Below are 57,671 nucleotides of genomic sequence, written 5' to 3' on the forward strand. Positions count from 1 at the left end.
TTGAAGGCTTCGAGCGCCTTCGTCTGGTCGTTCATGAAGCGGTAGCGGATTTTCTCGAAGTTGTACTTGCCGCGGTTCCAGTTCTTGTGGAAACCCCACCAGTCAGCTCGGCGTTGCAGTTCCACGTAGCGGTCTTCGCGGAAGGTCTTGATCTTGTAGGGGCCCGAGACCACCGGGAACTCGTAGCGGATCTGGTTGAAGTCCTTGCCGGCCCACACATGCTTGGGGAACGCGAGCATGCCCGCAGCTTCCCAGAAGTTACCCCAGTGGGATTCCTTCGCGGTCATCTTCACCGTGAGGCTGTCGACCACCTCGGGGCGGTCGAAACGGCTAAGCCCGACCTTGAAAATCGGGGTGAGGTTCTTCTCGTCCATGATGACGTCGTAGTAGTACTGCACATCTTCGGCGGTGACGGGCTTGCCGTCGCTCCACCGGGCCCGCGCATCCACGTGGAAGGTGAATGTCTTGCCGTCTTCGCTGACGCTCCAGCTGTCGGCGAGAATACCGACTTCGCGGTCCTCGGTGGAGTGCAGACTCACGAGAGGCTCGAACATCATGCCCATGAGCTCGGCGGAGAAGCTGTTGTAGTCTTCCCACATGTTGAAGGACTTCGGCATCGCGGAGCCCCAGAGGGTGATTGTCCCGCAGGGGCGGGCGTCCTTCGAGGCAATCGGGTCGAACTCGCCCGTGGCGGTGGAATCGACCGGCAGTTCCGGGCAGTTCAGCTCGGCGGTCTTGCCCGCGGACTTGGAGGCCCCCTGCTCGTTGCAGGCGGTAAGGGCCATCGCCGACACCATCAGGAATGCAAAAGCTATACCATAAATTCTCGTCTTCATAATCATCATTCTCTCATCCAATTGAGGTTCGCGGTTCCAGGCTCGGGGCTCGAGAGCTGAGGCCCTAACCACCAACCACTAACCACTGTCTACTACGGTAACCCCACGTGGCGCTGTTTCTGCTTCTTCACCTTGGGGCCCTTATCGGACTCCTCGGGCTCGGCCGCAGCCATCTCGGCCCTGAGAATTTCCAGCGAGACACGGGCGGCTTCCTGCTCGGCCTTCTTCTTGTTCGGGCCCGTCCCCCGACCGTAGACCTTCCCGTTCACGGAGACCTCGGCGGTGAACGACTTCTGGTGTTCCGGACCGTCTTCGGCCACAATCGCGTACTCCGGGGACATGTGCAGCTTGGAGCCCTGCGTGAGTTCCAGCAGCTCGCTCTTGTAGTTCACGAAGTCCTCGGCCACGATGATTTCTTGCACGCGCGGGAAATGGAAACGGTTGAGGATGGCGCGGACCTCTTCGAGCCCGCCGTCCAGGTACACCGCCCCGAGCACCGCCTCGTAGGCATCGGCGAGGATCGTTTCCTTGCCCCGACCGCCCATCTTGGCCTCGGACTTGCCAATCTTGATGTAGTCGCCCAAGTTCCATTCCTTGGAAGACTGGGCGCAGGCATGGCCAGAAACCACAGCGCTCTTGCGCTTGGAGAGGTTGCCTTCGGAATCGTCGGGGTACGTCTTGTACAGGTATTCCGTGGTCAGCATGTTGAGCACGGAATCGCCCAGGAACTCCAGACGTTCGTTGTTGTTTGTGTACGGGAGGTCCTTGCCGGACAGGAAAGACCGATGCACCAGGGCATGGGCCAGCAGTTCCGGATCGCGGAACCTATACCCGAGCTTCGCCTCAAGCCCGTCACCGGACTTCTGGCGAAACCAGAGCTTCAGCACTTTGTGGAGTAGAGTATTCTTTTCCATATTTAATAGGGGTTAGGGGCTAGAGGCTAGGATCTAGGGGAAAAATAGGGATTAGGGGTTAGAGATTTGGATTTAAGAGTCAGCCTCTAGATCCTAGTCTCTAATCTCTAATCAACAAGAAAGGGCAGCCTCGTTCGGGCCACCCTGTCCAGTTGCTTTTCCGATGAGAACCGAATTAAGCCTTCTTGGATTCGATGAAGGCGACCACGTCGGCAACCTTCTGGAACTTTTCGGCATCGGAATCGAGGATTTCGACTTCGAATTCGTCTTCGAGAGCCATAACCAGTTCCACGCGATCGAGAGAGTCCGCACCCAGGTCATTGCCGAATTCGGATTCCATCTTCACGTCTTCGGCCTTGACTTCGAGCTTGGCGACGATGACGTCGGTAATCTTCTTGAAAATTTCTTCTTGTGTCATTGTTAACTCCGTTTGGATTGTTTGATGTTAAATTTAATAAAAAATGGCTAGGCGTTCAACCCACCATCTACACCCAGAATCTGGCCAGTGATGTAGCAGGCGTCATCGGAAGCCAAAAAAGCGACCGCATTGGCCACATCTTCGGGTTTTCCGATACGTCCGAGGGGGATTTGGGCTGCATATTTTTCCTTGGTGGCGTCGTCCATGGCGGCGGTCATGTCGGTCCCGATGAAACCGGGAGCGATGGCGTTGACCGTAATGCCGCGAGAGGCGAATTCCCTCGCGTTGGAGCGGGTCATGCCGATGATGCCGGCCTTGGCAGCGGCGTAGTTGGCCTGTCCGGCCTGGCCACGCAGGGCGTTAATGCTTGAAATGTTGATAATGTGGCCGGTACGCTTGCCCATCATGGTGCGGGCGACGGCACGGGTACACAGGAACACGGAACGCAGATTGGTCGCAATGACCGCGTCAAATTCTTCGTCCTTCATGCGCATCAGGAGGCCGTCACGGGTGATACCGGCATTGTTGACCAGGATGTCAACCGTGCCCATGTCGGCGATAATCTGCTTGAACACATTCTGGACCGTCTCGGAGTCGGCCACGTTGCATGCGTAGCTCTTGACCTGCACCCCAAGTTCGGCGGAAAGTTTGGCCGCCAGTTCTTCCTTGACCGAGGTGGAAAGGATGGCGACGTCCGCACCTTCGCTAGCAAGCTTTGTAGCGATGGCGAGACCGATACCACGGGAAGCCCCCGTGACAATGGCTTTTTTACCTGTAAGTTTTCCCATAGTAGAACCTTCTTAGTAGGAAGTTAGAAGTTGGAAGTAGGAAGTTAGATGTAGGAAGTTTCTGTCTACTGTCTACTTCCTACTGTCTACTTTTTTATCCCTTCAGTGCCTGGAAAGCCTCGATGGTTTCCACCGGCGTGACCTTCACGTCGCGGCTGATCTTACGCATCAGGCCCATGAGCACCTTGCCGGAGCCGACTTCCACGCCCTGCGTGACACCCAGGGACATGGCCTTGTTCATGCAGTCGTTCCAGCGGACCGGAGACACCAGTTGGCGCACCAGCAGGTCGGCAATTTCGCTACCCTTCGTGACCGGTTCGGCAATCACGTTCGCGATGACCGGCTTTTCGACGTCCTTGAAGGTCGTCTTGGCAATCGCTTCGGCGAGGCCGGCCTGGGCAAACTGCATCAGCGGGCTGTGGAAGGCGCCCGAAACGGCGAGCGGAATGGCCTTGATGCCTGCGGCAGCGCAGTTTTCAACCAGCTTGTTCACGCCGGCGACCGCACCGGACACCACAATCTGGCCCGGGCAGTTGATGTTGGCCGGGACCACGACGCCTTCGGCCTTGACCGCTTCGCAAAGTTCAAGAATCTTGGCTTCGTCCTGGCCCATGATGGCAGCCATCGCACCGGGGTTCTTGGAACCGGCCGATGCCATGAGTTCGCCACGGGTACGCACCAGGCGGAGGCCTTCTTCAAAGCTGAAACCGCCAGCAGCGTAGATAGCGGAGTATTCACCGAGGGAATGCCCGGCCACGTAGTCGAACGCGAAACCTTCGGACTTGAGGAGTTCCATCACCATGGCAGACACGGTGAAGAGGGCCGGCTGGGTGTTGTCGGTGCTCTTGAGCACGTCTTCGGGGCCTTCGGCCATGAGCTTCGAGAGTGAGAAGCCCAGGATTTCGTCGGCCTGCATCATAATCTTCTTGGCCGGTTCAAACGTGGAAGCGAGCGTCTGGCCCATGCCCACGTACTGGGCACCCTGGCCCGGGAAAAGCAAAATCGTCTTAGACATCATAAACCTCTGCGGCTAGGCCGCAATTTTATTTTTGCTCCCTAAATTAAAAAATTACAGCAAAGCATTCGAGGGTTTTCCAGGGAAAAACGCTCCAGAGGCCCGAAAGAAAGCATTATAAAGTATTTTTGTAAACAAACAAAGCCCCACCGTTCCGAAAAACGGCAGGGCAGTTCTTTCCTAAAGTTAAAATCTAGAGCCCGATTCTAACAACTTTGTATTCCTTGATACTCCCTGCAGAGAACTTCACGATATAGGCCCCAGCAGGGACCTGTTCCATGTTCCACTGCAACGCATGGCGGCCGGCACCCTGTTGCCCCGGAGCATACAGCTTCATGGTCTTGCCCTTGATCGAGACCAGCGAGACCCTGACATTGCGGGCCGTCGGGAGTGCGTAGTTCACGTCGATGACATTCCCGTGGTTTGCGATTTCGAGGTAGGAAGCTCCGGCCGGCGAGACACTCGGAATGTTGTCCTTCTTCGAGGAATCGGCCTTTGCCGTATCTGCCTTCGTCGTATCGGTCGTGGTGGTATCGTTCTTGGTAGAATCCTTAGGCGTAACAATAGGAGCGTCGGCAGCAAGAAGCACGTTCACTGCAAGGAACGTGGCATTGCCAGATATGGCTGTCTCTGTCGCCGTATAGTTTGATACATCCGACAGCAAGGAATCCGTCATCGCGCCTCCCATGAGCGCACCGACCGGCGGCCTGTAGCTATAAGTCACAGGAAGAGCCACCATTGACTCCCTGTCAAACCCATTCCAGAATTCCGGGTTGGCCGTGCGGTGATGGACATGCGATTCGTTCTTGTCGCCTACGCCAACCATAAAGCACATATCCCACTGGTTTACGCCCAGAATATAGTTCACTTTGTTTATCGCAAGCTGGCGAACTTCGGCATGTTTCCATGCAACCGACTTATTGAAAGTCTTCTTATTTTCAACATCCTTGGCTACTTCCGCATAAGTTAGCATATTGAGAATATTGCCAGAATCATAAAGGTTCGGAGCCCAAGAATAACGAACCATAACATACCACGGGGTCGGATAGCTCAAAGAAAATTTTTCCAAGAAAGCAATCGAATTCGATGTTTCCGATGAAGCGGACAATGAACCATCTTGCGCACCCCTTGCCAACACATTAAGCACCCTTTCTATATATTCCAAACGGAGCACGTTCTGAATGCCAAATTTTTCAGCCGTAGTTTCATCGGCCAGGAGCAACTTGTAGAAGGCATACAATGTTATCGCGAAACGATTGTCATAATCCGAAGGCCAACCTCCGGCGGTAAAGCTGTTTTCGTAGCCAAGCCACCCCGCGGGAAAATATTCAAGAGAATACTCGGCAGATTTATTATCGTTAATTTTCTTATCTCCGGCGGCATCGTTCAGATAGTCCATCTTCTTTGTCTTTTCATAGGTCGCATAATGGAGGGCGATAGCCGCCATCGCAAGGGCATCAATATATTTCGAATGACTGGAGCAGGAATATAAATCAATACAAACGTCCGGTTCGCCGAAGTGTTCCTTGGCATAGCCGTACAATTTCTCGGCAACTTTAAGACAGCTATCTGCAAAAGTCGAATCATATGCGGCATAGCGCACGCTCAGCAGGGCAAGGCCAGCCGCAATCTGGGCAGACATGCCGGGGCCAACGCCGTGCAAAACAGGCCTTGCTGGCACCGGGTTCATAGATTCCATATTGTCCGCACGATTCCAATAATTATGGTCATCAGCATCACCGATGTTTACAATCATATCCTTGATGTCGCCCTTGGCATATTCATAGGAACGCAAGAAGAATTCGGCACCATGACGTGCTTCGCGCAACATGTCCGGAATGCCGTCCGTCTTTACAGTTTCGTTATGGTTGAAGGCGTAATGGTCTTCATCACGTTCCGGGTTCGTCGCCGAAAGTAACGAAAGCATCAAGAAGGCATAGCCCATAGTCGAGGACACCTTCAAGTTGTCGCCACAATCGTACCAACCACCAGGAATGGAGTCGTGCACATGGCTTGCCTTGTGGAACCAGGACTCCGAATCACCACTGCGCTGCACGCCAAAGAACTTGAGGTTCGCGTCGCGCACCATCGAATAGACCTTGTCGCTCACGATAAAGGTAGAGGAATATTCCTTGCCCACCTTGATACGGAGGCGCTTGTCCGTAGGGAGCGAAGCCATATCAGCAAGTTTACCCGCACACAGCTTGGTTGTGGGAATCGCCAAATTCACCGTATAGCGAGTATCCGTACAATAATTGGCGTAAGCCTTCAACGTCCTGATAGACGTGGAGTTATCTCCGGTAGCCGTAAACTTGCCGTCCTTAGCCAGTTCGTTCCCATCCAAGTCGACAACAGAATAGGTCGCCGTTTCGCAACTAGCCGAAATATAGTAGAACTGCTTTTCGGGGTCATTCGTAAGGTAACCGGCCTGGTTCACGCGGATATTGCCAACCTTCAAGCTCAAGGCATCGATGTAGGCCTGGTTCAAGGTGTCTGCAATGTAAGCGTTCGCTTTGAAATCTTCGGGCTTTGAACCGGGTGCCGGAGTGCCGACCACCGAATCCTTTTCATTTACGTTAAAATGGCTAAAATCATAGACCGTTCCGCCGTCTACGACACTCGAGGTATCCCAGGCCATCGGGTAAACCGGGCGAATCAGGTCGTACGGGGTATCCGCAGCCAAAACGGACTGGGTTGCACCCAAGGCTACGCCAAAAGCGGCTGCCGTCTTTAAAACCGTAAACTTGGACATTCTCATCTCCTTCATAAAACGCCTTTTCGAAGGCAACCTATCTTGAGACAATTTAAAAACTTTTAGCCCCCACATGGAACGAAAAAATTTTCCCGTGATTCATTACACACAAAAAGAACAGAACCCTAATCTCTTAGGGTTCTGCCATTAAAGCTTGTTGTAAGCAGGGGGCGTTACTTCGCTTCGGCGGGTTCGTCCTTGATGGCGGCCAGACGTTCGTTCACGTTCTTGGACACGCCCTTCTCGGCGTACTTCGCAGCGACTTCCACAGCCTTCTCGATAGCGAGAGCATCGGAACGGCCGTGAGCGATAATGCCCGTGCCGTTGAGGCCGAGGAGCAAGGCACCACCCGTCATGCGGTAGTCCCACATTTCGTCGAAGCGGCGACCATTCGGAGTGTCAATAAAGCCGAACATCTTCTTGTGCAGTTCGTAGAAGCCTTCAAGCATTTTCAGGACAACATTGCCTGTAAAGCCCGAAGTCACCACGACGTCGGCGGCACCTTCGATGAGCGTTTCGCCTTCGATATTGCCGATGAAGTTCACCGGGGCAGACTTCAGCAACTGGTGTGCTTCCTGGAGCACGGCTGGGCCCTTGTGTTCTTCTTCGCCCATGTTCAAAAGGCCAACCTTCGGATTCTGGTAACCGAAGTAGGTCTCGGCAAAAGCGGATCCCGCGATGGCAAAGTCCACCAGCGTAGAAGCGCGTTCATCGACGTTCGCACCGGCATCGACCAAGATAATCGGACGGTCGGCGGTAGGAATAACGCAACCGATAGGCGGACGGCTGAACTTTTCGCTTGACTTCCCGAGAAGCATGAGGCAAGACGCCATCATGGCACCGGAGTTGCCGGCGCTCACCGAGGCGTCCACCATTCCCTTCTTCTGCAAGGCGACGCAAGTCACCAGGCCGGAGTGGGGTTTCTTCTTGAGAACCTGTACGGGGTGTTCGTCCATGGCGACCGGATCCGGCGCGTCAACGACCGAAATACCATTGCCAGCGTAGCCAAGCTTTTCCAGCCCAGCCTTGACCTCGGCCTCCGGTCCGCACAAGACAACATGCAAATCAGCATTTTTCTTGACGGCGTTTACAGCACCTTCTATCACTACGTCGGGGGCAAAATCGCCACCCAATGCATCCAAGGCAACTTTTACCATGAACAACTCCTTAAAAGCGACTAGGCTTCAGCACCCTTCATGTCGACAACTTCAACACCATTGTAGTAACCGCAAACCGGGCACACGCGGTGCGGGCGCTTCACGGAACCGCAATGTTCGCAAGTGGCCATGGCCGGCACTTCCATCTTCCAGTGGGTGCGGCGCTTGTCACGACGGGCGGTCGAGGTTTTTCTTTTAGGTACTGCCATTTTTAACTCCTATTTTCCATTTTGCTTTTTAAAGCTTTGAGTTTTTCCCAGCGGGGGTCCATAGTGTCTTCGGACTCTGCGGAACCGTCACTGGTCGGTTTGTTTGATACAAAGATAAAATCTTCGTCGGGATTTTTCACGGGTGCGGCCGGTTCTTGCAGTATAACCAGCTGTCGAACGCACTCGGAAACGTCCACGAAGTACTGCCCCTGGGGAATTCTATAAGCGAAGACATCTGCATCGTCTTCATCGAGTTCCTGTTTAGCCACCCCTAGCCTTTCGACTTCCACGACGATTTCAGTTTCGAAGGGACGGTCGAACAACTCGAGCGTGCGGGAGCAGGTCAGAGTTTGCACTCCGGAGAGCGTACCGGACACAAGCCACTTGCTAGGGCCTTCGGGGCTAACCAGCACCTGGGCTACCAGATCGCCTTTCAGGTGCAGTTCGTCGAAGATTTCGGGGGCATCGGCATGGGACCAGACCACCCGGCGGTCTTCGGATTCCTTAAGTTCTTGTGCGATATCGATTCTCAAAGTGGCCCCAAATCTAGTAAAAACTAGACATGATTTCAATAATCAGGATATTACAATCTGGTTTAAAAAGTTTGCGGAAGGGGTTCCAGCCCGGAATTTTAACCTAATCTACTTGCTCGGGTCGGGTTTATCCCAGGGGAATGGATTCCCGTCGTTTTCGGGCGGCATCACGGGTATCATGACCTTTTTTGGGAAAACAGCCGCGCAACCATTCAAGGCAACGCCGACAGCGAGTATCGCAAAAGCCAAAAGAAGCCTTCTCATCGGATTTTCTCCTTCGATACACGACTCACTATGGGGATGAAGTCTTTCGGGTCGTACGCGATGTGGCGGTAAGCCCAGATGAGGGAATTGTCCTTCGCCTTGCGCATCTCGAAAACGACAACGACACCCACCGTATCGCGAACTAGCTGCAGTAGCAGTTTCCGGTCGCTCTGCTGAACGTCGTCGACCAGGGTCACGTGGTCATCGAGAGCCACATACTGCTTGGTCAACACGTGCAGGCGTTCACCGTAATCCGGGTGCACTCCTTCTACCTGCGCCGTTTTTCGCCATGTTTCGGATAAAAGGCCATTTTTACGGACAAAAAAACACTTACAGCCTTGCAATTCCAGGGGCTTTAAAAAGCACCTAGAATTTCCTATCTTTGGGGGCGGCCAGTTCGAAACCCATCCTGGCCTTAGGTTGCGGAGTTCCCGCAGGCCCTATAAACCAAAACTAGGAGTCAAAATGCGTTCAGAAGCAGAACTCGAAGGCGTCACGCTGCTCGGCAACAACAAGACCCAGTACAAGACGACCTACAGCCCCGAAGTGCTCGAAAAATTCCCGAACAAGCACCCGGGCAACGACTACATGGTCACTTTCAACTGCCCGGAATTCACGAGCCTTTGCCCCAAAACCGGCCAGCCCGACTTTGCCGAAATCAAGATTCACTACATCCCGGACCAGTTCCTGGTAGAATCGAAGTCGCTCAAGCTGTACATGTTCTCGTTCAGGAACCACGGGGATTTCCACGAAGACTGCGTGAATATCATCATGAAGGACCTCGTGAAGCTTTTGGACCCGAAGTACATCGAAGTCGAGGGGCTGTTCATGCCGCGCGGAGGCATCTCGCTCTACCCGTTCGCCAACTACGGCAAGCCGGGCACCGAATTCGAATCGCTCGCCAAGACCCGCCTATTTGCCGCAATCGACCGGAGGAAATAGGAGCGAGGCTCGAAGCTCCAGGCACGAGCAGTGAGCGATGAGCCGACGAGTCATGCGCCTGCGAATGACATTTTTTTCCTCTCTCGTCTCTCGTCTATTTCCCTAACCACCAACCACTGTTTACTAACCACTATCTACCTCACACCTCAAAGGCGCAACGCGCCGACCTCAAACCCCATGCCTCTACAAAACGAACTCATCCTCATCGCCTCCATCTTCGCCTTCTTCGGGGGCCTCGTCGCCTTCTTCCGCTTCTTCGGTAAGCAGGGCATCTTCGCCTGGACTGTCATCTGCACCATCGCCGCCAACATCGAGGTACTTATTCTGGTACACGCCTTCGGGCTCGACACCACGCTCGGCAACGTCATTTTCGCCTCGACTTTCCTCGCGACCGACATCATGAGCGAAATCTTCGGCAAAAAAGAGGCTAGCCGCTGCGTCAAAATCGGCATCCTCGCAAACGTCACGTTCATCCTGATTTCCCAGAGCTGGTTCTTGTACATCCCCGCCGAGGGCGACTCCATGGCCGGCCCCATCCGTACCGTATTTGCCAATACGCCCCGCGTGATGCTTGCTAGCCTGTTCGCCTACGCCGTATGCGAACTGTTCGATGTGTGGGCCTACCACGCCTGGTGGAAATGGACCGAGAAAAAGTTCGGCGACAAGAAGCGCTTCTTGTGGCTGCGCAACAACGGCTCCACGCTCGTAAGCCAGCTCATCAATGTGGTGGTGTTCAACCTGCTCGCCTTCGCCGGCGTGTTCCCGTGGAATACGATTGTCGAAATCCTGATTTTCGGCTACGGTATCTTCATCGTGACATCGCTGATGGACACACCGTTCGTGTACCTCGCCCGCCGCATTGCGGACAAGCACCCGGAACTGCTGAAAGAATAGCGTTTAAGTTCTAGACTACAGCAGTAAAAGGGAAGCTTTATTCTTCCTCTTCCAGGCACAACAGTGTAGCGGATTCAAAGAGGGAATCGCGGTTGCCCTTCTGGAACGGGGTCGAACTATAAACGCGCATCACCCCGCCATCGCAAGTCCTTTTCAGGTCTTCTTCTCCGGCCAGGGTCGAGTCCACCGTGCCGAGGGCGGATTGGCACAACGAGGGGAGAACCAAATCGGTCTCGACAACCGAAGAAACGGAATACATATCCCCCTTCCAAATATAAACCGTCTTTGCGGCGGGCATGCCAAACGAAGGAATCACCCACACATTGTCGTTCTTGTCGATATCGCAACCTTGCTTTAGGTTCGGGTCGTTCAAAACGCTCAAGTCAGGGTATTCCCCTTCGCTACTCGGAGACGATTCCGGTTCTGCGGGTTCTACGCCGGGGTCTTCTTCGCCGGCACTGCTGGAGGATTCTTTATTTACAACGGCACTGCTACTAGAAGACTTGGCTTTTTTCTTGCTGCTGCTGGAAGATTTTTCGCTTTTCTTGCTGCTGGACGAGGATTCTGCTTCTTCCTCATCTTCCTCATCTCCTTCGGTGCTGCTCGAGATTTCTTCGTCCTCATCGTCCATGCTACTGGAGGAGATTTTCTCATCTTCATCAGCCTTGCTGCTAGACGAAACATCGTCGGCATCGGCTTCGATTTTGGTATCGTTCGAAATCCCAGTGCTACTGTCGTCACCACAACCGACAAAACAGATTGCCAGGGCGAACGAAATAGAAACAACTAATACCTTGACCAGGCCGAAAGGTCCAAATTGCATGCTTTCTCCTTGTACATGTCGTAGGAAATATACAAAAAAGGCCCCGCAGGGCCCATTTTTCATTTTATCCACCTAGAATTATAAATCGCACAACGCCATCGCTTCTTCGTAGATTTCATCCCGGTCCGCATCATCGACGACCCTTTCAGCTCGTGATTTATATACGCTACCTTCACAATAAGCGTGGTCATTCGGATCGGCGTTTTCTACCGACTCCTCGCAAGTTTCTTCATCCTCGAGTCTCATGTTCATTTCAGCAACAGCGGTATAGCTATTCCCGCTCCACGTGACAGTCGTCCGGCCCACGCCGGCAACGTCCATCACCCATACGTCATCATCCTTCTCGAAATCGCAAGTAGAACCGCTAGCCGATTCCCCGGCGCTGCTGGAAGACAAGTCCTCATCATCTTCATCGTCAAATTCAGCGGGAAGGCCGTTGTACATTCTGCACTTACGCATGAACTCGCCGAACGCCTCGTCGCGGTCATAGTCCGGGTCAACACCCTTGATGGTCTTGAATTCTTCCGAGCCCTTGTCCGTACACCAGTACTTCTCATGGTAGGTCTGGTCGTCCCTGGTGTAAGTGTCTTCTTCGGGGCCAGTTAAACTGCACAGTTGTTTCGCCAAGCTCCCTTCCGAAACTGTATGGGTAGAATCGATGGAGCCACCCTCCTTGAATTCATAGTAGTAGCTCTTGTATTCCACTCCAGACGAATTGTCCTTGAGATAGAACTTCCACACCTTGTCGTCTTTCTTGAAGTTGCAGCCTGCGGTCATGCCATTGTAAGTGCCAGCAGAACTGCCGCCGTCCTTGCTCGAAGAGGAAGATTTATTTTTGCTGCTGGAAGAAGACCGGCCTGCACTACTCGAAGAAAGCTTGATAGCTATCCCGTTGTGTTTTACGCACTCCTCCATGGACATTTCAAAATACGTTTTACGGGACTTATCATACATTTCCCCAAAATCCGCGACATTAGTTCCATACATAACTCCGTTCTCGCACCAGTATGTAGAGACTATTTTCGTGTCTAAGAGAACATCTTCACTCGTTTCTTTACCCTTCTTCTGTTTACACTCTTTGGCAGTCTCGGGCCCACTGAAGACAAAATACGTTGAATCCTTGAGATACTTGCCATCAAAGAAACTGAAACTGTACACCTCATAAGTATCGTCATCTTTAGTTTCAGTGTAAGCATAGGCCCATACCTCGTCGTCTTGCTTGAAGTCGCACTTCCCTATTTCGACGTCGGGCACGTTCACATTGTCAAAACGTTCCTTTTTGCTAGAGCTAGAGCCATCCTTTTTAGAGGAACTGGAGGAATCGTCCCTGCCGCTAGAGTCGTTCTTCTTGGAAGAACTGGAAGAACTGGAGGAACTGTCCTTGCCGCTAGAGTCGTCATCAATAGCGGAATTTTCCGGATCGTCGAAATTCCCGTCGGCAGCAGTGCTGCTTTCGCCACTACAGCCAACAAAACTCAAAGCTAGGGCGAACGGGACTAAAACGGCCAGCATTTTGGTCAGGCCAAGGTGTTCAAAACGCATTATTCCTCCTGCGCGATGGGATTCGATAAATTCGAAGCCATATATGAGAATAAACAGAAAATAGAAAGTTTCGGCCGGTTCCTGCCCCGACAGCCCCCGGAACGCCGCCTATTATATATAGTATCGTACCTGCGAAATTCGTCCAAAAACGGCAGGTACGAAAATTTTCGGGTATTTTTCCGCTGAACATCGCTCGGATAATCTTTTCGATGAACTAAATTTTGCGCGGAAAATGCTTATCACGGTGCTCACATACCTGGTCATCGGTCTATTGGCCGTGTTCGGACTATTCTACATAGTCCTCCTGGTGCGGTTCTACCGCGCCCTCGGCACCGTGCGTACAGGGACCTCCGACGTAGAGCCCAAACCGCGCGTGAGCATCCTGATTGCCGCACGCAACGAGTCGACCGGCATCCGCGACACGCTGGATTCCGTCTTGGCACAGGACTACGATGGCGAGTGGGACGTCTGGGTCGCCGACGACCGCAGCACCGACGACACCCCGGAGATCCTGGCCGAATATGCCGCCCGCGACCCGAGGCTCCATATCCTCCGGATTGACGACATTCCCGAAGGCGTGAGCCCCAAGAAGCACGCCCTGTCAAAACTCATCGATGTCTGCGATGGCGATATTCTTTGCCTCACCGACGCCGACTGCATTGTGCTGCCCACCTGGATTGACGGCATCGTTCACGAATTTGAACCGGGCATCGAACTCGTGGCAGGGCATTCCTACATCCCGACCATCCCCGGCAAATCGAGCATTCTCATTTGCATGCAGGCGGTCGAAACGCTCATTTACCGCGTGGCAGGCACCGCAGGCCTCGCCATGCACCTGCCACTCACCAGCACCGGCAACAACTTCGCCTACCGCAAGAGTTTCTTCAAGAGCGTCCACGGGTTCGACAACGTGCTCAAGATCCAGAGTGGCGACGACGACCTCCTGATGCAGAAAATCGCCGACGACCGCCCCTGGGCCATGCGCTACTGTATTGCACCTAACACATTTGTCACCACAAGCGGCAAGGAAACGCTCAAGGAACTCTGGGAACAGCGCAAGCGCTGGGCATCGGCAACTATATATTATACGCCGAAAATTGTGTTCGTACTCAGCATGGTGTTCCTCTTCCTCGTCATGCAGTGCGTCGCGGTGGCACTCTCGCCGTTCAGTTTCGAAATTCTCCTCGCGACAATTGTCGCATCCGTCGCCAAGTGCGTCGGAGACCTTGTTTTAATACTTCGCGGGCTCAGGATATTCAAGCAGGAGCACCTATTGAAATGGTGCATCCCCGTCGAGATTATCCACGCCCCCTTTACCGTTCTGGCCGTCCTCTTTGGCCTGTTCGGGCGATTCAAATGGAAATAATCAATGGCAACGACTACAAAAGCAACGACTAAGACGACCAAGACCGCGGCAACCAAGGCCAAGACAGCCAAGACTGCAAAAGCCCCCGCCGCCGGCAAGACGCTCATCATCGCGGAAAAGCCTAGCGTCGCCAGCGACCTGGTCAAGGTCCTCGGAGCAAAGACATTCACCAAAAACAACGGCTACTACGAAAGCGACACGACCATCGTAAGCCACGCCATCGGCCACCTCGTGACCATCGCCGACCCCAAAGACATCGACGAGCGCTACAAGGCCTGGGACATGAAGACACTCCCCATGCTCCCCGAAAAATTCCCGCTGGTCGCAACCCCCGCTACAAAATCGCAGCTTTCCATTGTGGGCAAGCTCATCAAGAGGAAAGACGTCACAACCATTGTGAACGCATGCGATGCGGGCCGCGAAGGTGAACTGATATTCTTCTACATATTGGACTACGTGCTCAAGGGCAAGTTCACGGGCAAGACCATCAAGCGCCTGTGGATGCAGAGCATGACGCCCGCCGCCATCAAGGACGCCTTCGAGCACCTGCGTACCGCCGAAGAGATGGAAAACCTCAAGGATGCCGCCCTCTGCCGCAGCGAAGCCGACTGGCTCGTGGGCATGAACGGCAGCCGTGGCCTCACCGCCTACAACAGTAGCATGGGAGGTTTCCAGATTACGCCGTGCGGCCGCGTGCAGACCCCGACACTTGCCATCATCGTGAAGCGCGAAGAAGAACGCCTCAAGTTCGTGCCGCAAACGTTCTGGACCGTCGAGGCCGATTTCGACAACGGTGGCAACGCCTACCTAGGCAAGTGGTTCACCGGAGAAGGCAAGGAACGCCAGAAGCAGATTTTTGACGGAGAAAAGGCCGCCGAAATCCTTGCGAAGTGCAAGGGCAAGGCAGGCAAAATCGAGGAGACCACCGCCCCGAGCCAGCAAAAGTGCGGCCAGCTCTACGACCTCACTACGCTCCAGCGCGAGGCGAACAACCGTTTCGGGTTCAGCGCCAAGACGACGCTCTCGATTGCCCAGAGTTTGTACGAGCACTACAAGGCGACCACCTACCCGCGTACCGATAGCCGCTGCCTGCCCGAAGACTACGTAACCACCGTCAAGGCGACCCTCGGCAAGATCGAAGGCCCGCTCAGGAAGTTCGCCCTGGAAGCGCTCGACAACAGCTACGTGAAGCGCACCCCGAAGGTGTTCGACAACTCGAAGATTTCGGACCACTTCGCCATCATCCCCACGGGTGTTGTGCCGAAGGGACTCTCCGAGGCCGAAGAAAAGATTTACACGATGATCTGCCAGCGCTTTATCGCGGTGTTCTTCCCGCCGGCGCAGTACCTGAACACCACCCGCGTCACGACCGTCGAGGGCGAGACGTTCATCACCGAAGGCAAGATTCTCGTAGACCCCGGCTTCAAGGCCGTGTATGGCAAAGACAGCGACGATGAGTCGAACGTTCCGCAGCTCAAGGGAGATGCGGCCAAGACGCTTGACATCCGCAGCAACGAAGACTTTACCAAGCCGCCCGCGCACTACACAGAAAGCACGTTGCTTTCTATGATGGAAAGCGCGGGCAAGCTCGTCGAAGACGACGAGCTGCGCGACGCCATGAAGGAGCGCGGGCTTGGTACGCCGGCAACGCGAGCCGCCATCATCGAAAAGCTCGTGAGCGACAAGTACGTTGTCCGTGACGGCAAGGAAATGATCCCGACAGCAAAGGCGTTCGACCTTATCAAGGTGCTCTCGGCCATGGACATCGAAGCCCTCACGAGCCCGGAACTCACCGGCGAGTGGGAATACAAGATGGATCTTATCTCCAAGGGCAAGGAATCCCGTGAAAACTTCATGCAAGGCATCGTCGAGATGACAAAGTCCATGGTGAAAAACATCAAGGGATTCAAGGAAGAAAGCACGACCGGCGAGGCAAAGTTCAGCCCGGTGAACGGCAAGAAGGTCTTCGAAACCGTGAGCCGCTACACTACCGAAGACGGCATTGTCATCCGCAAGATTATCGGTGGCAAGCACCTCACCGACGACGAAATCGTCGAGCTCCTGACCAAGCGGAAAATCGGCCCGCTCACGGGTTTCCGCAGCAAGAAGGGTGCCGAATTCTCGGCCGTGCTCACCATCAACGACCAGAACAAAATTGAATTCGTATTCGACGAGAAGCCCGAAGAAATCGAGATTGGCGAGAAGGTGGGCAAGTCCCCCATCGACGGCTCCGACGTGTTCGAGACGCTCACCGGCTACGTGAGCCAGAGCTATATCGACAAGGAACCGAGCGGCATCCAACTTCCCAAGGTGATGCTCGGCAAAGAACTCCCGATCGACGAAATCAAGAAGATGCTCGGCGGCGAAAAGACCTCGCTCATCAAGGGTTTCCGCAGCAACAAGACGCACCGCCTGTTCGACGCGTTCCTCTACCTCGACAAGGCAGGCAAGCTCAAGTTCGACTTCCCGCCGCGCACGTTCACGGCAAAGCGATTCACGAAGAAACCCGCGGCCAAGGCCGAAGGCTAGCGCAGCAACGCCTGCGCCAAAAGGACCCTCATGTTGACGCGACGATGGACGACCTGGGTAATCGCAGTGCTCTTGTGCGCTGCGACCCTGTTCGCCCAGGAATCCCGTAACGAGGCCTCTAAAAATCCCTACGACCTTCCCGATGCGCTTTTGCCGCTGTGGGATTCGCTTTCCATAAGGCAGAAGGCCGCCCAGCTCATCATGGTCTACATGTCGCCCGCCGAATTCCTGGTCAAGAACGAATTCGGCGGCGTACTCGTGATGAAGTCGCACCTGAACAAGAAGGACAACTTTATCCACAACCTCAATCAGGCCAACGCCGAGCTCCGCATTCCGCTCCTCGTGGCAAGCGACCAGGAAGGTGGCCGCGTGAACCGCATCGGCGGCATCTCCGAAAAATGGAAACACGCCCCGAGCGCCTACGAAATGCGCGACATGGAGCCGGACTCCGTAAGGGCCATTGCACGTAGCATCGGCAGCGAACTCAAAGCACTGGGCATCAACTTAAATCTCGCACCGGTACTCGACCCGGCCCTTGACCACCGCAATAAAAAATCGTTCATGGAAGAAAGCCACCGCTCGTGGGACAAAGACAGCACCAGCGGTGAAAAAGTCGCCGCCTTTGTCCAAGGGATGAAGGACAACGGAATCGTCTGCGCCGCAAAACACTTCCCCGGTTACGACTCGTGGACCAATAGCGACCACCAAATCGCCATCAGCGCAAGCCCGCTCGCCAAAATCCAGCGTAACGTGGGGCTGTTCAAAGCCCAGAGCGGCATCATTCCTGTTACCATGATGAGCAGCGTGCGCTTTATCCGCATTTCAAATCGCCCCGCCGTATTCGATTCACGGATCGTCCGGATGGCAAGGGAAATGTCGCCCGAAACCGTCATCCTCACCGACGACCTGTGGGGAGTGAGTTTACGCGCCTGGATTAGCGGCATGGACCGCGCCACAAGCAAGACCTACCCGACAAAGGACTTCAAGAAGCTTATTCGCATCGCTGTCATGGCGGGCAACGACATGTTCATGATAACCTACCCCAAGAAGGCCGAAGAAATGGTGAATTACCTGGAAAGGCTCGCCAAGTACAACTCGACCTACCGCAAGCGCATCGAAGAATCCGCCGCGAGAATTCTCAAGATGAAGAACAAGGCGGGGATGCTGTAAGGGATGAGGGGTTAGAATCTAGAGGCTAGGGAGAAATATCACGGCTTCGCCGTCTATTATTAACGCACGAAGTGCGTGATTCTTTTCACTAGCCCCGAGTCTCTATTCTCTAGCCTCTCACCTCACAGCACTTTCGCCTTCTTTGGGTTCGACATATTCTTGACTTCTTTGAAAACGGCGGCTTCGCCTACTTTCGCAATTGCGAGTTTCAATATTTCGGCGGCGGCCATGGCATCGTCCAAGGCACGGTGATGCCTAAAGTCAGCGAGTCCCAGCGATTCCGTTAGTTTATGCAGGCTGTAGCTGGGCAGGCCAGGAAACACGCGGCGCGACAGTTTTACCGTACAAAGGCGCGGCGGGTCGTACGGGATAGCAGCGCGTTTCATTTCGGCCCGCATGAACTTACAATCAAAAAGCACGTTGTGCGCAACGAATATGCGATCTTTCAGCAATTCGGCGACATGTTCGGCGACGCTGGAAAACTGCGGTTGCCCCGAAACCATCTCCTCGGTAATTCCGGTGAGGTTACGGATAAACGGGGGAATTTCCTGACCCGGATCGATGAGTGTCTGGTAAGTGCCCACCACCTCGCAGTCGTCCATCAGAACAATCCCCATCTCCATGATGCGGCATTCTGCGGGTCTGCCTCCAGTCGTCTCCAAGTCTACAACGGCAAAACGCATCCGGCTTACTTTAGCGGTATATCAATGTCGAGGGTCTGGTTTCCTTCGCGGTTCTCGACGCGAGCCTTGAGCATGCTCGTCTGCGGGCGGCCATAAACCGGCACGACCAGCAAGTTGGAAATCCCACGGTCTTCGCTGGGAGTCGCCTCGGTATCGCGCACCGTTTTCGTGAATATCGGAGCCGAACCCTTGTCGTAAATGGAATAAGTTAACTCGCGAGAATAGCCCTTCTTAATCTGCTTCGTCGGCACCTGGAAATAGATGACGCCACCCTTCGGCACCTTGCGCAAACTGTCCTTGATTTCTTCTTCGGTCGCAAAATCGGCCTCGAGAGCCATGCGCACGTTCTTCTTGATTTTATCTGGAGATTCGTATAAAACGCTCACCTCGAACTTGGCATCCTCGGGAATCGCGGAAGGCCGGACATCGCGGATCTGGGCGTTGTTCTGGTAATATTCCCAACGTCCGTTATCGTGAAGCAACACAACAGAACCGTTCGACGTTTTTGCAATAATATCCTCGGCAAACGATGCGGAGGCCATTGCCATAAACACAACCAAACCGATCAAATAAAAATTTTTGCGCATAATGCTCCTGCATTGAATCTGCTTTAAATAATAAAAAAAAGAATTAAATTTGGAGACATGTCCGGGAAAATACGATTCGCGCCAAGCCCCACGGGATTCCTGCACGAAGGGCACCTGCTCTCCGCGCTCTACGTTTGGGCTGCCGCACGAAAGTGGGGCCTCAAGATTCATCTGCGCATCGAGGACCACGACCAGAGCCGGATGCGCCCCGCCTACGTCGAAGGCATCTACGAAGACCTCGCATGGTTCGGGTTCCACTACGACAGCGAAAGTATCCAAAGCAAGCGCTGGCCCCTCTACGAGCAAGCCCTTTCCAAACTGGAGTCACAAGGGCTCGTGTACCCGTGCTACTGCAGCCGCAAGCAGCTCGAGGCCGAGAACCCCAAGAGCGAGACGGGAGAGATAGTGTATCAGGGGAAGTGCTTGGTAAGGCGCGAGGCGCGAGGCTCGAGGTTCGAGGAGGATGCGCAAGATGCGAGGTGCGAGGGGGAGGCACAAGATTTGCGGCACGAGATGGAACCGCATAATCTCAGATTTGTTGTTCCGGACAAAGTAATTCAGTGGCATGATTTGCGGTTGGGCGACTTTGCCGAAAATCCGAAACTCCAATGCGGGGACTTCCCCATTCGCGACCGCGAAGGCCAATGGACCTACCAGTTCGCCGTCTGCGTCGACGACATCGACGAGGGCATCACGCATATCGTCCGCGGCGAAGACATCCGCAATTCCACAGCTCGCCAAATTGCCCTGCGAGAAGCGTTGGGAGCCACAGAGCGCCCCGTTTACCTGCATCACGCCCTGATATCCGACAGTTCCGGCAAGAAACTCTCCAAAAGGGAACTCGCCTACAGCCTCCGGCAAGAACGCGAATCGGGTACACCCCCCGAAATTCTGCTAGGAAGAGTGTGTTACAAGGCCAAAATGCAAGAAACTCCGGCCCCGCTTTCGCTGGAACAAGCGATTTCATTAATAGAATCTTGCATATAAGCCACTCGGCCCAAAAAAAGTTATATTCTCGGTATGGCTCAAGTGTTACCGTCATCCATGATTACGAAAATCCGTCAAGAAGCTGCGCTTTTTGATTCTAAGGATCGTTTTCTGAACTTTGCGACAAAGGGCGTATTGCAAAGCCCCTTGATTCTGGAAGCGGGAGACTTGTTCTACGAAAAATGGGCCCAGTCCGGGGAATCCATATCGCTGGAAACATTCCTCCCCATTTCGGCGAACTTTACGGCCCAGCAGAAGGTGACGACGGAAACCCAGATGCTTTCCGTGCTCCAGCAAAAGAACGAAGATTTCGGCAAATCCGACCTGTATCTCGTGCTCGGATTCCTCAAATGGGACGGCAATGCGCTGGCCCCGTCACTCCTTGTCCCTGTAGATTTTGACCCAAAGACAAATAAGCTTTCCCTGTCCAAGCGCCCCGCCATCGAGAACGTCATCCTCCGCGAACGCCTCAAGGATGTCGTAGACCTCCCAAGAGTCGAGGATGCGAGCATCAACGGGCAGTTCAGCATTCTCCTTTACTTTTCACTTTTTGAAAAGGCCGTGCTCAAGGAGAAAAAGTGGAAGTTCACACGCCATGGCCTTTGTCTCTCGTTTGCCAACGGAGCTAGGCTCAAGCTCAAGAAACATTTCGAAGCGGATATCTGGGAAGACAAGCTCGTCGACAACCGCCCAATGCTCCAGGCCCTCTTTGGCGAAGACGGCTTCCGGATGCAGAACTCCTATTTTGACGAGGGCGCATTCGACGATTTGTTCAACCCGGTAGACCACCATTTCCCTTACGCATTGGATTCCCATACCACAAAGTCCGTGATGGAATCCCTCCTGGACGACAAGTTCGCTTTCGCCATCCAGACATTGCCAGGGACCTCCAAAGACAAGGTCGCCGCAAATATCGTGGCAGAATCCGTGGTTACCGGCAAAAAGACCTTGGTCGTTTCCAAGAGAGCCGTAACGCGGCTGAACTTCGAAAACGCATGGAAACCTCCGTTCAAGTCGTTCCAAGGCCCGGAGCGCGAAGCAATCGAACCGGACTTCGTCAAGTTCCGCAAGTCGTTCATCGAATACTACAAGACGGTCAACGAAAAAATCCAGCCGGCAGGAGCACCGCTTTCCGATTTGCTTACGGAATTCGCACTCGCCCCGGCAACAAAGACCAAATTTTCGGAATCCATCTTCGACGGTGTAGACAAACTTGACTACGCCACGTACAACAACGTAAAGAAGATTGTCGAGCAAGCTCTTGACCTGTATTTCAACAAGCAGGGCATATCGGCTCGCAAGGCGTTCCAGGGCATCAAGGTCCCGAACCTCACTGTCGAGGAAAAAGATGCCATCGCAGTCCAGCTGGAGCAGGCCGTTACCAAAATCAAGGAACTGCAACCGATTATTAAACTCTTCAAGGTTGCATCGCTCTTCCCCACAGGAATTTTCGTATCGAGCCTCGCCGAAACGATTGACCTGTTAATCAATACATTCGACGAGAACACACCTGTATTCGAAGATTGGGAACTCCGCTCGAACAACTGGGTCGCCTACCACGATTCACTCAAGGCATTACCCGAAGCCGGCGACAACTGGGTCCGGTACCGCCGCCAGACATCGGACATCTATACCGACGATGCTGTAGACGTGAATGTCCTTGCCGACCGTGAAGAATTCGTAGAAAGTTTGAACGTTACGCTGAAAGGCCTCTCGGACCGCTACCGCAGTTCGCGCAGGGCACTGCTGAAAGTCATCCGCAAGCCCAGGGCCGTATCTTCGGACGCGGAGCTCCTCGACCTCATCGACACGTTGCTGGAACTGCAAGAAAACAAGCGTGCCTACAAAGACACGGCGGTTCTCGGCAACCACTTGCTCGGCAAAGACTGGAAATACGAGAAGTCCAACTGGTTCGAACTCAACACAAAGATTAAGTACCTGTTCAATTTCCGCGACAAGCACGAGTCCGACCCCAAGCTCGACTTCATGCTGCAAATCCTGGAACACTGGCACGAGTTCAAGCCCGAGTTACCGAACTTCAAGAAATACGCGGCATCCGTAAAGGCCCTGCAAGAATCGATCCGCAAGATAGCCAAGGACCTTGATCTGGAGACACCGCTCGAAAGCCTTTCTATCGACAAATGGGTCGACAAGATAAACTCCTGGAACGAGAACTGGGACAACCTTGACATCCATACAAGGCTCACCCGCCTGTTCAAGGAACTCGCGCAGTACGACCTACGCCCGATGCTGGTTTACCTGCAAAATGCAGACAAGGTAAGCAGCGAATTCGGCCAAGGTTTCAGGAACTTCTGGTCGCGCACGCAAATCCAGCAACTCGGAGCCAAGAACCCCGAACTCTTCTCGCTGTCGCCCAAGGAGCGTTGCCTCAAGAGCCGCGATTTCCGCACACTTTACGACCAGTTCTGCAAGGCCAACTTCCGCATTGCGCACGCAGCGGTCGAAGCGAACCCGGAACAGCTCACCCTCGCCACCCTCGAAGACACCTTTGAATTCAAGGGCACCGAAAACTTCGACATCGTCGTTTTCCTCGATGCAGACTGCACCACTATCGTGGAATCGCTGCCCGCATTGCTCTCGTCGCAGAAGGTCGTGCTGATGGGCAACCCCCATTCGCCCGCCATCGAAATTTTGCCGGACGACGCCTATAACGATGTCCTCCCGAGGCATACGGCCTACTTCCAGGAATCCCTCCTCGCCGAATCTCTGCGCAGGGGAATTCCGACTCGCGAACTCTGGCTCGCCGGCCAGTATGTCGACATGAAGTTGGTCTGCTTTGCGAACAACAGAATTTACAACCAAGGCATTAGGCAGTTCCCGCGGCCCTTCCGCGAAAAGAACAACGTGGAATCGCTTGTCATCGTCGACGACAAGATTATGGCTATCGCCAACGCAGCCGTACACCATGCCCAAAAGCACCCGGCACAGACACTTGGAATCATTGCATTCCACCAGTCCAGCTGTTCCGAAATCGAAGCTGCCATCCGCGCACTCCTCGAGAAGGGGTCTGCGGCCGAGAAGTTCTTCAACCAAGAAAATCCGCTAATCCGGTATTACGTCAAGACTCCCGAAAGGGCAACAGACAAATACCGCGATGTCGTGCTGATTTGCGCCGAACCCGAAGCCGTGTCGGGCACTTCCGGCGAAAACAAGGTTGCGGTATGTTCCACGCTTGCCAAGCAGGAACTGCGCGTATTCATATCCAATGCCGACATCGCCAAGCACGCCAACCCCAAGTCCACGCTTTTCTGGGATTGGCTCAAATACCTGAAGCGCGAACTGGAGTTCAAGCCGACTAACCCGCACTGCGGAGAATCCCGTATGCGCAAGGATATTGTCGAAGCGCTTTCTACAAACGGTATAAATGTCGAACCCATATTCGAAACAGGCAATATCGCGGTCGGACCGGTCGTGGTAGATGCAAATAACTCGAAACGGTATCTTGCACTCATCGAGGACGACTGCACCAGGGAACGCTTCCGCGAATCAATCGAAGACACGGAATACGTCCGCCCCATCGTGCTGCGCCAGTTGGGCTGGAAGGTCATCAACATCTGGTTGCCCTTCTGGTTCATGTCGCGCAAAGACGAAGAGTCCCACCTTCTTGCGACAATCGCCATCGAGCAGAGCGTCGCTCCTCCGCCACCAGAAGAGAACGGAGAAAACGGCCAAGCAGAAGACGCCGAGAACGACCTTTACAACGTCGAGGTTGTCCCTTACAAGTGTACCCATCCGAATATCGAAGGAACTGCCCACGACAAGCCTATCCCGGAACTGCCAGCGGCATCGCTCATCACGCAGTTGAAGTTCTACGTCGACCACGAGTCCCCGATCCACGAGGAACTGCTGCGCCACAGGCTGATGGAACTACACCATGTGGACCGCGAAGGCCCCATGATTCAAAAGGCACTCACCGAAGCCATCAACCAGGGCCTGCAGTCGAAAAAGTTTATCAAGACCGGCACGTTCTTCTACAGCATCAAGTCTGTAGAGCTGAAGCCCCGCGACAGATCGCAGTGTAGCGAATTCGAACGCAAGTTCGCCTACGTCGCACCAGAAGAACGCGCACTCCTGCCGTCTTCGATGGACGAGTTCACAATAAAACAGACTCTGGGCCTGCTGGAATAAGCTCTAGTAATACGAAAAAAAAACAGGGCTCAGGTAATAACCTGAGCCCGTAAAATTGGATTTATAGAATCTACCGGACCTTCACGACGAAAGCGTTAATATTGTAGGCAGAAAGTTCACGTGCCTTGTCTTCGGCCGCTTTCTTCGTTGTCCATCCACCGCCACGAAGTTTGTAGAAGGGCGTATCGAAAACAACCTGGATTGCAAAACCCGTACTGGCGGCAATCTGCGCACGGCGACGCTGGGCGGCATCAAAATCGCCAACAGCCTCGAACTGGAGCATGTAATAGCCATCCGAAGACTTTCCACCCTTGGTAGACTTTGCGGAGACATCGTTCATCTTGGTGGTGTCGCGAAGGGAAGAATTCAGCTGCGGTTTGTATTCACGACCGCGGAAAAGGGAATCCAGGTCCGTCGGCTGTGCCTGCTGGGCAGCAAAGGCTCCCAAAGCACAGAAAAACAGTACAATCAGTAGGTTTCTCATAACGATTCAATAATAGAAAAAAGCCTCCCATGCGGGAGGCTTGAAATTTTCTTTTTTATCGAGTTTTACTCGTTCACGATTTCAGCTTTGGCGAAGCTAGCCTTCTTTGTACGGCGGACACCCCACATCTGAGTTTCTTCCATCTTGTTCTTCTTGCCAAACTTGGCCAGGTGGACAGAAGAGGTCATCTTCGAGACATAGGCGCCCGTTCCAACAATGCGCTTGTCAGAAGACACAAGGTTCCAAGAGATGAAGAAGTTGAGCTGGGTATCCAAGCAGGAATGACCTTCACCGAAGATAACCCTATTGTTCTTCGCAGCGTCGTCAGGATCAACGCAAGGAATCTTCTCTACGCTATGGGCAACAAAGTTACCGAGGTTCGTGAAGAGATCCATTTCAACTTCGAGATAAATCTTCTTAATCTCTTCCTTGTGTTCAGGATTATTGAAGTACTTCGAAATCGTAGTATCAGAATTGACCAACGAATTCATGTCAGACTTCAGGAAGTAACCAAGCCTACCCGGATTGTCGTCCTGAACTTCCTTCCAAGAAGTCGTCACCGGATACTTCTTGACAGAGGTAATCTTGACATTACCGGAGTTCTTCATGGCTTCCAGTTCGTCCGGATTAATCATCGTGTAGACGATAGACTTCACGCCAACTTCAGCTTCACCAGTAACCGGAGTCCACGGCGACGGGAGACGCTTTTCAGAGTTGTAAGACGTCGGGGAGTTCCAAGCAAAGGACGCATCATCCGACGGGCGCAGAGACGGATCGGTACCCGGCACCGGCGAAGCAGAGTCTGCCCAAATCACGTTATCGGTACGGAAGCGGATGTAGTCACCGGTATGCGGAGTCGGATTGTCATCCGATCCACTATAGAAGATCGTCACCTTGTCGGCACCCACATTAACAACAGATGCAGACTTAACACCTTCAATGTACTTTTCCGAACCAGACTTCAAGTTAGCAGCAGAGTTCAGGTAGACAGTGAATGCGGTCGTTGCATAGTTAGCATCCTTGAGCACAACAGATTCCGAAAGAGTCAAGGTCATGACATCCGTCGTCTCGTCGCGCCTACGCACGTCAGCAGCCTTGATGATCGGAGCCACACGGTCATTGATATTGCCGGGGAATCCATCTTCCTTGACACGGCCACGGTCGCTATAGCGAGCATAAGACCTCAAGTTCGCATTCGGGTTAGCGGTCTTGATATCCTTGGAGAAATTCACACCACTAATCGTGACACGCGGCATACAAAGGGTATCATCCAAGCCAGCAGCAGAACCGCAAAGCATCGGAGCAAAAGCATCCCTTTCTACGACGACAGAATCCTTGTCACCTTCCCAGTACACGACGATTCTATTCGGCAGGGAGTCCGGACTATTGTAGAACTCACGGTTATAATAAATGACCAAGGAGTCTGCAATACCGTCAAGGTATTCATGGTTCATATCAAAATACTGTTCGTCCATGATGAACTTCACAGCAGGAACCTTGCCGCGGACATCGAAGATGTCAGCAAACACCGGATACGGTACAGGAGGCTTCCTGAAGTGGAGCGGAGTGTACTTAGCCTTAATCAAGGTCGACTGCGGGCCCGTAATGCTGAGTGTAGCCGGATTATCCTTTATGTCACCATCAGCCGTACGGTATTCCTTAGTTGAATAGATGCTGAAGGTTGCACGGCCATCAACCAGGACAATGGCGGAGTCTGCAGTAGTGATACCCTGAGACGTTTCAGAACCGATTGCCAAGGCGAAGTTACAACGAGCACCACATTCTTCGTAAGATCCAGGATTCGTCATCGACGGAGCCAAAGCCAAGATGTAGAACGTGTACATCGGGCCGACAAACCTTTCTTCCGTCGGATCGTCACCAGAAATCTGCTTCGAGCTGGTTTCAGATTCCACAAAGACGAGCTTCGGGACATAGAAGGTCACAGAAGTCTTAACCGTGTGGCCAGTTACAGCGAAGTCATAGGTTTCCTGTTCAGCCGACATGAATGCCATGTTCAGAGAAGCATAGATTGTATCAATACCCGATTCACCAATCATGCGCTGAGTCTTGCCATTCCAAGGCTGGAAGGTACCATTAGAGTCCTTGACTTCAAGGGTAACATCGTTCGTGGCAACACCCTGAGAATTGGTGACCGTGATTCCGTACGGCTGATCAACAGCAGACGGGAGGTCAATCAAAACGGTCTCACCCTGATCCATGATCGAGGAAATGTATATCGGAACTCTGCTGGGATGGTCTTCCGAGCTAGCCAAAGCAGAAGTTACGACATCGTATTCAGCCACCTTATTGCTACCTTCATCTTGAGAGGTACCATGCTTGCTCACGACTTCCAGGTTACCTTCAACAGTGAATTCGAATTTTTCCTTACTGTTGTCAATAGAAGCCCACAGCACGTAGTCATTCGGGGCAAGGCCAGAAAGCGTATTCTTGTCAATCTTCGGATCAGCACGATCGGTCAGGTCAATTCCACCAAAGTAGACGATGGACTGAGCCATTTCTTCAGCAGTCTTGATGACCGTGCCCTTCTTATCCGTAAGCGTGTAGTCAATGTTTTTGCCCTTTCCGACCAAATACGTAAGCAATTCTTTTTGGCAGTAGGTTTCACCCGAACCGCCACCGCAGGAGCCGTTGCTAGACACAGCATAGCAGAGGGCGAACACATCAACACCGTTCTTCTTGCTGATAACTTGCTTGGCAAGACCCGTCGTCTGCTTAATGAACATGTTCGTCTTGATACGCACGTTACTCATTGTGGTACGACGGTCGCAGAAGAAGATGTCGATGTCATATTCAGTACCGACCGTGAATCCGCCAGAATTACCCTTGAACTTATCCAAGTCGACGTAACCCGGAGCGGCAAGGTGGGTACCACCAAGGTCCACAGCCAGCTTGTTGTCGATATAGACCCAAATGTCATCGTCGCCACGGAAGCTGAAGCGCAGGCCCTTCTTGTAACGGAACGTTGCATGAGATTCGAAGCAGAAGTGCTGGTTACGGCCACCCGTCTTGAGGGCATCGTAATCGTTAGCACCCGAAGTCCAGCGAGGAACGCCGCCTTCCGGAACCTGATTTTTCATGGTCAAAGTACCAACAGGCGTTTCGGTTCCTTCTTTATAATAGGTCCAACCAATGGGGCCCATATTGGGGCAAGACCAGCCCCAGCCATCACCTTCGAAGCTAATTCCATTCTCGGGAGACGTAAATTCGCTACCAGCAGCAAACTTTTGAGTGCAGTCGATTCCCTTGCTCCAACCCGGACCCTTACAGAACAGGTCAATTTCAGGAACCCCTTCTGCAGCGTTGATGGCGCGGAGGCCTTCGCCAGCACCAATAGTAGCATTATAGTTAGCGCAAACAAAGACCGGACCTTCAGCCTTGCGCTTGTTTTCCGCAGCAGCAAGATGAGTAGAGCCCTCTAAGAACATCTCAGCAGACGGAGTCTGTTCGGCCGGGTAGAAACCACCCTTAGCCGGGTACTTTGCACCATCCGGGCCTTCATAGTTATCGGAATCGAATTCGTACTTGCCATCCTTGGTCTGCGTGAACGGGAGGTTGAAGCAGTAAGCTTCGTTAACTCCGGCAGTGGGGTTGAACATTGCAGTAAAGGCTTCATCAGGAGTGCTACCAAAGCACTTTTTACCAGCAGCCGTCAGCTTGGGCTTCTTGTCCTTGCCCAAAACCTCTTCAACCATGCCCGGAGTTACACCAATACAAGGAACAACACCGGCATCGCTGTTCACCACATTATACTTGGCAGTAGAATAGTAGCAAGCATTAGCCTGAGCCTGAGCTGTAGTCTGCCCCTGGAACCAGTCCGGGTTACAAGTAAAGGCACCATGCAGAGAAGCATCGGTATCATAAATCATAGCGGCAAGGTTATAACCGCAAGCACCGCTAACACCATCATCTGTTACAGTCCAACCGATTCTTTCCGGATTGGCTTTATTCGCATATTCTTCGGTAGCAACAAAGTAAATTTCGTTAGAGGCCAGGAATTCAAACATTGTGGCCAGAGGAATCGGATCTACCTGACCCTGAGTACCCCAGTCACCGTCCATACCGAGACCTTCCTTCTTCTCTTCGTCATCATCGCGATAGATGACAACCTGAGCAGGAGGAACTTCGTCAATATAGCGCCTGAAATACCAGCCGCAACGATCCGGATCAGCCTCCAGGGCAACAGCCGGCTTGTCGTCTTCCACAATCATGGGAATTGCGCTCTTCCATTCGGCATTCTCGGGCAAGAACACATAGAAGTACTTCACGTCAGGAGGAGTTGCGCTATAGTAGGTCACATTCTCCTTTTCCGTGTCCGGATGAGCCTGAATCCAGAGCTCAGAGCCGCCCTTCATGTGAACGCACTTGAAGCCAGCGGCATCAGACATCTGCATGTACTTGACGTTCATGGAATCCGGACGCACGCAATGACCGCTGTTGCAGTCATTGGCGCCAGTTTCTTCGATGTTGAAGCCAGTGGCATTGTTCGGGCCACCAATATTATCGGTAGATACCTGTAGCCAGCCATCATACGGGCTCTTGGTGAAGGCAGCCTTTTGGCCACCCGCAACCGCATATGCCGATTTCCAACCCGCCGGTAACTTGAAGTATACCGTACCTTCGCAGGCCATAGCTGCGAACACCCCTTGCACCCCTGCAAAGAGAAGAACTAATGCAAGCACCAATCCTTTTATGGCGTCATATTGTTTTTTCATAATTTTGTTTCCAATTTAAGTTCTCCGACCAATAACACACCAAAAACATCCTGCTTTTGATATGCCACACCGACCTAAAATCTACCCTTTTTGCAAAGAAAAAGGTGTGTTTTTTTGCAAAACAACACAAAAAAGTGTTTACAAATGGCCTTTTTGCAAAAATATGTTTATAAATCACACAAATATTGCACGGAAAAAAAACGGCCCCAACCCATCGTCACGCATTTGTGTAACCAAACTTTTACAAACAACAAAATCCAGCCTTTGCAAGATGCCAAAATCGCCCTTCAAACCACCATCATAGCAGCCTAAAAAAACTACATTTTGCACATTGAAAGTAGAGAGGACCCGATGAAGGATTTAGACCAAACTATCGTCACAGGAAACAAGACGATCCGGTTTCAACCGAGTGAGATGCGACCACATCTCGTCGTGTTGTATCCTCAATCCCAATTCAAGCAAATCGCCCTCTCTGTTGGCAGCGTCATCCTCGGTCGCGGCAGCGATGCCGACGTCCACTTGGACGACGAACTCGTGAGCCGCAAGCACTGCAAAATCAGTTTCGACGGGCTGCACATCACCGTGGAAGACCTCGGCAGCACCAACGGCACTTACGTCGACGGCAACGCCATCACCACGGCAATCCTTGGTCCCGACAACCGCCTGCAAATCGGCACGATGGTCCTGAAAGTGGAATTCAAGGATGCCACCGAAGAGGCTATCGACCGAGAACTTTTCGAAGCAGCGACGACGGATGCGCTCACCAAGATTGCGAACCGCCGCACCTTCATGGACAGGAGCCTCGGTGAACTTGCGCTCGCAAGGCGCAACAACTATTACGTTCACTGCATCATGGTGGACATCGACCACTTCAAACGCGTGAACGACACATGGGGCCACCAGTGCGGCGATGTCGTGCTCAAGGAAGTCGCGAAAATACTCAAGAACGAGAAGCGCGAATCCGATTTGCTTGCCCGCTACGGTGGCGAAGAGTTCGTGCTGCTTCTCTGCGGTATCGGCCCCGAAGACGCGAAAAAGAGCGCCGAGCGCCTCCGCGCCGCAGTCGAGAACCACCGCTTTGCTTGGAACGACACGATCATTCCCGTGACGATTTCACTGGGGCTTGCCAGCAAGCAAGGGGAATTCATCGGCAAGATTGACGAGCTCATCGCCGAAAGCGACAAGTACCTCTACATCGCAAAAGAAGGCGGCCGCAACCAAGTCACCTCCGCGTAAAAAAACTTCAAAATATTAAAGCATTCCCTACATCCCCAGCATCCCCTAAACTAACTGCGGGATAGCTTTCCAGTCATAGAGACAGCTAGCTAATGCATCAAAACAGGAGCGTCGGCCGGGGAGGGGGAGGGTGCAGGGAGGGGGCCGGGCGGCCTTCGCAACTCCGAGCGTGGCCCCCTCCCGCATCAAATTCCTCTACGAATACAAGAAAAACAACGTTCTCGCTCCCGCAACGAAATTCACACCCCTTTTATTACAATCCCTATTTTTCTAAATTTGCGCTCCGAAATGGAGAACACGCTCGAAAACAAGAAATTGAACGCGATGGGGACGGCCAGCATCCCCAAGATTATCCTGCAATTCTCGGTGCCCGCCATCATCAGCATGCTCATCGAGGCGCTCTACAACATCGTAGACCGCTACTTCGTAGGGCAGGGCGTAGGCAGCCTCGGCATCGGGGGCATCACGATTTGCTTCCCCATCACCTTGTTCATCATGGCCATGTCGATGATTGTGGGCGTTGGCGGCAATACGATTTTCGCCATCCGCCTCGGCGAAAAGAAGTACCAGCAGGCAGCCATCATCCTCAACAACTCGTTCCTGTTGCTGGTCATCATGGCCGTGGCCGCATTCACGCTGGGCCAAACATTCATGACCCCGCTCCTCAAGCTCTTCGGAGCAAGCGACCAGCTTTTGCCCGTGGCCAAGAGCTACATGCGCATCATTTTGATGGGAGCGATTTTCCAGACTATCGTCCCGGGGATGAACCACTTCATCCGCAGCATGGGCCACCCCAAGACGGCCATGACCCGCGTCATGATTGGCGCCGGCAGCAACGTGATTCTCGACTGGCTGTTCATCATGAAGTTCGGCTGGGGCATCGAAGGTGCCGCCTGGGCCACTGTTACGAGCCAGCTCATCGGCGGAATCGCGGTGATGCAGTTCTTTGTCAAAAAGACGACACCCATCAAAATTAACCGCCGTCTCATGAAGCTCCGGGCCGCCTACGTGCGCAAGATTTTCATCTTGGGCCTCCCGCCCAGCGTCATGCAGATAACGAACAGCCTTCTAAACGCCATTCTCGCCTGGAGCCTCACCCATTACGGGAACAAGAGCCTCCAGAACGTGAACGGCATGACCGGCGGAGACCAGGCGATTGCCGCATTCGGCATCATCAACAGCATCGTCTCCATCATCATCCTCCCGCTTCTCGGGTTCGTGAATGGAAGCCAGCCCATCATCGGTTATAACTACGGCGCAAAGAAATTCACCCGTGTCCGCGGGGCGCTCAAGTTCACCATGATTTATGCGACCGGATTTATCGCAGTCGCCTGGATAATCGTCATGACGTTCACGCGCACCTTTGTCGCACCCTTCGCCCCGAACGACGTGAACATGCAGGAACTCGCCACCTGGGGAATGCGAACATTCCTCATCATGCTCCCGTTTGTGCCCATAGGCATGGTCTCGGGCAACTTTTTCCAAGGTATTGGCAAACCATGGCAATCCATGTTCTTCAACGCTTGCCGCCAGATGATTCTCCTGATTCCGTTCGTCATCATCATGCCCCGATTCTTCGAACTCCGGGGAGTATTCATGGCGCAACCCATTGCCGACGTGGGCGCGTGCATTATCGCCGTCACCATGCTGCGCATGCAACTCAAAAAAATCCCGCATACAGACATGCGGGATGACGAAACGGAAACGGTTTCCAATTAATAAAGTTTTTTCGCAGAGACGAGCTCGCCGCCCTTCTCGTGGAAGAGAATCAAGGAGCCGCCCTCGACCGACTGCAAGACATTCTTGATTTTTTCGACAATCGCATTCTCGTCAAAACCGATTTCGTTGTAAGCCGTCTCGCCAATGACCAGGCCGAAACGAATCATGTCCGGAGCCACCTTGCGGAGGTACGCGATAAATTCTTCGCCACCACCCACGACATCGGTCGCAGTGAGTTTTTCGATTTCCATAGGATCACGGACGCTCACCAGCATCGGGAACAGGTCGGTGGCAACGGCCTGCTTGCTGTTCAGGTAGAGCGTGTTCCCCACAAAAAGACTAATGGAATCGTTCAGCACCTGGCGAACCTCGATGATAATATCGCATTCGGCAGACATCACCTGCATATCGACTTTGGAGGGGCCACATGCCATCAGAGCGAGGGACAAGACGGCGAGGAGCGATAGAAGCATTTTTTTCATGGGGAGAGTCTCCTGTTAAGTAATCCGTAGAAAAAATATAACCTTTGGCTGCCGGAGTAGTTTATAAAAAAAAAGAAACGCGAAAATTTTCCGGTCAACCGCCCCAAAAAGGGGGCTTTCAACAAGCTGGGCATATAAATTAGACCAAAATGCAATTTTTATACGCCCCTAACGGCAAAAAACAGGCTAAAAAGAGCCTCAAGATACACTTTTACGAGTCAAAATTGAAAAAAACTCTATTTTGACAAAATTCCTAGCGCCTTTTCAATCAAATCGGGCGACAATTTGAAGATTTCGCTGAGTTTTTCCACTCGGCACCCCTCGTCCAGGCGTTCCATGCGGCTGCCGTTTGCATCGCGGGTCACGAGGTTGCCCTTTTGGTAGTAATACTGGATTCCGCGTTCGCGGTCCAGGCGGTTCAACACCGGATACGTCATCATCTCGCGGTAAAAGCTTTCCACCCAATGTTGTTTGAACTCCTCAACGCTGACACCATCCAGCGGGTACTCAAAACGGAGCTTCATCTGGGCACCGGCCAAGCCACGGTCGCCGAGAGCGCCGCCCGTCCAAAGTTCCATGCGGTCTTGGGCAGGGCGCACCAGGCGCACGCTGTTCGGCACCAGCGGGAACACAGCATCGCCCGTCCCGAAAGGCGGAGCAGGCGGAATCGGCAGCGGGTCGAAAATGAGGTAGCCGGGATCGAAGAGGTAGTCAGACGAGAGAGGTGACAGCAGTGAGCTATGAGCAGTGAGGCGTGAGGCTCCAGGTTCGAGGTTCGAGGTGCGAGGCGCGGGCGAGGTGGAGTCAAGAAGGACGTTCGGGAGAATCAGGGCGCAGTGGATGTTGCGTTCCTTGCGCTTGTGGCCCATGACGAGTCGCGGTTTGAGACCCATGTCAACCAAGCTCTGGTACAGGTGCCATGTCATGCTGAAGCACGTGCCGCCGCCCATCCACGTATCGACATCGTTCTGGTCGCTGTCGTCCAGATTGCGAGCACCCGTGGCACTCCCCGTCTGTTCCAAGCGGATAATCTTCGTGAGGTTCTCGTAAGTCACGTTCGAGAGCTTATTGCACAGATCGAGAATCTTTTGCCACGTAGAAGCGTCCATGAGGGGAAAGATAGAAAAAGGCACGGGGCGAGAGGTTCGAGGTACGAGCGATGAGCAGTGAGGTATGAGCAGTGAGCGGTGAGCAGTGTGTTTTCAAATGATTAGTAAGCCGTAAAAGGTTAAACTCGGTGTTCACTCCCTAACCACTAACCACCAACCACTGTTTACTTTCTCTCGTCTATCCTAACCACCAACCACTAATCACTTCCTACTAGTACTCTCGCTACGATCAAGTACCAAATGCTCGGCTCAGCCATGTTCAAGCAAGCTTGACCGCGGCGCTCGCCTTACGCATTTGTCCTACTGTCTACTTCCTACTGTCTACTTCCTACTCCCTCAAAGGGAGCGACCTCATAGCTCATACCTCAAAGGCGCTATGCGCCGACCTCACATTTCACACCACTCCTCCCCCCTAACCACCAACCACTAACCACTATTTACTATATTATTTCCCATGCTCGGCATTGTACAGAAAAAAGGTAACGATGAAAAGCTTTGCGGTAGGATGATTGCTTACGCAAGGATTTTGCCCACGCCTGACAGCGATGGCGATTCTCCTTTTGACGACATGATCCGGAACGGGCTTCTGACGCTCGAGGGCGACTTCCGCGCATTCAACCCGACAGTCCCGACGCCCAGCCAACGCAAGAAGGTCATGGACGACAAGCTGAACAACCTGCTCGAATCGATGCAGGAGAGCGGCGAAGATTTGCCGGAAAACCTCGATGTCGACGCCTTGCGCGACCGACTCCACGAGCTTTCGAACATGGAAGTCATTCCCATCCCGGCCCGCATCGGGAACTTCTCGAACGAAGAGGACATCCTGAATGAAGATGCCGACATCTACTACGTCGGCGAGTTCATCGGAGCAAACCAGGCGCACTTCTGCCTCACGACGCTGCCCATCTATTACCAGGCACGTTACCGCGAGCAGACCAAGGTCGAGGAGATGGCCCTGCTGAACGACATGCTATCGCAGTTCGAAGCGGGCGACATCATGGACAACGATGACATCCAGAAGGAAACGGCGGAGCTCTTCCCGGAAGGGGTCTCGCTGAACACCTTCGTCGGCGACCTGAACAACCTGCTGAACGTCCGCGTCATTCCGTTCTTGCTTGCCTGCGAGACCGACAACGATTACCGGAGCCAGATTGCGCTGTTCTACAACTTCATGAAGGACTACCCGCAACAGGAGGACATCTCCCGCGTGGACAAGGCCATCCAGAAGTTGCGCAAGCAAAGCGACGACCAGGTCGCGCGCAAACTGCTCGAACTAAGTTGCAAGAAGATAAGCGCCATCTACAACGAAGACACAAAATCCGCAGAAGCCCTCGAAGCCGAAATCGAGAGCATCTAGAATTTTTCGGACAATCTCTACATTTTAGAGAGCGTGAGCAGCACAGCTCCCGCTAAGATAACCACCGTGGACGTGGCCAGTTTTATACGTTCGCGGCGCGTCGCATATTCACCGAAGGCAAACACACCCCAAAGCTGGTTCACGACAAGGTTAAGTTGTAAAAGCGGATAGCCCACTGCATAACCGAACAGGCCATCGTCAGCAATGGCCCAGAAAATGGCAAGCGTTCCGAGCATCCAGAGCGAGCCGGCAAAAAAGGCAAACAGCGACGGGACCAAGGGCATGTCAAAGCGTTTGCCACGCTTCAAGGTAATCAACAAGAACAGGACAATGCTTCCGATGCAAACACCCACCGAGAACGGGAAAAGGAATTCCATGTCTCCGAGGTTGCTGAGTTTGTACGGAATCAGGTACGAACCGAATACGGCCCCCGAAAGGAGCGAACGCCAGTTTTTCCAAATGTGCTGCATCTTGCCAGCCGGAATCCAGATACCCACAAGCATGCACACGATGGCAGGAATCGAAAAATAGAGCAGGGTGTGTTCGGCAAAAAGGGTGACACCCGTAATGAACGAAAGCAATATACTCACGCTCATGGAGCGCAGACCGGCACCCGCCAAATCCGCTTCCGCCTGCACAGCCCAGAAACACAGCGCACCGCCAACAACCCAGAGCAAGCCGCAGGCAACGCCGACCGGCTGCAAGTTGAACTGTCCCGTAACGGTCGCGATAACCGACGAGCAAAGCAACGCACCCAACGACATAACGGCGATGAACGCCCAAGACGAATAGTGCGGATATTTCTTGAGCGGAATCATGTAGGTTCCGAAGGCGAATATGCCCATCAAGACGCCGATGATGCTGAGAACGCTACTTGCCAATGCAGAACCCCGCGAAAATAGATTGTAAAATGTCTTCGGACGAAATCTCGCCCACTATGCTCTGGAGCGCTCGGCGCACAAGCTGCATCTCAAAGGCGAGCAGTTCGACCGCCGGATTCGTGCGGATGAGATCGAGAGCGCGGTCGATACCGGCAAGGGCATCCTCAAGGCATGCCTTTTCGCGTTCGCTCGTAATCCAGAAATCTTCCGTGGCCTCGTCGTTCTTGAACAAAGACTCATTCATCATGCGCTTGAGTTCGTCAAGGCCCTCGCCTGTCTTGGAAGAAACGCGAAGGGAATTTTGGCAGGCCCCTTCGGCAGTGCTGGCGTCGCGCAAGTCGCTCTTGGAGTGAACGATGAAATCGGGATTGCCGCGGTCACTTCGTTCCCTCGCAATGACACGCGAGGCGGGTTCACCCTTTTCCCGAGCCAAGGGCATCGAGCCCCGAGCCTCATCATCCCCCGCATCCACGAGAATTTTCAAATCAGCTTCTTCCAGAATCTCCCGGCTCTTTTCCATGCTGAGCGCATCCAGCTTGTCGGTCGCCTGCGCCGCAATGCCCGCCGTGTCGACCAGGCGAATTTCACCGCCGTCGAGGAACAGACGCACTTCCACAAAGTCGCGCGTCGTCCCGGGAATGTCGCTCACCAGAATGCGGTCTTCGCCGAGGAGCGCGTTGGCAAGGCTCGACTTGCCCGCGTTCGGGGCGCCGTACAAAACCACCAGCGGCAAGCGACGCACGGCAGCGCCCTTGAAACTTTTGAGTATGGCGACAACGTTTGAGCGAATCGCCGCAATCTTATCGCCCCAGGCCGCATAGTCCGGGTCCGCTTCTTCTTCGGCAAAATCCACATCGAGTTCAAGACGTGCCGAAATATCCTTGACTTGTTCGGCAAGGGACACGACGCGTTTTGACAGGGCGCCACCCAGCAGGCGGTGGGCGTTCCGCAGTTCAGAGAGGTTCGCGCTGTGAATCACGTCGGCGACGGATTCCGCCTGGGCAAGGTCCATTTTCCCGTTGAGGAACGCGCGGCGAGTGAACTCGCCCGGCTCGGCGAGCCGCACACCGCCGACTTCACGGATAGCGCGAATCAGTTCGCGCACGATGAGCGGGTTGCCGTGCGGGTAAAGTTCCAGCACGTCTTCGCCCGTATAGGAATTCGGGCCTTCAAAAAAAACATAGACGAGGCTGTCGATAGCGGGGGCCGCCGTAAGGCATTCGCCTTCCCCGGCGTCAGCCGGGCGCGGGTAGCGGGCCGTCCCAAGACGGACTTCGCGCGGCTTGATTGTTGCAAGTGCCGCATCCCCGAACAAAGCGCGCACCACATCGCGAACCTCCGGCCCGCTCACGCGGACGGCGGCCACGGCACTCACGCCGGCAGGGGTCATCGGGGCTACGATAGTCCGGGAATCCATGCCGCAAAAATAGTAAATAGGAATCCCGGGCTTGTCGGTTTTTCTTTTGTCACTTCTTTATTAGTGTATGTACGGGGCCTACGGGTGTAATCGCGTAATGCTCGTCGATAGAACCCTTCACAGTGGAATATACCCAAACTGGACAATCTAACGGCATGTCTGGCGTATTTTCCCTGATGAGAAGTTTCGCTACTAAAGTGTCGCCCCTGCTTTCTACCCCAATAGACTCTATGGAATCTCGGCTCCAACTTATTTGTGCAGGGAATACAAATGAAGTCTTGCCATCTTTGCTAACGATAAAAAGGGTATCCACATTTTCTATGCTGTCCAGTTGATCGTTGGTTGCACAAGGCGACAACGAATCTAACTGAAGAAGAACCTCGTTGTTAGCAATTTCTGGCGAACGGTTTGTACTAGCATCACCAGAACAGGAATAAGTTGCCATAACGCTAAACAATGTGGCAACAAAAACAATTGCAGATTTTATTTTCATCGTAAACCTCTTCTTAAATATAACGTAAAAAAGATTCAAAAAAAGCATTCATCGTTTTTTTTTCAATCTTGAACAACTCGAGCCGTTTTTGGATTACACCAAACTACTTGACTTTTTCATGCACTTCACAACATCTTTATACACATTCGGATGTACCGGAAAAATTCCTTCTCCACTTTTTTTCTATCTTGAGTATCATGAGCAGTTTTTCGATTATTTCCCGGCCGATTGGCACGGTGCAGTGTTTCGTCCTCCAGCGCGACGACGGCGCTGAATTTGAAATCCTTTCCGGCTACGGTGCAGGCCTCAACGCCTGGCGCATTCCCCTTAAAAAGGCCGATAGTCAAGCCGCCGACCTCCTATTCGGTTACCGGCCGGGCGACGACATCTACAAAATGGGCCCGGACACAAACGCCGGTTGCCGCCTCGCTCCGTTCCCGGGCCGCGTAGCTTACGCAAAGTTCAACTGGCAAGGGAAAGACTACCAGCTTGTAAATAACGTAAGTTGGGCTCCGCACGCACTCCACGGATTCTTGCAAAATGCAGAGTGGGCTTTCAAGAGTTTTGAGGCCGATAGCGAAAAATGTATCGCCGAATTCACTTGCGACTGGGCCGGAGCCTTTGCCGGGTTCCCCTTCCCGTTCCGTGCCACAAACAAAATAATCTTCACTGGTGAAACCTTCACCGTAGAATCGACGGTTGAAAACCTCGGGAAAACGGACATGCCCTATTCCGAAGGTTGGCACCCGTACTTTATGCTCGGCGAAAAGATTGACGACCTCGTCATGACCCTCCCCCCGACAAAACGGAGCGAGCTCGACCAGGCCGACATTCCGACTGGGAACCTCCTCGACGACACGCGCTTTACGAGCGGTCGCAAAATCGGGGCAGACTTCATCAACGACTGTTTCTGCCTGGAAGCCCCCATTCCGCAATGTGCGCGAGCCGTTCTCGAAGGTTCCATAGGCACTCTCGATATTTGGCAGAATGCAGGCGACGGGCAGTACAACGCCATCCAGATTTACACCCCGCCCACACGCGACAGCATCGCCATCGAGCCCATGACCGCCGAGCCCGACGCCCTGAACCATCACCGCGGTTTAATTGTCGTAGCCCCCGGCGAAAAGCGTACTTTCTCGTTCGGCGCAACATTCAAAAAGAAGTAAAAACAGCCCATTTTTTCCAAAAAGCGCAGCTTTTAAAGCTGCGCTTTTCATATTAGGAATTAATCAAAAGAATCAACCGGACCAAAAACTTCGCAAGCATTCTTTTTAGGAGCATATCCTTCAATGTCAAGACACATTAAGGAATCGTTATGCATCACCCCTCCCAGTTTTCCATTTTGGCTACGGACACTTTGATAATTTTCCCATTTTATTTTATCAAATTCAAATGGATACGTGTCATTTTCATAATAAAACCTATATATGGAATTTTTCTCTAAATCAAATAGCTTTCCCTTTCCAATTTCATATAAAATTATTGTATCCGGATAAAAAGCCATTACCTTTATATTTTCCGGATTTTTCGACAATCCATCGCAAGATTCGCTGATATAGCAATAATTACCGACAACAGAACCATTTGATGCAGCCCCATATTTAGTATCAAATATTCGTATAAATACATCATGATAGCCCTTATATCCTATTTCTCTTCCACTATCCGATACACAAATACGCTCATCATCCAAAAAAAATTGGACACTATCAATCCTAGAGGAAGAAAAGAAAGCAACTTCAACAGTATCATCGTACTTTACACAATAATTCACGAATGGATCCGTGGTACGACAAGAGAAAAAAAAGATTACACAAAGAAGAATAAAAAGTAAATCCAATTTTCGCATAAATTTCTCCCTTAAAAGAAATTGACATTATACGCCATTATAGATTCATAAACACTCGGGGAATACGGGGCCCATGTAAACTCGGTATTCTGGTGTAAAACAATCCCTTTTGCTCTTACAATCCTATGGAGGTTTATAAATCTCTGCTAAAAAACATTTAACGAGGTTCCCTACACTTGACCGATCCACCTAATTCATGGTAATCTATACACATCAATGAATTTGAACGCCTCATACCGCCCCATTTATCGCCATCTTCTATTACAAAATCATTAATAAAATATCCATGCTCATCAAAAGGATAAATATCTTTGGTATAAAAGAATCTATAAAGGGCGTTAGTCTCAAGGTTGAACATTCCCCCATATCCAATATCAAATTGAATAGTCGTATCGGGATAATAAGCAATCACTTTAATATTTCCCAATAAACTTTGCAATTTATCACAATATTTTCCAATAATACAATGACTTGCATAAACAGAATCATACGATTCCCCATTCCTATGAGTCAATTTATATACATGAGATAAGCCTTTATACCCTTCTTTTCTTTCCCAATCAAACATGCAAATTTGCTCATCATTCAAAAAAAAATGAACACTGTCTATTCTATTGGACGAACCAACAATAATTTCAACAGCATCATCATATTTATTACAATGACCATCGGGACCTTCAGTACCACAGGAACACACAAAAAAAGCACAAAGAAGAATAAAAAGTAAATCCAATTTTCGCATAAATTTCTCCTTTTAAAAGAAATTGACATTATACGCCATTATAGATTCGTAAACACTCGGGGAATACGGGGCCCATGTAAACTCGGTATTCTGGTGTAAAACAATCCTTTTTGCAAAGATTGTACCATAGTAATAAACTATAATATTTTGCGCAGCTTTAATCATACTTTCGGCAACAATTTCCCCGTTCCATTGGAAATTTTTTCCAACATGCAATTCCAGGCTTCCACTCAAAATGTTCAATTTGGCACCCGACTGGAAATGTAAACTACTGGTTTGCTTCCGTTGGGCTCCATCGACAATCAACTGAGAATACGAATTGAAAATAAATCCGGTATTTGTTGAACCTATGCCCAAATCCCTAGAAGCAATAGCCGTTTCATTGGTGTTAAACGCCCTATAATTCGTCGTTGTAAAATCTACATCATTCAAAAAGAAGTAAAAACATCTTTTTTCCCCAAAAAGCCGTGGACATTTTCAAAGATAAATGTCCACAGCCGCAAGCGAACGCAAACCCGTTTTTACGGGTTTTTATTTATTTTGAGGCGGGGTAATTTATAATTATGGAGAACAGGATGAAAAACATCAAGCTCAAAATGCTGTGCGCGCTTGCGTTTTGCAGTACGGCAATTGCCGCGCCGGGACTGACCGTAAAAGGGACGGAACTACAATACAACGGGAAAAAAATCTTCTTTTCGGGCGCGAATCTCGCCTGGAGTGACTACAACTCCGACGTGGGCGATTCCCCACTGAACGAAAACGCCTGGCGCAAGGCCGTCGAAGGCACCCGCGCCGCGGGCGGCAACGCTATCCGTTGGTGGCTTTTCAACAACATGAGCCAAAGCCCGGAAATCGACCAGACAACTCATCTGGTTTCGGGCCTCAAGGCGAACACCATCAACAACATGAAAAAAGCCCTCGATATCGCCGAAGAATACGGCGTGATGGTTTCGATGTGCCTTTTCAGCCACAACCTGATGGAACCGAACCAATGGGGACTTTACAACGAAAAGCTCGATATCACAGCGAACACGCAACTGTTCGAAGATACGGGCACCAAGGCATTCATCGACAATGCACTCATCCCGGTGGTGAAAGCGATTGGCAACCACAAAGCGCTCATGACATGGGAAGTTTTCAACGAGCCCGAAGGCATGACCAGTGAAGGTTGGACAACCAAGAAACTCGACAAGGCTACGCTCCAGAAATTTACAAACAAAGTTGCGGCAGCCATCCACACGGAGAACCCGGAACTTCTCGTTTCGACAGGCAGCGTAAACATCAAATATCAGGCATGGTGGAACGATGCAGCCCTCGTCGCAGCCGGTGGAGAAGCAAAAGGCACCCTTGACTTTTTCCAGACACACTATTATCCGTATTACCAGGATGATGCCGTCTCGCCGTTCGTGAATACGGCTGCGCAGATGGCGACCAAGTATGGCTACGACAACAAGCCGATGATTATCGGCGAGTTCCCGGCAAGCGGCTGGGCTGGCGAAACCTACAAATCCACTTTTGCCGCCAAGACGCAGATTACGACAGAAGAATGTTACCGCAAAGCATTTGACGGTGACTACGCAGGCGCTCTCGCATGGCAGTATATAGGCGACAAGACCGAAGCGAATTTCGGCGGTTACACTTACACCATCGACCCGGCTCTTAAAGCGATGACGGCTCTCGCCGCCACAGAAGAAGCGAGCATCAAGATTAAAGATGCAACGATTGACAACACCACCGGCGACGGCAAGATGGCTGTAACCTATGGTGGAGACAATGCGCAAATCGAATACCAGAAAACATTCGACCTGAGCAAGGCCAACACGCTGTCTTTTGAAGCAAAAAATAACGGAGCCACAGCCGCCCAGCTGAACCTGATTTTCAAGCTCACGGATGCATGGACATGGACCGAAGTCGAAGGCCCCTGCGAAGTGCCCGCCGGAGAAAAGAAGACTTGCACTTTTGATATTTCGAGCCACGCCGACCGCAACAAGACTTTGAGTACGGTCATCGCAAACTACGCAGCGGGTTACACAGGCACCATTCTTTACGACAACTTTATCGCCGGTACGGACACACTTTGGAATTTCAATACCGACAAGTACGACGCATTTAGCCGCGGTTTCGAAAACACCGAAGAAATGATTCCCGAAATCAAAATTGTCTACGACGACACTTACGAAAGCGGAACAACACGATATTTCCGTATTGCGAACAACATTCATTCCTCCGTCAAAGTCAACGCCAACACAATCTCCCTTGTCACAAGTACGGCAGGAATACTGAACGTGGATATTTTCGGCATGAACGGCCTGCACGTCGCCACCCTGCACAGGGGAGCAACAGCAGCCGGCAACCACACATTCAGCCTCACCGGAATCCGGAGCGGACACTACCTCCTACGCGTCAAGGGTACCGGAATCGCAGCCACGCAGCCGATTCGGTTGAAGTAGAGTCGACGAAAACCCGGCGGCCAACAAGGCCGCCTTTTTTTTACCTATATTGCAGGCCATGAGCGACAAGCACCCCCTTTATTTTACGATCCACGGACATTTTTACCAACCGCCCCGAGAAAACCCCTGGACGGGAGTCATTGAAAATCAACCCAGCGCAAGGCCCTTCCACGACTGGAACGACCGCATCGCGAGTGAATGCTATAGTCCGAACTCCGCAAGCCGCATTTTGAGCGAACACGGGCACATTGTCGATATTGTCAACAACTACGACTTCATGAGTTTCAACATGGGTCCGACCTTGATGAGTTGGATCCGTACGAACACCCCGGAAACATACAAACGAATCCAAGAAGCGGACAAGCGCAGCCGCGAACGCCTGAACGGTCACGGCAACGCCATCGCCCAGGTGTACAACCATGTCATCATGCCGCTTGCAAGCGAACAGGACAAGCGCACGCAAATCCATTGGGGTATCGAAGATTTCAAGTTCCATTTCGGTCGCATGCCCGAGGCCATGTGGCTTGCCGAAACAGCCATCAACCTGGACACCGTCGTGGAACTCATCAAGGCCGGCATCAAGTTCACTATCCTCTCGCCGACGCAGGCTGACAGTTTCCGCAAGCTCGGCGACAGCGAATGGAAGGGATGCGCCAATACCGACATCGATACCACGCGCCCCTACCGCATTTTCCCGCGCGACAAGGAAGGCAACCTTGTCTGTGACGGTTACTTGGACGTCTTTTTCTACAATCCCTGGCTTTCTTCAGCTGTGGGGTTCGAGCACCTGCTCCGCAACGCGGACACCTTCGGAGGCCGCATCCGCGACGCCTGGGACGCCAACCGCGAAGACCCGCAGCTGGTAAGCATCGGTACCGACGGCGAAAGCTACGGCCACCACGAGCCCTTCGGCGACATGTGCGCCGCCTGGCTCTACAACCGCTACGCTCCCCAGCACAACATGGTGCCGGTCAACTACGGCTGGTATCTCGAGAAATTCCCGCCGCAGCACGAAGTCCTCTTGAAGAACTTCCACGGCGAAGGCTGTGCATGGAGTTGCGCCCACGGTGTCGGACGCTGGTACCGCGACTGCGGATGCTCCACGGGCGGCGGGCCGGACTGGAACCAGAAATGGCGCGGTCCCTTGCGCGACGCCTTCAACCACCTGAAGGCCCTCGCCGACGAAATCTTTATAAACGAACTCCAGCACCTTACGGCAATGGACCCGTGGGATGTCCGCAACAAGTACGTCGACGTTCTCATCGCCCCCGGTGACAGCTACCGCCTAAAGAGTTTCCTCAACGCCACGCTTCTGCACCCGCACGACCCGGATGAATGCGCCAAGGCAGTGCGTTTACTCGAAATCCAGAAATTCTGCATGTTCAGCTTTACAAGCTGCGGCTGGTTCTTCAACGATATCGAAGGCCTGGAACCCGTACAGAACATGCGCTATGCGCTGCGCGCCATGGAACTGCTCAAGCCGTTCCTCCCCGAAGGCCGCGACATCAAGGCCGAAGTCCTCGAAATCCTCGCGAAGGCCACGAGCAATGAGCACAAGTGGAGCGGAGCCGAAGTGTTCACAAAGTCTGCCGAAGAAGACGTCCCCGCCTTCGTCAAGCAGATGGCCGAACGCGCCGCCATTTACCACCTCGGGCTCGAAGACGACTACCTGAACAAGGACTACCGCCTCACCGCCTCGAAAATCTCGTCGCGACGCCGCCAGACCATAGTTTATACCACTTACAACGACTCGACTATCGACGAGCACCATGCATCGACCATTCTCGTGCTCAATGACGCGCTCGGGAGAGTCAACCTAGTTGTCTGCAACGGCGACCCCAGGGAATGCGGGCTCTCTTTTGTCGATAACCCGAACATGACTACCGAAGAGCTCAAGGCCGCATTCCCCGAGGCGTACGTCGTCCGCATGCGTGACCTCATGAGCGATTCCCTCAAGCGCATCAACCAGCTTTCGACGCAGCGCCACCTGACAGATGTCACCAAGACCTTCTCCAAGTTCGCGCTGGACCACGGCATTCCTATTGATTGCCTGGCCGACCCAGACCACACGCTGCCCGACACCATGCGCAAGATTCTCTCGCTTGAAATCAACGCGAAAATCCACCACCTCGCGCTCACGTACCTGGACACGCCCAGAGACGAAGACTTCGCAAGGATTCACGAACTTATCGACGAAGCGAAGGCTCTGGACACCACGTTCTCGTTCGGTGGCACGGGCCGCATGTTCCACAGGAAGTTGATGGGACTCATCGAGAATGTCGAGAGGAACCAGGACGAGGCATCCGTCAGGCACATCACGGGGCTCATCACCGTCGCGGACTGGCTGGAACTCTATATCGACAAGACCACGCTCGAAAACAAGGTCTTCCCCATCTACAAGAAGTTCATGGAAGATCCCAACGGCAAGCTGGCCGCGCTTAAGCCGATGTTCGACTGGCTGAACTTCGAGGTTCCCCATGCTTAACCTGTCGAAAGCCCCGCTCATCGACGCCCAAAAAATTGCCAAACGCATCGGCGAACTGGGCAAGCAGATTGGCGGGGAATACGACTTCGACATCATCGTCGGGGCCATGACAGGCTCGTTCATCTTCGTGGCCGACCTCTGCCGGGCGATGCCCAAGAAGAAAGCGCAGATTAAGTTCATCAAAGCCTCAAGTTATGGGGACTCCACGGAATCTTCGCAAAAGGTCAAGGTGAGCGGGCTCGATTCCATACAGGTGGAAGGCGCACGCATCCTGCTGGTAGACGACATTTTGGACACCGGACGCACCATGAAGGCTCTCGTCCAGGAACTCTCCGCAAGGGGAGCCAAGGAAATCAGGACATGCGTGTTCCTCGACAAGCCCGAGCGCCGCGAAGTGCCGATCAGGGCCGATTACGTGGGTTTTGAAATCCCGAACGCGTTCGTCGTGGGTTACGGGCTCGATTTTGCGGACGAATACCGTACTTTTCCGGACGTCTGGACACTTGTAGAAGAATAATAATTATATTGGAAATATGGCACAGAACGATTCAGACAATGTCAAACTCCACGCTACGCAAACGTTTGCGGCTCTCGGCAACAAGTTCAGCAAGTTGCCCCGTTCAAAGCGTTTTATCATCATTGGCGCAGTAGCCCTGTTCATTTACATTCTCGGATTCATGACTTGCAGTTTCATGAACAACGTCCCGAACGAAGGCATCATCGAGAAAGTGGCCGCCCTCCCCGACGCGAAGAACAAGTGCAAGTTCCGCTACGACCGTGCCCTCGAATACGCCATCATGCACGAATGCGTCTTTGCCAAGGGAACTCCCGGCAACGGCTCCAAGCTTGTGCAGCGCGTGAACTACTGCACCTGCGCCCTCGAAGGCGTGCAGATGAAGAAGCCGTACCAGAAGATGTTCGAGAACAACCTCGTGGACTTCACGTTCAAGATCCGCGAAGAGAACCTCTGCAACGAAGAAAAGAACATCCCGACGCTGGAAGCCGAAGGCGACCAGGGCGGGAACTAAACCCGAATGCGAACGGGATTCATGTGCAAACCGACTTTGCAGGAACGATTGTAGCACCGAATGCAGAGGTCGTTGTTGGCCAAGCCGGAAAAAACTTCTATGGATCTATCTTCGCCAAGAGCATTGTGGTTCACCAATACACGAAAGTCACCTGGGTTCCGTTCATTCCCGTTCAAATGAATGGTGTAGTGGCACACATTGACAACCACGAACCTTTACGGTATTCTGTTGTTTTCTAGGACGGCAATCTATGTTTTCCCGCTTTATTTATTTTTCCTTATTCATTGTTCTTTTAGGATGCGCCCCTTATGAGGATCATTCAGTATATTTTCCCGCTATTCGGATAAACTTTATGTCCACATCTGATGTCGATAGTGTTCATTTTTATTTGAATAATGAACAGGTGTGTTTTGAAAAGCCTATTCTTTTTGAAGGCGACTGTAAAAATTGTCTAGAAGCAAAAGGATATACGAGTGAATACGCGATATGCAAAACATCAACCGAAGACAGCAATTATATATTCACGCATCGCGACACAGAAAAAGAGAAGCAATGCGTCCAATCGGAAAATTTTCTTAAATGGGTTAATTATGAATGTTTTGTGAGTGAAAAGCATTATGGGAAATCATTGGATTCATTGACGTTCCAAGCACAAATTTTCTCTAATGAATCAGTGAAGACCATACAGCCAAGTATTATTTTTCATAGTGGAAATCGTTATAATATAATGCTAGAACAAGATTCTGCACAGTGGCTCAATCACATGGATGACGTATTTTTTGACCTCTTTGGCTTAGCAGGATCATGGCTGTGGGAGGGATGCTCCGACGGCTTTTGCGTGGCAACCATTCCGATGAGAGAAGGAGAAGGCTACTACGAATGATTTCCTGTGAAATGGGTTACAATATCAGCATTCCGTCGCCGTAGCTGAACAGTTTCAGCTTGTTTTCGACGGCCATTTTGTACGCGGCCAGCGTATTTTCGCGCCCGTAGAACGCCGAGACAAGCAGGATGAGCGAACTCTTGGGCCAATGGAAATTGGTGAGGAGTCCGTCCACAATCTTGTAGCGGTAGCCGGGGTAGAAGAACGCATGCGTCACGCCCGTCTGCGCTTTCACGATTCCGTTCGCATCGGCAATTGTTTCGACAACGCGGGTACTCGTCGTCCCGACCGTCACGATGCGGCCACCTTCGCGCTTGGCCTTGTTGATGATTTCGGCGTTTTCCTTCGTGAGTTCGTAATGTTCGCCGTGCATCTTGTGCTGGGTAAAGTCTTCGACCGAGATGTTCTGGAAGGTGCCGGGGCCCACGTGCAGAGTCACTTCGGCCACGTACACGCCCCTTGCCTTGAGGTCTTCGAGCATTTGCTCGCTAAAGTGCAAACTCGCCGTCGGGGCGGCCACCGCGCCGGAATATTTCGCGAAAATCGTCTGGTAAGCCTTCTTGTCGTCTTCGTCGTCGGGGCGGTTGATGTACGGCGGCAGCGGGACATGTCCCTCACGGTTCATCACCGACTCGAGTTCCACCGGAGTCACCGCAAAGCGCAGCACGCGGGCCCCGTCTTCACGGACGTCTTCGACGACTGTCTTCACACCCGCGATTTCGAGTTCGCGGCCGACCTTGAAAGCCTTACCCGGGCGCACCTGCGCCTCATAGCGGGCGGAGCCGTCTTCGGCGGGAATCAGCGACTGCACCAGAAGCGTCTCGACCTCGCCGCCATGCAACGTGTGGCCATACAACCTCGCGGGAATCACCTTGGTATTGTTCACCACCAAGCAATCGCCGGGATTGAACAAGTCGACAATCTCCGGAGCCTTGAGGATGCGCCTCTCGCCACCGTTCTTGGGGCAATATAGAATGTGGGTCTTGCCCTTCCCTGCCGTGCGGCTCGCAATCAGCTCTGGCGGGAATTCAAAATTGTAGTCAGAAAGCTTGTGTTCCATCTTAACCCTGGAGAGATTTCATCGCTTCCTTAACGAGGTTTTTCATATCGGCCTTGAGGCTCGCCGGCTTCAGGATTTCCACATCCGGGAGCACGCCCAGAAGCCAAGACTTGAAATCCGGAGTAATACGCAATTTCAACTCCACGACAAAGCGAGACTTGGTTTCTTTAATGACCGCCGCCGGGACAAAGTTGGATTTTTTGAACTGGCTCTGCAACCACTTGGACTTGACCAAAAGCGAAATGTCCTGCGGCTGGAGTTTTGCATCGGTCCACTTGCCGAATGTGTACTTATAATGAATCTTGGAATCAAACGACAGCTTTACAACTGGAATATTCGTCATCGTCATGTTGACAATATTTTCAACAACATAATTCTTGAAAATCTGGGTTTCTTCGAATTCATCGTCGGCAGCAATCAGGTAAAGAGTATCTATGCGGAGCACGAGCTTGACCGGACTCACCGTAACTGTTGTCTGTTCTTCCTCATGCGTAGCACTGCGATAGGTGATATTGACTTTCACGCCGTCATGAATCGCCTTGAGGATTTTGGAAACGATGGTATCCTTGAGGTTGCGATCGCAGAAGGGGCCGTAATCCAGTTCAAAATCGGGGTCCACCGAAATGGGATCCACCTTGAAAGAATCCGGGTCGGTTACGCTCAAAGAATTAATCAGGTTGTCGATGATTTTCAGGTTCTTTATCCCAGTCGGGGAATCGCTTTCAAACGACTTGCGAAGCTTCTCCAGCTTTTTCACGAGATCCTGATTGAAGTCAGTCTTCTGTTCTGGCTGGATGACGTAAAAAGTCTGCCCTTCCTGCTTGAACTTGTGCAACCCGCAATTTTCTTTTCCCAGCTGCTGAATATGGCGATAAATCGTACGCGCCTTGCAATTCATAGAAATAGCCATACTCTCAACGGTCATTGGCTTGCAAAGAATATTCTTTATATTGCTAATCTTTTCGTAACCCGTAGCCATAACGACTCCTTTATTTTAAAATAATTCTCAGTTTATTTTCTACCGATGGCGACTTGGCCGTTTTCATGGCCGAAAGGAACGCCAACTGCTTTTGGAAATTGGAAGACACTCTGCCTTCCAGCAAAAATTTATTCCTGACAAACGAAACTCTAATCCGCGCCCCCGAAAGAAGCGTACTCGATTCCAGGGAATTCTCGATTTCTTCGCATAGAAGCCTATTGGGCATTGCATCCAACGGAAGGATGTTCAACGAAAAAACGAGTTCCTGTACGCCGGGATACTCCGCAATGCGGCGTTCCAGTTCTTTCAAATCGTAGTCCTCGAAACAAGAAGCCGTAACCGAGACTTTGCCCTGTTCCACTTTCACGCTGTAATCAAAGACGCGCACGCCCGGCGTTTCGAGAATCGAAAGGACATCGTTCTCCATGACCGTATCCGAGACGATGCTATTTGTCGCGACCCTCATGAAGTCAACGCAACCGCGCACCTTCGGGAGCGCCTCGACACAGCCCTTGAGCGCCCGCTTTACAGACAAATTGCGAACCAGGCCATCCAAGTAGACAACCCCTTGCCCCACATTCACCGAAATCCGGCGAGCATCTTCGGGGAACAACTGGAGCAACCTACTACGCACAATTTCGGCAAGCTTGGGATTCGGCAAGTTCTGCGACGTTACGGGCAAGGCCAAGAAAAGAATCGTCCCGTCTTCCAATAACACGGCAAGCAAATCCTTTTCGCCGTCGTTGACCAAACCGACAGCCACACCGAAAGCGTTGCGGATAGCATGATAGATATGGTCACCGATAAGCGTCTGCGCACTCTGCGCCGGCAGCAAACGGTAACCATCCGGAGATTCCTCCTGATTGATGACGACGTTCGGGCATTCCACTTTCTGGTCCGGGCCGCCATCATAGCTAATCATGATGATTTCTTTTTCCGAAGTCTGGAAATAGCTCTTCACCAAACCCGGTTTCGCCTTTCCCTTGAAATACAGCCAATTCCCCGGAGCAATCCTGTTTCGCCCATAGATTTTGGCGTAGTCGCCATTCCTCGTCTTGTCGCTACAGAAGGAAAACTCCTGCGAAAAGGCAATGAACACGGACTGGCACCGTTCGCAACAACAGAGCAGAGGAATCCCCGAATTCATGCCCCCATACGTCGAATAAGCTTCCCTGGCAAAAACACCGTGCTCGACCACGCGCTGACAGCGCCGGCAGAAGAGCGGCAAAGTGTAGAGCCTATGAGGGAACTGGGTGCGCATGGGAACTAGGGGCTAGAATCTAGAGGCTAGGATCTAGGGAAACTATTTCATCAGAGGCATTGCGACGTAGATGCGGCGGAGCACTTCTTCCTTGCCGATGATTTCGAACATTTCCCAGAGGCCGGGGCCAGCGGTAACGCCAGACACGGCGAGACGCGGAGCACCGACGAGTTCACCGACCTTGTGGCCGCAGCGTTCGGCGAGGTCGTAGAATCCCTTCTCGATGACCGGAGTCTTGAAATCTTCGATGGAAGCAAGCATGTCGCGCACGAGCGTAGCGACTTCCTTGGAGCCTTCGCCGAAGTGCTTCTTGGCACCCTTCTCGTCGTAGGTGGTCGGGGCGACAAAGAAGTACACAGCCATTTCGGCCAAGTCCTGCACAAAGTGGGCGCGCGGCTTGAGCTGCTTCACGATTTCGTCGAGGCGTGCTTCCGGTTCGTTCGAAAGGTCGATACCCTTTGCGGCAAGGCCTTCCTTCATGATTCCCTTAAGGAACGCGTCGTCGCACATGTGGATGTGCTGACCGTTCATCCACTGGAGCTTCTTCTCGTCAAAACTTGCGGACTTCGGGTTGATACGTTCCAGCGTAAAGCTTTCCACCATTTCCTTGATGGTCATGACTTCGCGGTCATCGCCCGGGTTCCAGCCGAGGAGAGCGAGATAGTTCACGAGCGTTTCGGGCAGGTAGCCAAGGTCGCGGAAGTCGCCCACGGAGGCGGCACCCTTGCGCTTACTGAGCTTACCGCCGTTCTTGTCGAGAATCACCGGCAGGTGGCACCATACGGGCGGCTGCCAGCCAAAGGCCTTATACAAAAGTTCGTGTTTCGGCGTAGAGCTGATCCATTCGTCACCGCGAAGCACATGCGTCGTACCCATCAGATGGTCGTCCACGACGCTTGCAAAATGGTAAGTCGGGTAACCATCGCGCTTGATGAGCACGAGGTCATCGAGAAGTTCGTTCTGGTAGCTGATGTGGCCGCGGATCATGTCGTCGAATTCGGTGACGCCGGTTTCCGGCACCTTGAAGCGGATGACGGCCTTTTCGCCGGCAGCAATGCGGGCTTCAGCTTCTTCGCGGCAGATGTTACGGCAGTGGCGGTCGTAACCCGTGACCGGCACATGAGACTTTTCCTGTTCAGCACGGACTTCTTGCAGGCGTTCCTCGGTGCAGAAGCAGTAGTAGGCGCAACCTGCATCCAGGAGCTTCTTGATTTCGCGGTGGTAGATATCCAGGCGTTCGCTCTGAAAGTACGGACCGCAGTCGCCTTCGCAACCCGGACCTTCATCCCACTGCAGGCCCAGCCACTTGAGGTCGCGCATCAAGTCGTGCAGTGCAGTCTCGTTATAACGCTTGCGGTCGGTATCTTCGATACGCAGATAGAACGTACCGCCCATGTGCTTGGCAAAAAAGTAGTTGTAGATAGCCGTGCGGGCACCGCCCACATGCAGGTAACCCGTCGGGCTCGGGGCAAAACGTACGCGAACAGGAGACTTGGCAGAATTGCAATTTTCACACATGATATTATTTTGTCCTTTTTTAAAATTTTGGTCAATTTCCGTCAGCAAATATAGAAATCAAGCCCAAGTCCATAAAAGAAAAAGGGCTCAAAGGCTTGGAATAAGCCCCCCAAAGTCAACAACAATAATGCCAACAAGTCGATTTATGACTTTTACCATCAAGATTCAATCGCACGCACCTTGAATTGCAAGATTTCTTCGACAGTCAGTTCAACATCACTAGGAATGTCAATCCAGTTGATTCCCTATCTGTTCTTCTCGATGAACTTTTTTAGGAATGAACAGCTCTCTATCCTGAACACCACGGTTTCCTTGATTACTCCAATTTCAGTATCCTTGAAGCAAGGGGCAATCACATCAAGTCAAAAGTTGACACGGCCGACACCCAACAAATTCATCTTTCGTCCCTTTCCCGCAAATAAGCTTGAAATTGCGGGCTTTCAATTTAACACATGCACTCTCGAGCACTACGCAATATAAATTCGTCTAAAGGAATCATAAATTTTTTTATTAAATGACACTATTTGACACCAATGGAATTTATATTTATTAGTTTACACAATTCACCATCATGTCCAAAAATGTTTTTTTTTGCAAAAAAAAGACATTTTTTTGTTTTTCCTGCAAAAAAATAGAGTATCTTTATTTTTGTCAAATTAATAAAGACCTTTTAAGGCATTTGGAGCACTTCTATGGCAGCAGAAAACACATTGACTCAATTTACAGGCCTCTATCCTGTATCCAAAACCCTTCGCTTCGAATTGAAGCCAATCGGGAAAACACTTGAAAAAATCAAAGAAACTGGCATCATTGAAAATGATGAAAAACGTCACAAAGACTATTTTGACGCGAAAAAGATTATTGATACATATCATAAATACTTTATTGATGCTGCTCTTAGTAAGTTTCCTCGCATAGATTGGAACCCTCTTAAGGAAGCTATTGAAGGATTTCTTGATAGATCTGACGCAAGTAAAAAGAAACTTGAGAAAACCCAGACGGAATTTAGAAAGAAAATTGCTAAAGCTCTGACTACTCATGACCACTATAAAGAACTGACCGCATCTACTCCTAAAGATCTATTTTTGAAAGTGTTCCCAGACCATTTTGGCAAACAGCCTGCCATTGATACGTTTGATGGTTTTTCGTCTTATTTTACAGGTTTCCAAGAAAATCGGCAAAATATTTACTCGGACGAAGCCATCAGTACCGCTATCCCATACCGTTTAGTTCATGACAATTTCCCAAAGTTCTTATCCAACATCGAAGTTTACAAAAATTTGAGCGACTACGCCCCCGATGTATTGTCTCAAGCAGAAAACGAATTGAAGGATTTCTTGAACGGAAAATCGCTTGCTAACATTTTCGAACTTAATGCGTATAATGAAGTGTTGACTCAATCTGGAATTGATTTCTTTAATCAAGTGATTGGGGGTATCAGTGGTGAAGGTGGCGAGAAAAAGACAAGAGGCATCAATGAATTCTCAAACCTCTATCGCCAACAGCATCCTGAATTTGCACAAAAGCGTCTTGCGACAAAGATGATTCCTCTTTACAAACAAATTCTTAGTGATCGCGAAACAAAGTCTTTTATTTTGGAATCCTATTCCAATGATTCTCAAGTTCAAGATAGCGTAAAAGAATTCTTTGAATCACAAATCCTGAGTTGTGATATTGCCGGTCGTAAGGTCAATGTCCTTAATGAATTATCTTCCTTGATTAAGCGAATCACAGAATTTGATTTGGGAAGTATATATGTTAATCAAGAAGAACTTTCCAACATTTCCTTGGAACTGTTTAAAAATTGGAACACAATTAATGCAATTTTATTCAAAAATGCCGAAAAAAGAATTGGTTCTGCAGAAAAGGCTGCAAATAAAAAGAAAATAGACGCATGGATGAAGAGCAATGAATTCTCCATAGCAACATTGAATCTTGCTATTGCAGAAAGTGATTCTGAAGAGATTTCAAAAGTTAAGATTGAATCATATTGGAATGATTTTGAGGCGAAGGTCCAAAGTATTCTTTGTGGAGATAAACGAAAGAATCTTGACGAATTCCTCTCGGCAACTTTTAACGAGAATAACGCATTAAGAGAAGATTCTGAAGTCATTGGAAAACTGAAGGCTTTCCTTGATGCCTTAATAGAAATCATGCATTCAATCAAGCCTTTGATTTCAGATGCAGAAAATCGAGACTTGTCTTTCTACAACGAGCTGACGCCGTTGTACGACCAACTTTCTCTCGTCGTCCCTCTTTACAATAAGATTCGTAATTACGCGACCCAGAAACTGACTGAATCTGAAAAGTTTAAACTAAATTTTGATAACCCCACATTGGCAGACGGTTGGGATCAAAACAAAGAGGATGCAAATACAGCCATTTTGCTTCTAAAAAATGGATTGTATTATCTCGGCATCATGAATGCCAAAAACAAGCCTAAAATCACAGATTTCAAGACTTCTGAAGACGAAGATTGTTATGACAAAATGGTGTATAAGCTGTTGCCGGGTCCGAATAAGATGTTACCCAAGGTTTTCTTCTCCGAAAAGGGCCTAGCAACCTTTAAACCGCCCAAAGATATTCTTGACGGCTATAACGCAGGAAAACATAAAAAAGGCGACTTGTTTGATATTGATTTTTGCCATCAGTTGATAGATTTTTTTAAGGAATCCATTGCAAAGCATCCTGATTGGAAGAAATTTGATTTCAAATTTTCGGATACTTCTTCCTACGAGGATATTAGTGGTTTCTACAAGGAAGTTACAGATCAAGGCTATAAAATCACCTTCTCCAAAATTCCCACATCGCAAATTGATGAATGGGTGAACGATGGAAAGCTTTTCCTCTTCCAGATTTACAACAAGGATTTCGCTCCTGGAGCAAAGGGCTCTCCAAACTTGCATACCCTGTATTGGAAGTCCGTATTCTCTCCTGAAAACCTGAAAGATGTTGTTGTCAAGTTGAATGGTGAAGCCGAGCTTTTCTACAGACCTAGCTGCGTCAAAAAAACTTATAGTCACAAAGTTGGCGAAAAACTCGTAAATCGAATAGGAAAAGACGGTCTTCCTTTGCCGGAATCAGTCTTTGGCGAATTATTCCGCTATTTCAACGGGAAACTTGATGGCGAACTTAGCGATGAAGCAAAAAAGTATCTTGATATAGCTGTCGTTAAGGACGTCAAACATGAAATTGTAAAGGATCGCCGTTATACACAAGACAAGTTTGAATTTCATGTGCCGCTGACTTTGAATTTTAAGGCCGATTCAAAGAACGAGTATATGAATGAACGTGTTCGCCATTTTTTGAAAGACAACCCTGATATAAACATCATCGGCATTGACCGTGGCGAACGTCATTTGCTGTATATGACATTGATAAACCAAAAGGGTGAAATTCTTAAACAGAAAAGTTTTAATATCGTTGAGTCTGTCAACTACCAGGCAAAACTTGTTCAACGTGAAAAGGAACGAGACGCTGCTAGAAGGAGTTGGAGCAGTGTTGGCAAAATCAAGGACCTTAAAGAGGGTTTCTTGAGCCAGGTAATTCATGAAATCACTACAACAATGATTGATAATAACGCCATTGTTGTTCTTGAAGATTTGAACTTTGGCTTTAAGCGCGGTCGATTCTGTGTGGAACGACAGGTTTATCAGAAGTTCGAAAAGATGTTGATTGACAAACTCAACTATCTTGTTTTCAAGAATAAGCCTGAAGGAGATGTTGGTGGCGTTCTTAAAGGCTATCAGCTTGCAGAAAAATTTGATAGTTTCCAGAAATTGGGCAAGCAGAGCGGCTTCCTGTTCTATATTCCTGCTGCATACACCTCAAAGATTGATCCGACCACAGGTTTCGCTAATCTGTTCAATATGACAGAATTGACGAGTGCAGAAAAGAAAAAGGAATTCCTTTCTCACTTTGAAGACATTACTTATGACGGAAAAAATGACAGATTTTCGTTCAGTTTTGATTACAAGGACTTCAAGTGTTTCCAAACAGATTACATCAAGAAGTGGACTGTTTACACTCAAGGTAAACGAATTGTGTATGACAAGGAATCGAAATCTGCAAAGGAAATTTTCCCTGTTGAAATCATCAAGGCTGCTCTCGAAAAACAGAACATTGCTTTGACAGACCAATTAGATGTTCTTTCTGTAATCAATTCTGTCGAGGCATCTCCTAAATCAGCTTCTTTCTTTGGCGATATTTGCTATGCGTTTGAAAAAACGCTTCAAATGCGTAATAGCATTCCAAACACTGATGAAGATTACCTTGTATCTCCTGTAATGAACAAAAAAGGAGAATTCTATGATAGTAGGTCTTGTGGCGATACCTTGCCAAAGAATGCAGATGCAAATGGAGCGTACCATATTGCACTTAAGGGGCTATATCTAATAAAGAACGTATTTGACGCTGGAGGCAAAGATTTGAAAATTTCGCACGAAGATTGGTTTAAGTTCGCGCAGTCCAGAAACGCATAGAATCTAAATAACAAACTTTTTTCCTAAGGCTCGGAAGAACATATTCGAGCCTTTGTTATGCCTATGGAAAATTATATAGCTATTTCAACGCTGAACGATTTTATTTTCTGCCCGTATTCCATATATTTGCACAACGTCTATATGGAATCAGACGAATCTATGTATCACGCCACACCGCAAATGCAAGGCAAAATCGCACACAAAGGTATTGATCAAAAAACCTACAGTTCTAAGAAAGATGACATCACTTCTTTACCTGTTTTTAGTGAAAAATACGGATTGATAGGAAAAATTGATTTATTAAAGCAAAAAGAACATCTTTTAATAGAGCGAAAATATCAGTTGAAGCGAATTTTTCAAGGGCAAATATATCAGTTATGGGCTCAATACTTTTGCCTTACTGAAATGGGTTACGAAGTACAGAAGCTTTCATTTTACGAAATTTCAACAAACAAGATGATTCCCG

General features: G+C 51.3%; 48 protein-coding genes (1 of these 48 running past the window's edge). 19 read left to right on the forward strand and 29 right to left on the reverse strand.

What is annotated here, in order from left to right; translation table 11 throughout:
- The 11 genes from Q0Y46_RS09565 to Q0Y46_RS09615 form a co-directional block, all read right to left on the reverse strand.
- The coding region (locus Q0Y46_RS09565; RefSeq protein WP_297946949.1) for an ABC transporter substrate-binding protein at window positions 1-845 on the reverse strand (845 nt) is incomplete at its 3' end.
- Between the two features lie 83 nt (window positions 846-928).
- Window positions 929-1,750, reverse strand: coding sequence for a ribonuclease III (gene rnc, locus Q0Y46_RS09570; protein WP_295680355.1), 822 nt, complete (start codon window positions 1,748-1,750; stop codon window positions 929-931).
- Between the two features lie 175 nt (window positions 1,751-1,925).
- Window positions 1,926-2,168: an acyl carrier protein gene (gene acpP / locus Q0Y46_RS09575; protein WP_173341314.1), complete on the reverse strand. Its 243-nt coding sequence runs from the start codon at window positions 2,166-2,168 to the stop codon at window positions 1,926-1,928.
- Window positions 2,169-2,215: 47 nt separating this feature from the next.
- A complete protein-coding gene (gene fabG, locus Q0Y46_RS09580) occupies window positions 2,216-2,956 on the reverse strand; it encodes a 3-oxoacyl-[acyl-carrier-protein] reductase (RefSeq protein ID WP_295680352.1) in 741 nt (246 codons plus the stop codon).
- A gap of 94 nt (window positions 2,957-3,050) precedes the next feature.
- Complete coding sequence (gene fabD, locus Q0Y46_RS09585) at window positions 3,051-3,971, reverse strand: ACP S-malonyltransferase (RefSeq protein WP_297946952.1); 921 nt, start codon at window positions 3,969-3,971, stop codon at window positions 3,051-3,053.
- Window positions 3,972-4,164: 193 nt separating this feature from the next.
- Window positions 4,165-6,723, reverse strand: a complete 2,559-nt coding sequence (locus tag Q0Y46_RS09590; RefSeq protein ID WP_295680346.1) for a glycoside hydrolase family 9 protein — start codon at window positions 6,721-6,723, stop codon at window positions 4,165-4,167.
- Window positions 6,724-6,896: 173 nt separating this feature from the next.
- Complete coding sequence (gene plsX, locus Q0Y46_RS09595; protein WP_295680343.1) at window positions 6,897-7,880, reverse strand: phosphate acyltransferase PlsX; 984 nt, start codon at window positions 7,878-7,880, stop codon at window positions 6,897-6,899.
- A 20-nt stretch (window positions 7,881-7,900) separates the two neighbouring features.
- Entirely contained in the window at window positions 7,901-8,089 is a 189-nt protein-coding gene (gene rpmF / locus Q0Y46_RS09600; protein ID WP_290960253.1) for a 50S ribosomal protein L32, read from the reverse strand.
- Window positions 8,090-8,091: 2 nt separating this feature from the next.
- Window positions 8,092-8,622 (reverse strand): DUF177 domain-containing protein, encoded by a 531-nt coding sequence (locus Q0Y46_RS09605; protein WP_295680340.1) that lies wholly within the window; start codon window positions 8,620-8,622, stop codon window positions 8,092-8,094.
- A gap of 108 nt (window positions 8,623-8,730) precedes the next feature.
- Window positions 8,731-8,886 (reverse strand): hypothetical protein, encoded by a 156-nt coding sequence (locus Q0Y46_RS09610; RefSeq protein WP_295680336.1) that lies wholly within the window; start codon window positions 8,884-8,886, stop codon window positions 8,731-8,733.
- Complete coding sequence (locus Q0Y46_RS09615; protein WP_295680333.1) at window positions 8,883-9,149, reverse strand: hypothetical protein; 267 nt, start codon at window positions 9,147-9,149, stop codon at window positions 8,883-8,885. Before Q0Y46_RS09615 ends, Q0Y46_RS09610 begins: the two co-directional genes overlap by 4 nt.
- Before the next feature lie 202 nt (window positions 9,150-9,351).
- Here Q0Y46_RS09615 and queF point away from each other — a divergent pair, with 202 nt between their 5' ends.
- Together queF and Q0Y46_RS09625 are read left to right on the forward strand one after the other, a co-directional pair.
- Window positions 9,352-9,828 carry a preQ(1) synthase gene (gene queF / locus Q0Y46_RS09620; RefSeq protein ID WP_297946955.1) on the forward strand — a complete coding sequence of 159 codons (477 nt, stop codon included), beginning with the start codon at window positions 9,352-9,354 and terminating at the stop codon, window positions 9,826-9,828.
- Between the two features lie 177 nt (window positions 9,829-10,005).
- Window positions 10,006-10,722 (forward strand): queuosine precursor transporter, encoded by a 717-nt coding sequence (locus tag Q0Y46_RS09625; RefSeq protein WP_297946957.1) that lies wholly within the window; start codon window positions 10,006-10,008, stop codon window positions 10,720-10,722.
- A 37-nt stretch (window positions 10,723-10,759) separates the two neighbouring features.
- On the opposite strand, the gene Q0Y46_RS09630 is transcribed toward Q0Y46_RS09625, so the two are convergent.
- Both Q0Y46_RS09630 and Q0Y46_RS09635 read right to left on the reverse strand, forming a co-directional pair.
- Window positions 10,760-11,545 (reverse strand): hypothetical protein, encoded by a 786-nt coding sequence (locus tag Q0Y46_RS09630; RefSeq protein ID WP_297946959.1) that lies wholly within the window; start codon window positions 11,543-11,545, stop codon window positions 10,760-10,762.
- A gap of 78 nt (window positions 11,546-11,623) precedes the next feature.
- Window positions 11,624-13,087 (reverse strand): hypothetical protein, encoded by a 1,464-nt coding sequence (locus Q0Y46_RS09635; protein ID WP_297946961.1) that lies wholly within the window; start codon window positions 13,085-13,087, stop codon window positions 11,624-11,626.
- A 232-nt stretch (window positions 13,088-13,319) separates the two neighbouring features.
- Here Q0Y46_RS09635 and Q0Y46_RS09640 point away from each other — a divergent pair, with 232 nt between their 5' ends.
- From Q0Y46_RS09640 to Q0Y46_RS09650, 3 genes are read left to right on the forward strand one after another with little or no spacing between them, the layout of a single operon-like run.
- A complete protein-coding gene (locus Q0Y46_RS09640; RefSeq protein WP_295680317.1) occupies window positions 13,320-14,453 on the forward strand; it encodes a glycosyltransferase in 1,134 nt (377 codons plus the stop codon).
- Window positions 14,454-14,456: 3 nt separating this feature from the next.
- The gene (locus Q0Y46_RS09645; RefSeq protein WP_297946963.1) at window positions 14,457-16,982 is read left to right on the forward strand and encodes a DNA topoisomerase III; all 2,526 of its coding nucleotides are present in this window, start codon (window positions 14,457-14,459) and stop codon (window positions 16,980-16,982) included.
- Between the two features lie 30 nt (window positions 16,983-17,012).
- Window positions 17,013-18,152, forward strand: a complete 1,140-nt coding sequence (locus Q0Y46_RS09650; protein ID WP_295680310.1) for a glycoside hydrolase family 3 N-terminal domain-containing protein — start codon at window positions 17,013-17,015, stop codon at window positions 18,150-18,152.
- 122 nt (window positions 18,153-18,274) lie between these two features.
- Here the strand turns inward: Q0Y46_RS09650 and Q0Y46_RS09655 are convergent, their stop codons facing one another.
- Both Q0Y46_RS09655 and Q0Y46_RS09660 read right to left on the reverse strand, forming a co-directional pair.
- Window positions 18,275-18,835, reverse strand: a complete 561-nt coding sequence (locus tag Q0Y46_RS09655) for a 3'-5' exonuclease (protein ID WP_297946966.1) — start codon at window positions 18,833-18,835, stop codon at window positions 18,275-18,277.
- Window positions 18,836-18,840: 5 nt separating this feature from the next.
- Window positions 18,841-19,422 carry a hypothetical protein gene (locus tag Q0Y46_RS09660; RefSeq protein ID WP_297946968.1) on the reverse strand — a complete coding sequence of 194 codons (582 nt, stop codon included), beginning with the start codon at window positions 19,420-19,422 and terminating at the stop codon, window positions 18,841-18,843.
- 57 nt (window positions 19,423-19,479) lie between these two features.
- Here Q0Y46_RS09660 and Q0Y46_RS09665 point away from each other — a divergent pair, with 57 nt between their 5' ends.
- Both Q0Y46_RS09665 and Q0Y46_RS09670 read left to right on the forward strand, forming a co-directional pair.
- The gene (locus Q0Y46_RS09665; protein WP_295680303.1) at window positions 19,480-20,409 is read left to right on the forward strand and encodes a glutamate--tRNA ligase family protein; all 930 of its coding nucleotides are present in this window, start codon (window positions 19,480-19,482) and stop codon (window positions 20,407-20,409) included.
- Window positions 20,410-20,442: 33 nt separating this feature from the next.
- The gene (locus Q0Y46_RS09670; protein WP_297946970.1) at window positions 20,443-24,558 is read left to right on the forward strand and encodes a hypothetical protein; all 4,116 of its coding nucleotides are present in this window, start codon (window positions 20,443-20,445) and stop codon (window positions 24,556-24,558) included.
- 70 nt (window positions 24,559-24,628) lie between these two features.
- Here the strand turns inward: Q0Y46_RS09670 and Q0Y46_RS09675 are convergent, their stop codons facing one another.
- Window positions 24,629-25,042 (reverse strand): SPOR domain-containing protein, encoded by a 414-nt coding sequence (locus tag Q0Y46_RS09675; protein WP_295680299.1) that lies wholly within the window; start codon window positions 25,040-25,042, stop codon window positions 24,629-24,631.
- Between the two features lie 65 nt (window positions 25,043-25,107).
- The gene (locus tag Q0Y46_RS09680; RefSeq protein ID WP_297946972.1) at window positions 25,108-29,775 is read right to left on the reverse strand and encodes a fibro-slime domain-containing protein; all 4,668 of its coding nucleotides are present in this window, start codon (window positions 29,773-29,775) and stop codon (window positions 25,108-25,110) included.
- A 351-nt stretch (window positions 29,776-30,126) separates the two neighbouring features.
- Between Q0Y46_RS09680 and Q0Y46_RS09685 the strand changes: the two genes are divergently transcribed.
- Window positions 30,127-31,011, forward strand: coding sequence for a GGDEF domain-containing protein (locus Q0Y46_RS09685; protein ID WP_297946974.1), 885 nt, complete (start codon window positions 30,127-30,129; stop codon window positions 31,009-31,011).
- Window positions 31,012-31,287: 276 nt separating this feature from the next.
- A complete protein-coding gene (locus Q0Y46_RS09690) occupies window positions 31,288-32,730 on the forward strand; it encodes an MATE family efflux transporter (RefSeq protein ID WP_297946976.1) in 1,443 nt (480 codons plus the stop codon).
- Here the strand turns inward: Q0Y46_RS09690 and Q0Y46_RS09695 are convergent.
- Together Q0Y46_RS09695 and Q0Y46_RS09700 are read right to left on the reverse strand one after the other, a co-directional pair.
- A complete protein-coding gene (locus tag Q0Y46_RS09695; RefSeq protein WP_297946978.1) occupies window positions 32,727-33,212 on the reverse strand; it encodes a hypothetical protein in 486 nt (161 codons plus the stop codon). The two genes, Q0Y46_RS09690 and Q0Y46_RS09695, sit on opposite strands and share 4 nt — an antisense overlap.
- Before the next feature lie 236 nt (window positions 33,213-33,448).
- Window positions 33,449-34,321 carry a hypothetical protein gene (locus Q0Y46_RS09700; RefSeq protein ID WP_297946980.1) on the reverse strand — a complete coding sequence of 291 codons (873 nt, stop codon included), beginning with the start codon at window positions 34,319-34,321 and terminating at the stop codon, window positions 33,449-33,451.
- A 454-nt stretch (window positions 34,322-34,775) separates the two neighbouring features.
- On the opposite strand from Q0Y46_RS09700, the gene Q0Y46_RS09705 reads away from it, so the two are divergent.
- A complete protein-coding gene (locus tag Q0Y46_RS09705) occupies window positions 34,776-35,678 on the forward strand; it encodes a hypothetical protein (RefSeq protein ID WP_297946982.1) in 903 nt (300 codons plus the stop codon).
- Between the two features lie 17 nt (window positions 35,679-35,695).
- Here the strand turns inward: Q0Y46_RS09705 and Q0Y46_RS09710 are convergent, their stop codons facing one another.
- Genes Q0Y46_RS09710 through Q0Y46_RS09720 form a run of 3 tightly spaced genes read right to left on the reverse strand, consistent with a single transcriptional unit; the run spans window position 35,696 to window position 38,469 of the window.
- Complete coding sequence (locus tag Q0Y46_RS09710) at window positions 35,696-36,559, reverse strand: GRP family sugar transporter (protein ID WP_290960234.1); 864 nt, start codon at window positions 36,557-36,559, stop codon at window positions 35,696-35,698.
- Entirely contained in the window at window positions 36,549-37,976 is a 1,428-nt protein-coding gene (mnmE, locus tag Q0Y46_RS09715; RefSeq protein ID WP_297946984.1) for a tRNA uridine-5-carboxymethylaminomethyl(34) synthesis GTPase MnmE, read from the reverse strand. Before mnmE ends, Q0Y46_RS09710 begins: the two co-directional genes overlap by 11 nt.
- 49 nt (window positions 37,977-38,025) lie before the next feature.
- On the reverse strand, window positions 38,026-38,469 hold the full coding sequence (locus tag Q0Y46_RS09720) for a hypothetical protein (protein ID WP_297946986.1): 444 nt from the start codon (window positions 38,467-38,469) through the stop codon (window positions 38,026-38,028).
- A gap of 197 nt (window positions 38,470-38,666) precedes the next feature.
- Here Q0Y46_RS09720 and Q0Y46_RS09725 point away from each other — a divergent pair, with 197 nt between their 5' ends.
- Window positions 38,667-39,635, forward strand: a complete 969-nt coding sequence (locus tag Q0Y46_RS09725) for an aldose 1-epimerase (RefSeq protein ID WP_297946988.1) — start codon at window positions 38,667-38,669, stop codon at window positions 39,633-39,635.
- A 59-nt stretch (window positions 39,636-39,694) separates the two neighbouring features.
- On the opposite strand, the gene Q0Y46_RS09730 is transcribed toward Q0Y46_RS09725, so the two are convergent.
- The 3 genes from Q0Y46_RS09730 to Q0Y46_RS09740 form a co-directional block, all read right to left on the reverse strand.
- A complete protein-coding gene (locus tag Q0Y46_RS09730) occupies window positions 39,695-40,318 on the reverse strand; it encodes a hypothetical protein (RefSeq protein ID WP_297946990.1) in 624 nt (207 codons plus the stop codon).
- Window positions 40,319-40,475: 157 nt separating this feature from the next.
- On the reverse strand, window positions 40,476-41,060 hold the full coding sequence (locus Q0Y46_RS09735) for a hypothetical protein (RefSeq protein ID WP_295680271.1): 585 nt from the start codon (window positions 41,058-41,060) through the stop codon (window positions 40,476-40,478).
- A gap of 12 nt (window positions 41,061-41,072) precedes the next feature.
- Window positions 41,073-41,492 (reverse strand): hypothetical protein, encoded by a 420-nt coding sequence (locus Q0Y46_RS09740; RefSeq protein ID WP_297946992.1) that lies wholly within the window; start codon window positions 41,490-41,492, stop codon window positions 41,073-41,075.
- A gap of 143 nt (window positions 41,493-41,635) precedes the next feature.
- Between Q0Y46_RS09740 and Q0Y46_RS09745 the strand changes: the two genes are divergently transcribed.
- From Q0Y46_RS09745 to Q0Y46_RS09765, 6 genes are read left to right on the forward strand one after another with little or no spacing between them, the layout of a single operon-like run.
- Window positions 41,636-43,510, forward strand: a complete 1,875-nt coding sequence (locus Q0Y46_RS09745) for a hypothetical protein (protein ID WP_297946994.1) — start codon at window positions 41,636-41,638, stop codon at window positions 43,508-43,510.
- Between the two features lie 58 nt (window positions 43,511-43,568).
- The gene (locus Q0Y46_RS09750) at window positions 43,569-45,995 is read left to right on the forward strand and encodes a DUF3536 domain-containing protein (protein ID WP_297946996.1); all 2,427 of its coding nucleotides are present in this window, start codon (window positions 43,569-43,571) and stop codon (window positions 45,993-45,995) included.
- Window positions 45,988-46,512, forward strand: coding sequence for a hypoxanthine phosphoribosyltransferase (hpt, locus tag Q0Y46_RS09755; RefSeq protein WP_297946998.1), 525 nt, complete (start codon window positions 45,988-45,990; stop codon window positions 46,510-46,512). Before Q0Y46_RS09750 ends, hpt begins: the two co-directional genes overlap by 8 nt.
- Before the next feature lie 16 nt (window positions 46,513-46,528).
- Window positions 46,529-47,023 carry a hypothetical protein gene (locus tag Q0Y46_RS09760; RefSeq protein ID WP_295680260.1) on the forward strand — a complete coding sequence of 165 codons (495 nt, stop codon included), beginning with the start codon at window positions 46,529-46,531 and terminating at the stop codon, window positions 47,021-47,023.
- Window positions 46,963-47,262 (forward strand): collagen-binding domain-containing protein, encoded by a 300-nt coding sequence (locus Q0Y46_RS14940; protein ID WP_366522515.1) that lies wholly within the window; start codon window positions 46,963-46,965, stop codon window positions 47,260-47,262. Before Q0Y46_RS09760 ends, Q0Y46_RS14940 begins: the two co-directional genes overlap by 61 nt.
- 11 nt (window positions 47,263-47,273) lie before the next feature.
- Window positions 47,274-47,906, forward strand: coding sequence for a hypothetical protein (locus Q0Y46_RS09765; RefSeq protein WP_297947000.1), 633 nt, complete (start codon window positions 47,274-47,276; stop codon window positions 47,904-47,906).
- 16 nt (window positions 47,907-47,922) lie between these two features.
- On the opposite strand, the gene queA is transcribed toward Q0Y46_RS09765, so the two are convergent.
- The 4 genes from queA to gltX all read right to left on the reverse strand — a co-directional run bounded on the left by queA (window position 47,923) and on the right by gltX (window position 52,724).
- Window positions 47,923-48,966: a tRNA preQ1(34) S-adenosylmethionine ribosyltransferase-isomerase QueA gene (gene queA, locus Q0Y46_RS09770; protein WP_297947002.1), complete on the reverse strand. Its 1,044-nt coding sequence runs from the start codon at window positions 48,964-48,966 to the stop codon at window positions 47,923-47,925.
- A 1-nt stretch (window position 48,967) separates the two neighbouring features.
- Window positions 48,968-49,945: a WYL domain-containing protein gene (locus tag Q0Y46_RS09775; protein WP_297947004.1), complete on the reverse strand. Its 978-nt coding sequence runs from the start codon at window positions 49,943-49,945 to the stop codon at window positions 48,968-48,970.
- A gap of 10 nt (window positions 49,946-49,955) precedes the next feature.
- Entirely contained in the window at window positions 49,956-51,092 is a 1,137-nt protein-coding gene (locus Q0Y46_RS09780; protein WP_297947006.1) for a BON domain-containing protein, read from the reverse strand.
- Window positions 51,093-51,248: 156 nt separating this feature from the next.
- Window positions 51,249-52,724, reverse strand: coding sequence for a glutamate--tRNA ligase (gene gltX, locus Q0Y46_RS09785; RefSeq protein WP_297947008.1), 1,476 nt, complete (start codon window positions 52,722-52,724; stop codon window positions 51,249-51,251).
- Between the two features lie 692 nt (window positions 52,725-53,416).
- Here gltX and cas12a point away from each other — a divergent pair.
- Window positions 53,417-57,205: a type V CRISPR-associated protein Cas12a/Cpf1 gene (gene cas12a, locus Q0Y46_RS09790; RefSeq protein WP_297947010.1), complete on the forward strand. Its 3,789-nt coding sequence runs from the start codon at window positions 53,417-53,419 to the stop codon at window positions 57,203-57,205.
- Window positions 57,206-57,268: 63 nt separating this feature from the next.
- Window positions 57,269-57,671, forward strand: partial view of a type V CRISPR-associated protein Cas4 gene (cas4, locus tag Q0Y46_RS09795; protein WP_297947011.1) — the 5' portion only. The gene runs 164 nt beyond the window's last position; 403 of the gene's 567 nt are visible here — the first part of the coding sequence; its start codon is at window positions 57,269-57,271; the stop codon falls past the right edge of the window.

This window comes from uncultured Fibrobacter sp., from assembly GCF_947305105.1.
GTDB lineage: Bacteria > Fibrobacterota > Fibrobacteria > Fibrobacterales > Fibrobacteraceae > Fibrobacter.

What these genes read in the sequence shown, in the direction of transcription:
- rnc (WP_295680355.1), bottom strand. Translation starts at nt 1,750, where the DNA reads ATGGAAAAGAATACTCTACTCCACAAAGTGCTGAAGCTCTGGTTTCGC.
- acpP (WP_173341314.1), bottom strand. Translation starts at nt 2,168, where the DNA reads ATGACACAAGAAGAAATTTTCAAGAAGATTACCGACGTCATCGTCGCC.
- fabG (WP_295680352.1), bottom strand. Translation starts at nt 2,956, where the DNA reads ATGGGAAAACTTACAGGTAAAAAAGCCATTGTCACGGGGGCTTCCCGT.
- fabD (WP_297946952.1), bottom strand. Translation starts at nt 3,971, where the DNA reads ATGTCTAAGACGATTTTGCTTTTCCCGGGCCAGGGTGCCCAGTACGTG.
- Q0Y46_RS09590 (WP_295680346.1), bottom strand. Translation starts at nt 6,723, where the DNA reads ATGTCCAAGTTTACGGTTTTAAAGACGGCAGCCGCTTTTGGCGTAGCC.
- plsX (WP_295680343.1), bottom strand. Translation starts at nt 7,880, where the DNA reads ATGGTAAAAGTTGCCTTGGATGCATTGGGTGGCGATTTTGCCCCCGAC.
- rpmF (WP_290960253.1), bottom strand. Translation starts at nt 8,089, where the DNA reads ATGGCAGTACCTAAAAGAAAAACCTCGACCGCCCGTCGTGACAAGCGC.
- Q0Y46_RS09610 (WP_295680336.1), bottom strand. Translation starts at nt 8,886, where the DNA reads ATGAGAAGGCTTCTTTTGGCTTTTGCGATACTCGCTGTCGGCGTTGCC.
- queF (WP_297946955.1), top strand. Translation starts at nt 9,352, where the DNA reads ATGCGTTCAGAAGCAGAACTCGAAGGCGTCACGCTGCTCGGCAACAAC.
- Q0Y46_RS09625 (WP_297946957.1), top strand. Translation starts at nt 10,006, where the DNA reads ATGCCTCTACAAAACGAACTCATCCTCATCGCCTCCATCTTCGCCTTC.
- Q0Y46_RS09630 (WP_297946959.1), bottom strand. Translation starts at nt 11,545, where the DNA reads ATGCAATTTGGACCTTTCGGCCTGGTCAAGGTATTAGTTGTTTCTATT.
- Q0Y46_RS09635 (WP_297946961.1), bottom strand. Translation starts at nt 13,087, where the DNA reads ATGCGTTTTGAACACCTTGGCCTGACCAAAATGCTGGCCGTTTTAGTC.
- Q0Y46_RS09640 (WP_295680317.1), top strand. Translation starts at nt 13,320, where the DNA reads ATGCTTATCACGGTGCTCACATACCTGGTCATCGGTCTATTGGCCGTG.
- Q0Y46_RS09645 (WP_297946963.1), top strand. Translation starts at nt 14,457, where the DNA reads ATGGCAACGACTACAAAAGCAACGACTAAGACGACCAAGACCGCGGCA.
- Q0Y46_RS09650 (WP_295680310.1), top strand. Translation starts at nt 17,013, where the DNA reads ATGTTGACGCGACGATGGACGACCTGGGTAATCGCAGTGCTCTTGTGC.
- Q0Y46_RS09655 (WP_297946966.1), bottom strand. Translation starts at nt 18,835, where the DNA reads ATGCGTTTTGCCGTTGTAGACTTGGAGACGACTGGAGGCAGACCCGCA.
- Q0Y46_RS09660 (WP_297946968.1), bottom strand. Translation starts at nt 19,422, where the DNA reads ATGCGCAAAAATTTTTATTTGATCGGTTTGGTTGTGTTTATGGCAATG.
- Q0Y46_RS09665 (WP_295680303.1), top strand. Translation starts at nt 19,480, where the DNA reads ATGTCCGGGAAAATACGATTCGCGCCAAGCCCCACGGGATTCCTGCAC.
- Q0Y46_RS09670 (WP_297946970.1), top strand. Translation starts at nt 20,443, where the DNA reads ATGGCTCAAGTGTTACCGTCATCCATGATTACGAAAATCCGTCAAGAA.
- Q0Y46_RS09675 (WP_295680299.1), bottom strand. Translation starts at nt 25,042, where the DNA reads ATGAGAAACCTACTGATTGTACTGTTTTTCTGTGCTTTGGGAGCCTTT.
- Q0Y46_RS09680 (WP_297946972.1), bottom strand. Translation starts at nt 29,775, where the DNA reads ATGAAAAAACAATATGACGCCATAAAAGGATTGGTGCTTGCATTAGTT.
- Q0Y46_RS09685 (WP_297946974.1), top strand. Translation starts at nt 30,127, where the DNA reads ATGAAGGATTTAGACCAAACTATCGTCACAGGAAACAAGACGATCCGG.
- Q0Y46_RS09695 (WP_297946978.1), bottom strand. Translation starts at nt 33,212, where the DNA reads ATGAAAAAAATGCTTCTATCGCTCCTCGCCGTCTTGTCCCTCGCTCTG.
- Q0Y46_RS09700 (WP_297946980.1), bottom strand. Translation starts at nt 34,321, where the DNA reads ATGGACGCTTCTACGTGGCAAAAGATTCTCGATCTGTGCAATAAGCTC.
- Q0Y46_RS09705 (WP_297946982.1), top strand. Translation starts at nt 34,776, where the DNA reads ATGCTCGGCATTGTACAGAAAAAAGGTAACGATGAAAAGCTTTGCGGT.
- mnmE (WP_297946984.1), bottom strand. Translation starts at nt 37,976, where the DNA reads ATGGATTCCCGGACTATCGTAGCCCCGATGACCCCTGCCGGCGTGAGT.
- Q0Y46_RS09720 (WP_297946986.1), bottom strand. Translation starts at nt 38,469, where the DNA reads ATGAAAATAAAATCTGCAATTGTTTTTGTTGCCACATTGTTTAGCGTT.
- Q0Y46_RS09725 (WP_297946988.1), top strand. Translation starts at nt 38,667, where the DNA reads ATGAGCAGTTTTTCGATTATTTCCCGGCCGATTGGCACGGTGCAGTGT.
- Q0Y46_RS09730 (WP_297946990.1), bottom strand. Translation starts at nt 40,318, where the DNA reads ATGCGAAAATTGGATTTACTTTTTATTCTTCTTTGTGTAATCTTTTTT.
- Q0Y46_RS09735 (WP_295680271.1), bottom strand. Translation starts at nt 41,060, where the DNA reads ATGCGAAAATTGGATTTACTTTTTATTCTTCTTTGTGCTTTTTTTGTG.
- Q0Y46_RS09745 (WP_297946994.1), top strand. Translation starts at nt 41,636, where the DNA reads ATGAAAAACATCAAGCTCAAAATGCTGTGCGCGCTTGCGTTTTGCAGT.
- Q0Y46_RS09750 (WP_297946996.1), top strand. Translation starts at nt 43,569, where the DNA reads ATGAGCGACAAGCACCCCCTTTATTTTACGATCCACGGACATTTTTAC.
- hpt (WP_297946998.1), top strand. Translation starts at nt 45,988, where the DNA reads ATGCTTAACCTGTCGAAAGCCCCGCTCATCGACGCCCAAAAAATTGCC.
- Q0Y46_RS09760 (WP_295680260.1), top strand. Translation starts at nt 46,529, where the DNA reads ATGGCACAGAACGATTCAGACAATGTCAAACTCCACGCTACGCAAACG.
- Q0Y46_RS09765 (WP_297947000.1), top strand. Translation starts at nt 47,274, where the DNA reads ATGTTTTCCCGCTTTATTTATTTTTCCTTATTCATTGTTCTTTTAGGA.
- queA (WP_297947002.1), bottom strand. Translation starts at nt 48,966, where the DNA reads ATGGAACACAAGCTTTCTGACTACAATTTTGAATTCCCGCCAGAGCTG.
- Q0Y46_RS09775 (WP_297947004.1), bottom strand. Translation starts at nt 49,945, where the DNA reads ATGGCTACGGGTTACGAAAAGATTAGCAATATAAAGAATATTCTTTGC.
- Q0Y46_RS09780 (WP_297947006.1), bottom strand. Translation starts at nt 51,092, where the DNA reads ATGAATTCGGGGATTCCTCTGCTCTGTTGTTGCGAACGGTGCCAGTCC.
- gltX (WP_297947008.1), bottom strand. Translation starts at nt 52,724, where the DNA reads ATGTGTGAAAATTGCAATTCTGCCAAGTCTCCTGTTCGCGTACGTTTT.
- cas12a (WP_297947010.1), top strand. Translation starts at nt 53,417, where the DNA reads ATGGCAGCAGAAAACACATTGACTCAATTTACAGGCCTCTATCCTGTA.